General features: G+C 65.6%; 43 protein-coding genes (2 of these 43 cut by a window edge). 11 read left to right on the top strand and 32 right to left on the bottom strand.

Annotated elements, in window-relative coordinates; all coding sequences use genetic code 11:
- Together AC51GR_RS03715 and AC51GR_RS03710 are read right to left on the bottom strand one after the other, a co-directional pair.
- A protein-coding gene (locus AC51GR_RS03715) for a non-ribosomal peptide synthase/polyketide synthase (protein ID WP_496323276.1) crosses the window boundary here: on the bottom strand, positions 1–7362 show its beginning. Its footprint begins 19059 nt before the window's first position; the window shows 7362 of its 26421 coding nt (coding positions 1–7362); it begins with the start codon at positions 7360–7362; the stop codon falls past the left edge of the window.
- Positions 7363–7366: 4 nt separating this feature from the next.
- Complete coding sequence (locus AC51GR_RS03710) at positions 7367–16903, bottom strand: amino acid adenylation domain-containing protein (protein WP_496323275.1); 9537 nt, start codon at positions 16901–16903, stop codon at positions 7367–7369.
- 998 nt (positions 16904–17901) lie between these two features.
- Between AC51GR_RS03710 and AC51GR_RS03705 the strand changes: the two genes are divergently transcribed.
- The 3 genes from AC51GR_RS03705 to AC51GR_RS03695 are packed head-to-tail and all read left to right on the top strand — an operon-like array spanning position 17902 to position 21061.
- Positions 17902–19116: an ATP-binding cassette domain-containing protein gene (locus tag AC51GR_RS03705; RefSeq protein WP_496323274.1), complete on the top strand. Its 1215-nt coding sequence runs from the start codon at positions 17902–17904 to the stop codon at positions 19114–19116.
- Positions 19113–19922, top strand: a complete 810-nt coding sequence (locus AC51GR_RS03700; RefSeq protein WP_496323273.1) for an ABC transporter permease — start codon at positions 19113–19115, stop codon at positions 19920–19922. The genes AC51GR_RS03705 and AC51GR_RS03700 overlap by 4 nt, the downstream gene beginning before the upstream one ends.
- Complete coding sequence (locus AC51GR_RS03695; protein ID WP_496323272.1) at positions 19919–21061, top strand: ABC transporter permease; 1143 nt, start codon at positions 19919–19921, stop codon at positions 21059–21061. The genes AC51GR_RS03700 and AC51GR_RS03695 overlap by 4 nt, the downstream gene beginning before the upstream one ends.
- A 3-nt stretch (positions 21062–21064) precedes the next feature.
- On the opposite strand, the gene AC51GR_RS03690 is transcribed toward AC51GR_RS03695, so the two are convergent.
- From AC51GR_RS03690 to mftE, 4 genes are read right to left on the bottom strand one after another with little or no spacing between them, the layout of a single operon-like run.
- A complete protein-coding gene (locus AC51GR_RS03690; RefSeq protein WP_496323271.1) occupies positions 21065–21490 on the bottom strand; it encodes a PPOX class F420-dependent oxidoreductase in 426 nt (141 codons plus the stop codon).
- A gap of 44 nt (positions 21491–21534) precedes the next feature.
- Entirely contained in the window at positions 21535–22845 is a 1311-nt protein-coding gene (gene mftG, locus AC51GR_RS03685) for a mycofactocin system GMC family oxidoreductase MftG (protein WP_496323270.1), read from the bottom strand.
- Between the two features lie 26 nt (positions 22846–22871).
- Positions 22872–24359 (bottom strand): mycofactocin biosynthesis glycosyltransferase MftF, encoded by a 1488-nt coding sequence (gene mftF, locus AC51GR_RS03680; protein WP_496323269.1) that lies wholly within the window; start codon positions 24357–24359, stop codon positions 22872–22874.
- Positions 24356–25087, bottom strand: coding sequence for a mycofactocin biosynthesis peptidyl-dipeptidase MftE (mftE, locus tag AC51GR_RS03675; RefSeq protein WP_496323268.1), 732 nt, complete (start codon positions 25085–25087; stop codon positions 24356–24358). The genes mftF and mftE overlap by 4 nt, the downstream gene beginning before the upstream one ends.
- A gap of 153 nt (positions 25088–25240) precedes the next feature.
- Between mftE and AC51GR_RS03670 the strand changes: the two genes are divergently transcribed.
- On the top strand, positions 25241–26332 hold the full coding sequence (locus AC51GR_RS03670; protein WP_496323267.1) for a CaiB/BaiF CoA transferase family protein: 1092 nt from the start codon (positions 25241–25243) through the stop codon (positions 26330–26332).
- Between the two features lie 121 nt (positions 26333–26453).
- Here AC51GR_RS03670 and AC51GR_RS03665 read toward each other — a convergent pair whose 3' ends face one another.
- The 5 genes from AC51GR_RS03665 to mftA all read right to left on the bottom strand — a co-directional run bounded on the left by AC51GR_RS03665 (position 26454) and on the right by mftA (position 30454).
- Positions 26454–27257: a mycofactocin-coupled SDR family oxidoreductase gene (locus AC51GR_RS03665; RefSeq protein ID WP_496323266.1), complete on the bottom strand. Its 804-nt coding sequence runs from the start codon at positions 27255–27257 to the stop codon at positions 26454–26456.
- A gap of 130 nt (positions 27258–27387) precedes the next feature.
- Complete coding sequence (gene mftD / locus AC51GR_RS03660; protein ID WP_496323265.1) at positions 27388–28575, bottom strand: pre-mycofactocin synthase MftD; 1188 nt, start codon at positions 28573–28575, stop codon at positions 27388–27390.
- A 46-nt stretch (positions 28576–28621) separates the two neighbouring features.
- Positions 28622–29884 (bottom strand): mycofactocin radical SAM maturase, encoded by a 1263-nt coding sequence (mftC, locus tag AC51GR_RS03655; RefSeq protein ID WP_496323264.1) that lies wholly within the window; start codon positions 29882–29884, stop codon positions 28622–28624.
- A 95-nt stretch (positions 29885–29979) separates the two neighbouring features.
- On the bottom strand, positions 29980–30291 hold the full coding sequence (mftB, locus tag AC51GR_RS03650) for a mycofactocin biosynthesis chaperone MftB (RefSeq protein WP_496323263.1): 312 nt from the start codon (positions 30289–30291) through the stop codon (positions 29980–29982).
- A 49-nt stretch (positions 30292–30340) separates the two neighbouring features.
- Positions 30341–30454 carry a mycofactocin precursor MftA gene (gene mftA / locus AC51GR_RS03645; protein ID WP_496323262.1) on the bottom strand — a complete coding sequence of 38 codons (114 nt, stop codon included), beginning with the start codon at positions 30452–30454 and terminating at the stop codon, positions 30341–30343.
- Positions 30455–30844: 390 nt separating this feature from the next.
- Between mftA and AC51GR_RS03640 the strand changes: the two genes are divergently transcribed.
- From AC51GR_RS03640 to AC51GR_RS03630, 3 genes are all read left to right on the top strand, one after another.
- On the top strand, positions 30845–31753 hold the full coding sequence (locus AC51GR_RS03640; protein ID WP_496323261.1) for an alpha/beta fold hydrolase: 909 nt from the start codon (positions 30845–30847) through the stop codon (positions 31751–31753).
- A 79-nt stretch (positions 31754–31832) separates the two neighbouring features.
- Positions 31833–32450: a mycofactocin system transcriptional regulator MftR gene (mftR, locus tag AC51GR_RS03635; protein WP_496323260.1), complete on the top strand. Its 618-nt coding sequence runs from the start codon at positions 31833–31835 to the stop codon at positions 32448–32450.
- Between the two features lie 39 nt (positions 32451–32489).
- Positions 32490–33539, top strand: coding sequence for a 2Fe-2S iron-sulfur cluster-binding protein (locus AC51GR_RS03630; RefSeq protein ID WP_496323259.1), 1050 nt, complete (start codon positions 32490–32492; stop codon positions 33537–33539).
- Positions 33540–33548: 9 nt separating this feature from the next.
- On the opposite strand, the gene AC51GR_RS03625 is transcribed toward AC51GR_RS03630, so the two are convergent.
- From AC51GR_RS03625 to AC51GR_RS03600, 6 genes are read right to left on the bottom strand one after another with little or no spacing between them, the layout of a single operon-like run.
- On the bottom strand, positions 33549–34244 hold the full coding sequence (locus AC51GR_RS03625) for a DNA alkylation repair protein (protein WP_496323351.1): 696 nt from the start codon (positions 34242–34244) through the stop codon (positions 33549–33551).
- Positions 34245–34291: 47 nt separating this feature from the next.
- Positions 34292–35497 (bottom strand): NAD(P)/FAD-dependent oxidoreductase, encoded by a 1206-nt coding sequence (locus AC51GR_RS03620; RefSeq protein ID WP_496323258.1) that lies wholly within the window; start codon positions 35495–35497, stop codon positions 34292–34294.
- Positions 35498–35538: 41 nt separating this feature from the next.
- Positions 35539–36048 (bottom strand): hypothetical protein, encoded by a 510-nt coding sequence (locus AC51GR_RS03615; protein ID WP_496323257.1) that lies wholly within the window; start codon positions 36046–36048, stop codon positions 35539–35541.
- Between the two features lie 8 nt (positions 36049–36056).
- Positions 36057–36671 carry an Rv1363c family protein gene (locus tag AC51GR_RS03610; RefSeq protein WP_496323256.1) on the bottom strand — a complete coding sequence of 205 codons (615 nt, stop codon included), beginning with the start codon at positions 36669–36671 and terminating at the stop codon, positions 36057–36059.
- Positions 36668–37138, bottom strand: coding sequence for a hypothetical protein (locus tag AC51GR_RS03605; RefSeq protein ID WP_496323255.1), 471 nt, complete (start codon positions 37136–37138; stop codon positions 36668–36670). Before AC51GR_RS03605 ends, AC51GR_RS03610 begins: the two co-directional genes overlap by 4 nt.
- Positions 37135–37767: an Rv1363c family protein gene (locus AC51GR_RS03600; RefSeq protein WP_496323254.1), complete on the bottom strand. Its 633-nt coding sequence runs from the start codon at positions 37765–37767 to the stop codon at positions 37135–37137. Before AC51GR_RS03600 ends, AC51GR_RS03605 begins: the two co-directional genes overlap by 4 nt.
- Before the next feature lie 89 nt (positions 37768–37856).
- Between AC51GR_RS03600 and AC51GR_RS03595 the strand changes: the two genes are divergently transcribed.
- Together AC51GR_RS03595 and AC51GR_RS03590 are read left to right on the top strand one after the other, a co-directional pair.
- Positions 37857–38729 carry a universal stress protein gene (locus AC51GR_RS03595; protein WP_496323253.1) on the top strand — a complete coding sequence of 291 codons (873 nt, stop codon included), beginning with the start codon at positions 37857–37859 and terminating at the stop codon, positions 38727–38729.
- A gap of 15 nt (positions 38730–38744) precedes the next feature.
- The gene (locus AC51GR_RS03590) at positions 38745–40253 is read left to right on the top strand and encodes an amino acid permease (protein ID WP_496323350.1); all 1509 of its coding nucleotides are present in this window, start codon (positions 38745–38747) and stop codon (positions 40251–40253) included.
- On the opposite strand, the gene AC51GR_RS03585 is transcribed toward AC51GR_RS03590, so the two are convergent.
- From AC51GR_RS03585 to AC51GR_RS03560, 6 genes are all read right to left on the bottom strand, one after another.
- A complete protein-coding gene (locus AC51GR_RS03585; RefSeq protein WP_496323252.1) occupies positions 40158–41849 on the bottom strand; it encodes an AMP-binding protein in 1692 nt (563 codons plus the stop codon). The genes AC51GR_RS03590 and AC51GR_RS03585 overlap by 96 nt on opposite strands.
- Before the next feature lie 8 nt (positions 41850–41857).
- A complete protein-coding gene (locus tag AC51GR_RS03580) occupies positions 41858–42484 on the bottom strand; it encodes a TetR/AcrR family transcriptional regulator (RefSeq protein WP_496323251.1) in 627 nt (208 codons plus the stop codon).
- A complete protein-coding gene (locus AC51GR_RS03575; RefSeq protein ID WP_496323250.1) occupies positions 42484–43821 on the bottom strand; it encodes a cytochrome P450 in 1338 nt (445 codons plus the stop codon). Before AC51GR_RS03575 ends, AC51GR_RS03580 begins: the two co-directional genes overlap by 1 nt.
- 81 nt (positions 43822–43902) lie before the next feature.
- Positions 43903–44859 carry an o-succinylbenzoate synthase gene (locus AC51GR_RS03570; RefSeq protein ID WP_496323249.1) on the bottom strand — a complete coding sequence of 319 codons (957 nt, stop codon included), beginning with the start codon at positions 44857–44859 and terminating at the stop codon, positions 43903–43905.
- 7 nt (positions 44860–44866) lie between these two features.
- Positions 44867–45493, bottom strand: coding sequence for a TetR/AcrR family transcriptional regulator (locus AC51GR_RS03565; protein WP_496323248.1), 627 nt, complete (start codon positions 45491–45493; stop codon positions 44867–44869).
- A complete protein-coding gene (locus AC51GR_RS03560) occupies positions 45490–47325 on the bottom strand; it encodes an N-acyl-D-amino-acid deacylase family protein (RefSeq protein WP_496323247.1) in 1836 nt (611 codons plus the stop codon). Before AC51GR_RS03560 ends, AC51GR_RS03565 begins: the two co-directional genes overlap by 4 nt.
- 127 nt (positions 47326–47452) lie before the next feature.
- Between AC51GR_RS03560 and AC51GR_RS03555 the strand changes: the two genes are divergently transcribed.
- On the top strand, positions 47453–47833 hold the full coding sequence (locus tag AC51GR_RS03555; protein WP_496323246.1) for a helix-turn-helix domain-containing protein: 381 nt from the start codon (positions 47453–47455) through the stop codon (positions 47831–47833).
- Positions 47834–47941: 108 nt separating this feature from the next.
- Here AC51GR_RS03555 and AC51GR_RS03550 read toward each other — a convergent pair whose 3' ends face one another.
- From AC51GR_RS03550 to AC51GR_RS03510, 9 genes are all read right to left on the bottom strand, one after another.
- Complete coding sequence (locus AC51GR_RS03550) at positions 47942–49228, bottom strand: HNH endonuclease signature motif containing protein (protein ID WP_496323245.1); 1287 nt, start codon at positions 49226–49228, stop codon at positions 47942–47944.
- 157 nt (positions 49229–49385) lie between these two features.
- The gene (locus tag AC51GR_RS03545; protein WP_496323244.1) at positions 49386–49964 is read right to left on the bottom strand and encodes a ClpP family protease; all 579 of its coding nucleotides are present in this window, start codon (positions 49962–49964) and stop codon (positions 49386–49388) included.
- A complete protein-coding gene (locus AC51GR_RS03540; RefSeq protein WP_496323243.1) occupies positions 49961–50578 on the bottom strand; it encodes a ClpP family protease in 618 nt (205 codons plus the stop codon). The genes AC51GR_RS03545 and AC51GR_RS03540 overlap by 4 nt, the downstream gene beginning before the upstream one ends.
- Positions 50579–50738: 160 nt before the next feature.
- Positions 50739–52076: a cytochrome P450 gene (locus AC51GR_RS03535; RefSeq protein WP_496323242.1), complete on the bottom strand. Its 1338-nt coding sequence runs from the start codon at positions 52074–52076 to the stop codon at positions 50739–50741.
- A 160-nt stretch (positions 52077–52236) separates the two neighbouring features.
- Positions 52237–53427, bottom strand: coding sequence for an elongation factor Tu (tuf, locus tag AC51GR_RS03530; RefSeq protein ID WP_496323241.1), 1191 nt, complete (start codon positions 53425–53427; stop codon positions 52237–52239).
- Positions 53428–53583: 156 nt separating this feature from the next.
- Positions 53584–55689: an elongation factor G gene (gene fusA, locus AC51GR_RS03525; protein ID WP_496323240.1), complete on the bottom strand. Its 2106-nt coding sequence runs from the start codon at positions 55687–55689 to the stop codon at positions 53584–53586.
- A 47-nt stretch (positions 55690–55736) separates the two neighbouring features.
- Positions 55737–56207 (bottom strand): 30S ribosomal protein S7, encoded by a 471-nt coding sequence (gene rpsG, locus AC51GR_RS03520; RefSeq protein WP_020109663.1) that lies wholly within the window; start codon positions 56205–56207, stop codon positions 55737–55739.
- Positions 56207–56581 carry a 30S ribosomal protein S12 gene (rpsL, locus tag AC51GR_RS03515; protein ID WP_023956148.1) on the bottom strand — a complete coding sequence of 125 codons (375 nt, stop codon included), beginning with the start codon at positions 56579–56581 and terminating at the stop codon, positions 56207–56209. The genes rpsG and rpsL overlap by 1 nt, the downstream gene beginning before the upstream one ends.
- 320 nt (positions 56582–56901) lie before the next feature.
- Positions 56902–57063 (bottom strand): hypothetical protein, encoded by a 162-nt coding sequence (locus tag AC51GR_RS03510; RefSeq protein WP_496323239.1) that lies wholly within the window; start codon positions 57061–57063, stop codon positions 56902–56904.
- 64 nt (positions 57064–57127) lie between these two features.
- Between AC51GR_RS03510 and AC51GR_RS03505 the strand changes: the two genes are divergently transcribed.
- A protein-coding gene (locus tag AC51GR_RS03505; RefSeq protein WP_496323238.1) for an MFS transporter crosses the window boundary here: on the top strand, positions 57128–57671 show its 5' portion. Its footprint extends 1064 nt past the window's final position; only the first 544 of its 1608 coding nucleotides appear in the window; its start codon is at positions 57128–57130; the stop codon falls past the right edge of the window.

The following is a 57671-nucleotide window of genomic DNA, read 5'->3' as shown; positions in this document are numbered from 1 at the left end:
GAGGCTGTACGGGCGCGTGGCAGGCAGCGACGATCGGTCGGCATCGGTGGCGTAGAGCACCATCAGCTCGCGCAGTACGAGTGGCGTGGACCAACCATCGAGTATCGCGTGGTGATTGGTGATCACCACGTCCCAGCGATCCGGTGCCAATGCCAACGCGGCGATCCTGATCAGTGGACCCGCGGACATGTCGAAACCGGTGGCCCGGTCGGCAGCCAGGATCCGGTCGCGTTCGGCCACCCTGGCGGATTCGCCGATCGTCGACAGGTCATGCACCGTGACACCGACATTCAGGCCGGTACGCACCAGCGCCACCGCACCGAGGTCCTCGTCGACGACAAAGGTGGACCGCATGCTCTCGTGCCGGTCCAGCAGGGCGTTCGCGGCCCGGCCGAGCCGTTCGACATCGAGTCGCCCGTCGAGACCGAGCACGAACTGCGCGACGTACACGTCGACCACCGCAGCCGATTCGCGGGCCATCAACGCATGGAACAGCATCCCGTGCTGTAGCGGCGAGAGCGGCCACACGTCGGCGATGCCGGGGTGGGCTTTTTCCAGTGAGTCCAGTTGCCCCTGGGTGGCGCTCACGAGGGGCAGATCGGAGGGGGTCAGCCCGCCCGCATCGGGCTGCGCGGCGTGGTGGGCGATGGCTGCGACCGCGGTCGTCCAGTGCTCGGCCAGCGCGACGATCTCGGATTCGGCGAACAGATTGCCGGCGTAGGTGAACGTTGTCGACAGCGTTCCACCGCCGACCACCGAGACGTTCACATCGATCGCAGCACCGAGTCCCATGTCGGGATCTGTTGCACCGCCGAGGTTCTGACCTTCGGTCACCGGAACCCAGCCGTGCCGGGTCATGTCGTCGGTGACCTCTTGTCCACCGAGCCGGCCCAGATAGTTGAAGCTGACCTGCGGAATGGAGGCGGCGGCGAGAACCGGAGCGGTGCGGGCATTCAGATACCGCAGGAGGCCGTATCCGACCCCGTTGTCGGGGACCGCTCGCAGCGTCTCCTTGACCGCCTTGATCAGCCCTCCGGCGGAGCGTCCGCCGGCCAGCGCGTCGTCGACATCGACATCTCCGATGCCCAGACGGACCGGATACACCGTGGTGAACCAGCCGACGGTCCTCGACAGGTCGGCGCCCGGGGCGACACTCTCTTCGCGACCGTGGCCCTCGAGGGTCAGCCCGAGCGGGGACCGCGCGTCGGGGACACCACGGTCACGACGCCAGGCGGTGATCGCCAGCACGAGCGCGGCCAGCAGCCCATCCTGGACACCGGCCCCGTAGGCCCGGGGAACCGCGGTGGTCAACACCTCGGCCACCTCGGCCGGCAGGGTGACCGATTGCTTCCGAGCGGTCCGCATGGTATCGGCTCTCGAATCGAGAGCCCTTGCGCCCAGGGGGGATTCGTCGAGATCTGACACCGACTGCCAGTACGGCAGTTCACCGGTGCGTACGGGATCGCTCGCCTGCGCGGCCAACGCATGGGACCACCGGCGCATCGACGTCACCTCTGTGCCGAGGCCCAGGGTCACGTCGGCGGTCAGTTCGGCCCAGGCACCGGCCAGCGCGGGAACGATGATCCGCCAGGAGATCCCGTCGACGGCGAGGTGGTGCAGCACGAGCAGCAACCGGCCGTTTCCGTCGACACCCGTGGCGGGTCGGAACCACACGAACCTGGCCATCACGCCGGCGGCGGGATCGAGTCGATCCGCGGCGTCGTCGAGGGCGGCGCGGGCAAGTGCGGCGAATCCTTCGGTCGACGGCAGCGCATCGGTGCCGAACTCCATCGTCGTGATGGACCGTTCCACGTCGATTCCGCCGACCGGATCGACCACCAGCCCCGGAGCGGACCCGTCCGCGGTGTCGAGATGCGCTCGGAGCACGTCATGGCTGTCGAGGATCCGGCCGAGTACGGCAACGAGCGTGGGCTGATCGATACCCGGCGGCAAGGTGAGCATCACCGCCTGCGAGAAGCGATCGCCCATCCCACGTTCGAGCGCCCAGTGCATGACCGGGGTCAGCGGCATCTCGCCGACCCCACCTCCGTCGAGTTCTTCGAGCACCGGCGTCATGTCGGCGGACTGCAGGACCGCCACCTCGGCCAGCCCGGCAACCGTCTTGCGCTCGAACACATCTCGCGCGGTGATCTGGACACCGGCATCCTTGGCCCGGGACACGAGTTGGATGGACACGATGCTGTCACCACCGAGCGCGAAGAAGGAGTCGGTCACGCCGACCTGCGGTACCCCCAGCACCTCTGCGAACACACCGGCCAAGACCTCTTCGAGCACCGAGGACGGCGCCACATACGATGTGCTCGCGATGGCCGCGAAGTCGGGTTCCGGCAGGGCCGCCCGGTCGAGCTTGCCGTTCACCGTCATCGGTACCAAATCGAGCACCATGACAACGGACGGGACCATGTACTCGGGCAGGGACTCGGCGGCATGCCGCAGCAGCTCGTCGGTGTCGACGGTGAAGCCTTCGACCGGAACGACCGTGGACACCAGGACCGTCGCGCCCGTCGGCCCGGCGCGCCCCTGCGTCACCGCGAAATCAATGGTCTTGTAACTCTGCAGAACTGCGTCGATCTCACCGAGTTCGATCCGGAACCCGCGTACCTTCACCTGGAAGTCACTGCGGCCCAGATACTCCAGGTTCGCGTCCCCGGCCGGATCACTCATCCACCGCACGACGTCACCGGTCCGGTACATCCGGGTCCCGGCATCGCCGAACGGGTTCGCCACGAACCGGTCGCTGGTCAACCCCGCCCGGCAATGGTATCCACGGGCCATCTGCAGTCCGCCGATGTACAGCTCACCGCTGACCCCGACCGGTACCGGACGTAGGCTCCGGTCGAGGACCATCGCCGAGACGCCGCGGATCGGGCCACCGATGGTCATGGCGCCATCGGGCTGCAATGGCCGCGACATGGTCACCATGATGATGGTCTCGGTCGGGCCGTAGCCGTTGTGGAAGTGCCGGCCCGGCGCCCAATCCCTCATCAGACTCTCGGGTACGGCCTCGCCGCCGACCACCAGCTCCCGAAGTGAGTCGGCGTCGCCGGCGTTGACGGTGGCCAGCGCCGCCGGCGTGATGAACGCGTGGGTCACCGAGGCCGCGGTGATCACCCGGGACAACTCGTCGCCGCCGTACACCCCTGGCGGCACGATCACCAGTGCGGCCCCGGCCGACACGGCGAGCAGCAATTCGAGCATCGATGCGTCGAAGCTCGGCGACGAGAGATGCAGGACGCGGGCCTGCGAGGTCACCGAGTATCGCTCTCGCAGTTCCGTGGCGAAGTTCGCCATGGCCCGGTGGGTCACCACCACGCCCTTGGGCACCCCGGTCGAGCCCGAGGTGTAGATCATGTACGCGGCATTCTCGATGTGCTGCGGCGACAGTCGAACCGGGACCTCGCCCCCGGATGCAGCGGCCTCGTCCAGCACCTGCCGGGTCTGCGGGTCGTCCAGAACCACCCACCGCACCGAATCCGGTAATTGCGGACGATGCTCAGAGAGCGTGATGCCGATCGCCGCACCGGAATCGGTGATCATGTGATCGATGCGGTCCCGCGGGTAGGCCGGATCCACCGGCACAAACGCGGCCCCCGACCTGACCACCGCCCACAGGCCGACCTGCTCGTCGAATGATCTCGGAAGAGCCAGTGGGACAAACTGATCGGCCCGGGCGCCTTCGGAGATCAGGATCTGCGCCAGCGCATTCGATCGTCGGTCGAGTTCCCGGTAGCTGTGGACGTCATCGCCCCAGATCACCGCGGCGGCGTTCTCATCGACGCTCGCCGCCGAGTCGAGCAACTCACCGAGCGTGACCGGCGCTTCCGGGGCCGAACCCACGACCGGGCACAGGTCGGCGATCTCGGAATCGGAGAGCACACCGATGCGTCCGACGATGATGTCCGGCTGCGCCACCGCCTGTTTCAGTATCCGGATGAAGCGCTCGGCAAGATCCTCGATCGACGCCTGGTCGAAGAGGTCCGTGGCGTAGACGAACATCCCCGCCAGGCCGCCGGCAGTTGTCGGGTTCAGCGCCAGCTGCAGATCGAACTTGGCAAACGTGACACCGCTGTCGTACTCGGCGATCGACAGATCCGGCGCATCCAGGACCGGGGGTTCGTTGTTCTGCAGGGCCAGCGTGACGCCGAAGATCGGGGTGTGTGCGGTGGTGCGCTCTGGCGCAAGCACTTCCACCAACCGCTCGAACGGCACATCCGCATGGGCCAGGGCTCCGAGGTCGGAGTCGGCGGTGGCCCGCAACAGTTCGGCGAAGGTGGCCCCCGGTTTGATCTCGGTACGCAGCGCGAGGGTGTTGACGAACATGCCGACGAGCCCGTCCAGTTCGCGTTCTCCACGGCCTTCGATCGGTGTCCCGATGACGATGTCGTCCATTCCGGACAGCACCGAGAGCGTCAGCGCGAACGCCGCGTGGAGCACACTGAACTCCGTGGTGCCGCGCTCGGACGCCACTGCGGCGATCTGCTGGTGCAGGGCACCGTCGATGGTGAACTCGGTACGACCGCCGAGCATCGAGGGGCGGTCGGGCCGCGGCCGATCGGTCGGAAGCTCGAGGACCGCCGGGATGTCCGCCAGGGCATCGGTCCAGTAGGAGATCTGCCGCGAGACCAGCGACTCCGGATCCGACTCGGATCCGAGCAGTTCATGCTGCCAGAGAGCGTAATCGGCGTATTGCACGGGCATCGGCTGCCAGGTGGGCCCCTCACCGCTCGACAATCCCAGGTACGCGGCGACCAGATCCCGCGCCAGCGGCGACAGGGATGCGCCGTCGGCGGCGATGTGGTGCAGCACCAGCACCAGCACATGCGAGGTCGGGCCGAGCCGGAAGATTGCCGGGCGGACCGGGACCTCGACGGTCATGTCGAAACCCCGTGATGCCAAGGCCGCCAGCCGGTTCCGCAGATCGTCCTCGTCCTCGACGTCGATCGGGTCGAGCGCGAGATCGACCTGGGCCGGGTGCAGGATCTGCTGCCACGGTCCGCCCTCCCCCGAGGGGAAGACGGTGCGCAACGCTTCATGACGTTCGATGACTCCCCGGACCGCACGCGCGATCAGGTCGAGGTCGATCGAACCGGTCAATCTGACGGCCAACGGCAGATTGTATGCGGGCGAGGACGTGTCGAACTGGTTGATGAACCACATCCGGGACTGGGCCAGCGACAACGGCGGGTGCTCCGGACGGGCCCGGGGTCCCAGCCGCGGACGGTCTGCCGTGCCGGCGGCCGATTCGGCTCCGGCGGCGAAGCCCGCCACCGTCGGGGTCCGGAACAATTCGGCGAGACCGATGTCCGCGTCGAGCATGGAATTGACCCGCGCCACGACGCGCGTCGCCGACAGCGAGTTACCACCGACGTCGAAGAAGGAGTCGTCCGCGCCCACCCTCTCGGCGCCCAGCACTTCCGCGAAGACGGCGGCCACCACCTTCTCCGTCGATGTGCCCGGCTCCCGGTACGGGGTGGCCGATCTGGCTGCGTGCGGGCGGGGCAATGCCTTTCGGTCGAGCTTCCCGTGCGAGGTCAGCGGCAACTCGTCGAGCGCAATGATCGTGGCCGGGATCATGTAGTCCGGCAGGAACTCTGCGAGCTGCCTGCGCACCGGGTCGTCGTCCTCGACATCGGTGGTCGGCCGGACGGCGTAGCCGATCAGGCGCTCGAACCCCGAGTCGTCCGAGTCGACCACGACCACGGTTCTGGCCGCCCCGGTCACCCGGGCGAGCACCGTCTCGACCTCACCGAGTTCGATCCGGAACCCACGCAACTTCACCTGGAAGTCGGTGCGTCCCAGGTACTCCAGATCACCGTTCGGCCGGCGCCGGGCCTCGTCGCCGGTCCGGTACATCACCGCGCCCGCCGGACCCGCCGGGTCGGCCACATAGCGCGCGGCGGTCAGGTCCGGGCGATTGACGTAGCCTCGCGTGATCTGCGGGCCGGCGAGATATATCTCGCCCGGGATGCCCGGCGGGACCTCTCTCAACCGCCGGTCGAGGAGGTACGCACGCAGACCCTGGTACGGGGTGCCGATGGCGACCACCGACAGCGACAGGTCGTCGTCGCCGCTCGGATGCCGCGTACCCGAGACGGTGAACTCGGTGGGCCCGTATTCGTTGCTCACCGCGGCATTCAGTTTGGCGCGAATCTGTCCGAGGAGTTGCGACGTCAGTTGTTCTCCGCCGCTGAGGATCTCGCGGAGCGATTGCCCCTCCCCCGGTTGCAGCGCGTCGACGAAGACCGCCAGCATGGACGGCACGAAGTGCATCACCGTCACGCCGTGATGATCGACCGCGGTGGCGAGATATCGCGGGTCCCGCTGCCCGTCGGCGGCGGCGATGGCCAGACGTGCTCCGCTGACGAGCGGCCACCACAGCTCGCGCACCGCGGCATCGAACGTCACCGGGGTCTTCTGCAACATGCAGTCGGCCGGGCCGACCCGGTAGACCTGCTGCCGCCGCGCCAGGAACTCACCCACCGAGCGGTGCGAGGCCACAACACCTTTGGGGCGTCCGGTCGACCCGGAGGTGAAGATGATGTACGCCGGGTTGTCCGCACGGAGCGGAGCGCGACGCTCCGCGTCCGTGATCGGGCCGTCGCCCTGGGCAGACAGATCCAGCAGATCCGGATCCACCACAGGCGTTCCGGCCGGAACCGTCAGGCCGTCCGCGCCGCGCGTGAGTACGCAGAGCGGTTGCACCGAGGAGATGATCTCGGCGATCCGCGCCGGCGGATGATCCGGGTCGACCGGCACATAGGCGCCGCCCGCCTTCACGATCGCGTAGATGGCCACCATCATGTCCGGCGAGCGTCGGACACCCATCACCACCCGAACCTCGGGGCCGACGCCGATGCCGATCAGATGGCGGGCCAGACGGTTGACCCGCCGGTCGAACTCGGCATAGGTCCAGGTCGTGTCGTCACCGATGAGTGCGACCGCCTCCGGTGTCGCCGCCACCTGCCGTTCGAACAGGTCTGCCAGCGTCGCGGTGGTCGTCGCGGCGGACTCCGCCTCGGCCACTGCCAGGACCTGCCCCACGGCCCTCGCCAGGGCACCGTCCGCGGCGGCAATCGTCGGGGACAAGCCCGAGATGACCACGGACAGCACTTCGTTCGGGCCCATCCCCCGATCTGCCAGCGGTGCGGCCAGCAGACCCAGGCGCGCCTCGAGGTCTACCCAGGGGACCCCGGCCCCTTCGTGTTCGAATGCAACGGCACCGGGATCACGCGCTGCGAGTCGACTGATCGCATCGAGCAACTGCGCGAACGGCAATGTGTCCTCCTGGGGAACGTGATGATTGTGGTCTCGGGTGCGCGTTGTCCTGTTCTGAACCGCCATCGCCTCAGGCGATCCGCAGGGGTTTCGATGACAGCCTCGCCACCGTCTGCGCTGCTGAGGCAGCGTCCGCGACGAGGGTGTCCACGACCTCCTCCAGGTTGGGTCCGCTACCGGGCAGGAGCAGATCCGGCGCCAATCCGGACAACGCCGTCATCACCACCGCATCGATGCCGATCCCGCTGGGGGCCAGTGATTCCTGCAGGACCGAGAGCCGGTCGTGCAGATCCCGGAAGGTCACCTCGGTGGACCCGGAGCGCAGTGCCGGCCGGTCGGGATCCTCACCGGCGACCAGTGCCACCATCCCCGGCAGGTCGGCCACGGTCGTCGGTTCGACCAGCGAATCCCGCAGGTTCGGGGGCTGCGCCGCGACGGACCAGATGTCGATGTCACCGACCACCGCGCGGGGATCTGTCGCGACGGCGTCGAGGATCCGGAGCAACTGGTCGGCGAATCGGACGACGGTGCCGTGATCGAACAGGTCCGTGGCGTACAGGAATGACGCGTTGAGCGGGCCGACCACGCTGCCGTCCTCGCGATTGTCGGCGAACGTCAGTTTCAGGTCCATCTTCGCCGGCACCACGCCCCAGTCGTACTCACCGACGGTCAGACCGGGCAGCAACAGCCCTGACACCGCCGGGGTCTCCATCGCGAGCATCACCTGGGTAAGCGGCGAAAAGGCCTCACTACGAGTGGGTTTCACCTGATCGACCACTGAATCGAACGGCACGTCGGCATGGGCATATGCCTCGAGATCCGTCTTCTGGACCCCGTGCAGCAGATCGATGAACTCCGCACCGGGATCGACGCCGACCCGCAGCACCACCGTGTTGACGAACATCCCGATGAGGTGGTCGAGGGCCTGTTCACCCCGGCCCGCGACCGGGGTTGCGATGGCGATGTCCTCGCGTCCGCTCAACCGCGACAGCAGAGCGGAGAACGCCGCGTGCATGATCATGAACAGCGTGGCCCCGTGGCCGGCCGCGATGTGGTTGAGCCGAAAGACCAATTGCTCATCGATCTCGAAGTCCACGCGGGCGCCGCGCATCGACTGGCGCGGCGGACGCGGACGGTCGGCAGGCAGTTCCAGGAGTTCGGGCATGTCATGCAGGGTCTGCTCCCAGAACGAGCGTTGCCGCCCGGCGACCGTGGCCGGGTTGTCGGCGTCGCCGAGCAGATCCCGCTTCCACAACGTGTAATCAGCGTACTGCACCTCGAGTGGTTGCCAGGCCGGCGCCTCGCCGCGCGACCGGGCGACGTAGGCAACCATGAGGTCTCGGGCCAGCGGCCCCATCGACTCACCGTCGGCACTGATGTGATGCGCCACCACGGCCAGCACGTGGTGATCCTCGGCCAACTGCAGCAGGCGCATCCGCAGTGGGGGTGCTGCGGTCACATCGAAGCCGCGGGCCGCGAAGTCGGTCAGCTCACTGTCGAGATCCTCGTCGCCGATCGCGATCGGATCCAGCGAGATGTCGACTGCCGACGGCGCCAACACGATCTGTCCCGGGACACCGTCGCGCTCCGGGTAGTGGGTGCGCAACGTTTCATGCCTGGCGATCACATCGCGCGCCGCGAGTTCCAGCGCCTCGACATCGAGATGTCCCTGCATGCGCAGCGCTCCGGCGATGTTGTATGCCGGCGAGCTCGGGTCGAGACGGTTGATGACCCAGATCCGTTGTTGTGCAAGGGAGAGCGGCAGGAAGTCGGGACGCGGCAGCGCGGTGAGTTCCGGGTGGGAACCGGCCCGCGGTGCCGCCGCGACGCGGGCGGCGAGCGCGGCCGGTGACGGTGCTTCGAAGAGGTCGCGGACACCGAGCCGGCGCCCGGTGGCGGCGGTGAGGCGGGCCACCGCGCGCGTCGCCGAGAGGGAATCACCACCGAGACGGAAGAACGACTCCACAGCGGACACCCGCTCGATCGAGAGGACATCGGCGAACACCTGGGCGATCGCGATCTCGTCCGCGGTGGTCGGTGCGACATAGATCGCCTCGGTGGGATCACCGAACTCCGGGTCGGGCAACGCGCCGCGATCGACCTTGCCGTTCACCGTCAGCGGGACCGCCTCGAGCACCATGATGCTCGCGGGCACCATGTGGGACGGGAGTCGTTGTGCGACATAGGTGGTCAGTTCACCGGTGGTCACCAAGGCTCCCGGGACCAGGACGATGTACGAGACCAGGACCGTGCTCCCCGATGGCCCCTGGCGCCCGACCGTCGTCACGAACTCGACCGATTCGTGGGCTGCCAGCGCGACGTCGATCTCACCGAGTTCGATGCGGAATCCACGTACCTTGACCTGATGATCGCTACGTCCGACGTATTCGATCTCCAGTCGCGGCGCCACTCCGGCCGCCGCCCGGTCAACCCAGCGCACCACGTCTCCGGTGCGGTACATCCGGCCGCCGGGATTGTTGGGATCGGCGACGAACCGCCCCGCGGTCAGACCGGGCTTGCCGTGATATCCGCGCGCCACACCCGCTCCGGACACATACAATTCGCCTTCGGCGCCCACCGGCACCGGTCGCAACCAGCTGTCGAGGACCATCTCGGTGACGCCGACGATCGGACCGCCGACGGTCACCGGCGAATCATCGGCCGACAGAACCTCGCTGACGTTGGTGGCCACCGTCGCCTCGGTCGGGCCGTAGGCGTTGAACATCGCCCGCCCCACGCCCCATCGGGCCACCAGATCGGCCCCGCACGCATCTCCGCCGACGATCACGGTACCGAGCGCAGGCAGACCTTCGGGGTCCACCGTCGCCAGCGCGGCCGGTGTGACGAACGCGTGGGTGATCTCCTCGCCGGCCAACAGGTGATGCAATTCCTCACCGCCGTAGACGTTCTGGTCCGCGATCACCATCGTCGACGATGCCGCGGTCGCGAGGAACAGTTCCAGAATCGAGGCGTCGAAGCTCGGCGACGAGAAGTGCAGGGTCCGTGACCGCGCGGTCAACCGATAGCGCGTCCGCTGGTCTTCGACGAAGTTCGTCAACCCGGCATGGGTGACCACGACGCCCTTCGGCACGCCGGTCGAACCCGAGGTGTAGATCATGTAGGCCGCCTGCTGCGGTGACACCGCACCGGTGAGGGGCCCGGACCCGGAGGTACGGGCGCTCGCGCACCGCTCGCGCAGCGCGGGGCGGTCGAGTTCGAGCCACCTGAGGTCTTGCGGGAGTCTGGTGACGTGTTCGGAGGTGGTCAACCCGATGGTCGCGCCGGAGTCGGTGATCATGTGCGCCACCCGGTCGGCCGGATACCCGGGGTCGACGGGCACGAATGCGGCGCCGGCCCTGGCAACCGCCCACTGGGCGATCTGCGATTCGACCGATCGCCCGAGGGCGACGGCCACGAAGTCGTCGGGTCCGACTCCTTCGCTGCGCAGGACCCGGGCCAGCGAACCGGAGAGCTGGTCGAGTTCCCGATAGCTCACGATCCGGTCGGCGGCGACCAGGGCGACCGCGTCCGGAGCATCCCGTGCGGCCGTGTGGAGCAGGTCGGGCAGGGTCTTGACCGCGGCGGCGGCGGGGCCACGCACCGGCATCAGGAGTTGTTGCTCCGCTTCGCCGACCACCGGCAGTTTCGCGAGTGGGCGCTGGTGGTCTTCGGTGAAACCCTTCATCACCGAGAGCAACTGGTCGGCACAGTCCGCGACGGAGGCAGCATCGAGGGCGGACGGCAGATATTTGAAGTTGATCTCGAACCGGTCGCCGGGTAGGCCGACCACGGCGAGCGGATAGTGCGAACCGTCACGTACGCCCACACCTGCCAGCCGCATGCCCGCGATGTCGGTGTCCTCGGACAACCCCTGCTTGTCGATCGGGTACGACTCCAGCACCAGCAGCGAATCGAACAGGTTTCCGCCGCCGGCGGCCGACATGATCTCGTTGAGCGCCAGGTGCTGGTGGTCCATCATCGCGGCCTGTTCACGCTGCAGGCGGATCAGGAGGTCGGCGACGGACTCCCCGGGATCGAGCCGGACCCGGACGGGCAGGGTGTTGATGAACAGCCCGACCATCGTGTCGACACCGCTCAGTTCCGCGGGCCTGCCGGAGACAGTCGACCCGAAGACCACATCGCGGCGGCCGCTCTTGCGCGCCAACACCATTGCCCAGGCCGCTTGCAGAACCGTGTTGAGGGTGACGTCGAGCGTCCGCGCCATCGAACGTAGCGCCTCATCGAGTTCCGGGGTCAATGTCCGGGTCATGTCGACCGGCACATCGGAACCGTCCGGGGTGAAGCGCTCGACGAGCATCGTCGGTTCGGAACCCTGCAGTACCTGCGTCCATCGACGCGTGGCCTCTTCTTTGTCACGGGTCTGCAACCAGCCGAGGAAGTCTCCGTAGGAGCGGACCCGGGGCAGCGCACCCGCCGAACCCATCGCATACATCGTCAGCAGGTCGCGGATCAGCAGCGGCGTCGACCAGCCGTCTGCGACCACGTGATGGTTGGTGATCGCCAGCACCCAGTGGGCCTCGTCTTGCCGGATCAGATGCATCCGCGTCAGCGGGGCAGACGCCAGATCGAACCTCTCGGCGCGTTCGGCGTCGAGCAGTCCGTCACGTGCCGCGGCCCGATCGGTGGCCACGAGGTCACCCAGATCGGTGAACTGCCACGGCAATTCGGCATCGCGACGGACCACCTGGATGACGTCGCCGGTACCGACGTCCTGGGTGATCGCCGCCCGCAGCACATCGTGTCGCGCCACCAGGCCGGCGCCGGCGGCCCGCATCCGATCGGGATCGACGTTGCCCTCGAGTTCGAGCACGATCTGCGCGGTGTACATGTCGCCGCCGTCCGCCAACAGGGAATGGAAGAACATCCCCTGCTGCAGTGGCGAGAGCGGCCAGACGTCGGTCAGTCCCGGATAGCGGTCCTCCAGAGCACCGATCTGACGTTGGTCCACCTCGACCAGTGGCAGATCGGACGGGGTGAGCCCACCGCTTCCGGTCTCACCGGCATGCTGCGACAGGGCAGCCATCGCCTCGACCCACAGAGCGCCGAGCTCAAGGGCGTCTTCTTCCGACAGGATTCCGGTGGCGTACGAGAGCGAGGCCACCAGCCGGGCGGCCGATCCATCGCCCTCGACGCCCGCGTTGATCTCCAGCGGAGCCGTCAACGGCGCGTCGGGATCCACCGTCGCCATGAACCCACAGGTTCCGATCGTCTCCTCCGGCATCCAGGCCCCGGCACCGGCGTCCGCTGCGGTGCCGCCGACCGCGCGGCGACCGAGATAGTTGAAGATCAGGTGCGGGTCGGTGCCGCCCGACAACTGTTGGGCCCCTTCGGTATCGAGATAGCGCAAGATGCCGTAACCAACGCCGCCGTCGGGAATCTCGAGTAGTTGTTCCTTCACTGCCTTGATCGCACGAGCAGCATCAGGACCGCCGCGCAGCGCATCGGCGAGGTCGGTGCCGGGGGGTAGGGTCAGCTGAACCGGGAACAGGCTGGTGAACCAGCCGACCGTACGTGAGAGATCGGCACCGGCGACGATGTCGTCGTCACGCCCGTGGCCCTCGAGCGCCACCAGCACCGACTCCGAGTCGTCGCCGCGCAACTGCCGCCAGCGGCTGACTGCGAGCAGCAACGCCGCCAGCAATCCGTCGTTGACGCCGCCCCGGAACGCAGCCGGCAGGCGGGTGAGCATTGCACCGGTCACGTCCGCAGGAACGGTCACCTGGACTGTCGCCGTCGTCGCGGCCTTGTCGACATCGGGGTTCAGCGGCCGCGATCCCAGCGGCGTCTGCGGCGATCGAACGGTTCGCAGCCACAGCGGCATCTCGTCCCGGCGGCTTCCCGCCGATGCGATCTCCGCGGTCGCGTGCGACCACCTGCGCAGCGATGTCCCCACCGGCTCCAGCGAAATGGGCAGGCCCGCAGCATGTTGCGACCAGGCGATCGCCAGGTCGGGTAGCAGCACCCGCCACGAAACGCCATCGATCACCAGGTGATGCGCGACGAGGAGCAGCAGCCCCCCGGTGCCATCGGGTTCGGGCAGATGTACGGCCTGGAACATCACTCCGCGACCGGGATCGAGCCGTTTCGCGGCCAGTTCGAGTTCGGCGGCGATCAGGACGTCGGTCGTGGTGTGGTGATCGTCGACGGCGCAGAGGACACCGCGTGCGTCGACGGCACCTCGCTCGCGCACGTGCAGTCGCCGTTGACCATCGACCTCGATCAGTCGTGAACGAAGTGCATCGTGATGATCGATGATCGCCTGCAACGCCGGTTCGAGGCTTTCGGTGTGCAGTCCGTCGGGCAATCTGATCGCGGTCGCCTGTGACAGCCGCGTCCAGTGCTGCTGCTCGATCATCCAGTGCCCGATCGGGAGCAATGGCAAGTCGCCTTCGCCGCCGCCGGGGAGTTCTTCGAGCACCTCGACCACATAGTCTGTCGCTGCTCGCTGGGTGATCAGATCTGCCAGTCCGGCAACGGTTTTGCAGTCGAAGACGTCGCGGGTGGTGATGGCGATCCCGGCCTCCCGCGCCTGCGAGACCAGCTGGATCGACATGATGCTGTCACCGCCGAGGACGAAGAAACTGTCGGCCGTGCTGACCCGCGCCAACCCGAGAACATTACCGAAGACGCCCGCGATGGTCTCTTCGAGCTGTGTCGACGGGGCGACGAATGTGGTCGACCGGACACCGAAGTCGGGCTCCGGCAGGGCCTTTCGATCGACCTTCCCGTTACCGCTGAGCGGCATCACGTCGAGCACCACGACCGTCGCCGGAACCATGTAACCGGGCAGGGTCTGCGACAGGTATTCGATCACCGCCCAACGATCGGGTTCGGCGCCCTCGGTTGCCACCACATAACCGATCAATCGGGTGCTCGGGCCACTCGTGTCGACGGTGACCACCGCCTGCGCGACATCCTGGTGGGCCAGCAATGCGGCCTCGATGTCACCCAGCTCGATGCGCAGACCACGGATCTTGACCTGGTGGTCGGCACGACCGAGGTACCGCAACTCACCGTGGCGATCCCAGCTGACCACATCGCCCGTGCGATACATGCGCTCACCGGATCCGTAGGGGCTGGCCACGAAACCCGCTGCCGTCGCCCCGAATCGGTTCGCGTATCCCCGACCGACACCGACGCCGGCCAGGTAGAGCTCACCGGCCACCCCCGGCGGTACCGGGCGCAGTCGTGAATCGAGCACGTAGAGCGAGATGTTGTCGATCGGACCGCCGATCGGCACCGCGCCGGCGGCATAGGCCTCGGGCGCGGAGTCCAGACGGTGGAACGAGGCGACGTCCGAGAACTCCGTCGGACCGTAGCTGTTGTAGATCGCCGTGCCCGCTGCCAGATGCTCACGCAACTGGTCCGGACGGACCGGCTCGCCACCGAGAACCAGCGATCGCACGGAGGTGGTGACCTTCGTCCGATCATGTTCGGAGAGAACGGCGAACGCGCTCGGCGCCATGTTCAGCACGTCGTCGGCGCCGGCGGCGATGCGCGCGCAGATGTCGTCCGGGTCGAATCCATCGTTCGCCAGGTTGATCGTCGCGCCGTCTGCCAGGGCGGCCCAGATGTTCTTCTGGGTGAGGTCGAAGCTCGGCGACGACGCGACCAGTACACCGTCTCCGGCACCGAGCGCCATCGTCCGCCGGTACCAGGTGAGGGTATTGGCCACGCCGGCCATCGGCACCAGAACCGGCTTGGGCCGACCGGTGGAGCCCGACGTCGAGATGACGTAGGCCAGGCACGCTCCGGCACCGGCTTGCGACCAGCGATCAGGTGGGGTGGTGGGGGCACGGCGGGCGATGGTGGCCGCGGATTCCGGCTCGTCGAGAACGATGATCTGGCGGCTCGTGGCAGAGGGCGCGCCCGCACCCACCCACGACCCGGTGGTGATGACCACCGCGCTGTCGCAGTCGTCGAGGATCGCCGATACCCGGTTGAGCGGGGCGTCCGGATCGATGGGTGCGTAGGCGGCACCGGCCTTCCACGCGGCCAGCATCGCCACGACCCACTCGGGACTTCGCGGCAGGACCAGCCCGACGACATCGTCGGGTCCGACACCACGCGAGATCAGTTCGTGCGCAAGCCTGTTCGACCGCTGATCGAGCTCGGCGCGCGTCACGCCGGCGCCGGCGCCGATCACGGCGATCCGGTCCGGTCCGGCCACGACCTGCCGATCCCATGACCTCAGCGGACTCGGATCCACCACACCGGCCGAGCCTGCGCCGGACTCCAGGATCGAGGCGGTCTCCACCTCGTCGAGCAGCTCGAGGTCGCTGACCGCGACGTCGTCGCCCGCTTTCAGATACCGGTGCAGGAAAGCCAGGAATCGGCGGTGGTGATCGGACAGTTCGTCGGCCTCGTAGAGATTCGGATTCGCCTCGAAGTCGATTCGCAGATTGTCCGATTCGCCCGAGTAGATGTTCAGTGACAGGTCCAGCACCGGACCGGTACTGAGTACGTGGGTGGTGCCGATCGCCGTTCCCAGCTCCACTGTCGGCGAGAACATCATGATGTTGACCGCCGGGCCGAACCGTCCGTGTTCACCGGCGATACCGATGTCCCGGCGCATGTCCTCGTGCCGATACAGCTGATGGCGCAGGGCACCGGTCAGCTCGGTCTGTGCCGCCTTCCGCAGATCGCCGACCGAACGGTCGACGGCCACACCGAGGCGAAGCGGGACGATGTTGGACACCATCCCGCCGCAACGCCGGAGTGCGGCGGTGTGGCGGGCGGAGACGGGAAGACTCAGGACGACGTCGTCCGAATCGCACATCCGGGACAGGTATCCGGCGAATGCCGCGACGACCACGGGGGCCGCGCCACCCACAGACTCGGCCGAACGGGAGAGCAGCTGGGCCGTCTCGGTGTCCAATTCGGTTGACGCCACCAGCGAATAGGCACCCGGACCGGCGGCCTTCGGACTCAGCGACAACGCCGCCGGGAGGCCGGCCGTGCGTTCCGACCAGTAGTCGCGATCCATCGCGAACCGGGTCGATTCCCGGTACCGCTGCTCGTTGGCGACGATCTGAGGGAGATCGGGAGCCTTGCCCGACGACGGGCTCCGGCCCTGGGCCATGGCGCTGTACACCTCGGCGACCTGGCGCAAACCGGTCATAGCGGAGAATCCATCGGCAGCGATGTGGTGGCTCCGCAGGTACCAGAAGAACCGGTCGGTACCGATCTTCAACAGTGCGGAGACCGCGAGGCGGTCGGTGAACAAGGCGACGGGCCGGGCGTAGTCGGCCCGCATCCACTCCATGGCCGCCGCGTGGGGATCGGCTCGGGCGGAGAAGTCCAAGAACTCGATCGTGTCGTCGAAGCGGCGGTCGACCACCTGCATCGGGAGGCCATCGGTCTCGATGAGTTTGAGATACCCCGAAGCGGTCTCGTGGGCCACGGCCCTGGTCGCGTCCGTCAACAGTGCCAAATCCACCGGCCCCGACAAGTCCACAAAAGTCGCGATGTTGATCGGGGTGTCGCCCAGAGCCTGCTGGGCGAACCATATTCCGCGTTGCGCTGCAGAAATCGGAAACGCACTGTCGCGAAGATCGGGCTGTGAAGCCGTAACCGCGTCGCTCACGCCCACTGTTGCTCCGATCCCGGATCGGATGTCCATGACGTCATTGCAGAACACTCCCCCGATCTTTTCCGACAAAATTCACGAGAATGAAATCGTATCCAAATCGACTGGCATATCCGGTCGGTTGCAGCCGCGTTAGCTTGAAGGGACGACAATTCATTCTGCGGACCCACCAAAGAATGTCTCTAGCAATATCTCCCCGACTCCCCCATGCGTTACACGCCGACTGACCGACGTCGATCGAACAATCCGATCAATGCCCTTATCGAACGGGGCAACGAAATGGTTACCGCGGCGCCTCGATCTCATCGCCGGCCTCCGATCTCTGCGTGCCACGGTCAGTCAATCGACTGATTTGTCCGTCGTTCAGTGGATATTCCGGCCGCTCCGGGATCTGCGCTCGTCCTCGTATCGTTTCATTCGGCAACGGATTGTGATCACCGTATCGCCGCAGCTCGACGGCAACACGAGTAGCCGACTACCCGAATACCCAGATCTTCGAAAACCCGATGCGAGTAGGACGTTCAGGCAGAGGAACGTCAAAGCGCCACTGTTTCTTCCGGATCGAATCCCGCTGTCTCCCACACCGATACGGACATTCCGGACGTATGCCCCGAATCGGACGCCGGACGTCGGGTCGGTCCTCTAAACTTGCCGAACACAGACGGACATGGAGATTCATCCACGCCCAGCGCATCGGTCTGCAATCTTCCGATACGCTCAGGTCTCGATCCGATCCTCGAACACGGGGGTGATATGACGGGGCCGATCAGAGGTCGAAACCAACTTTGAGCAATATTGATCAGAATCCGCTTTTGAACCGGTTCGAACACGCTATTTCTTGCGTGCCAGATGCATTGGTCATCGAATAGAAGTTACCTAAAACAAATAAAAGCTCTGCTAATAAGTAGGGGTAACCGACCAGGCATCCGGCGCGATGAATAGAACGGCCGACCGGCATGGTATTTGTGGAATCGAAAGAGGGCAGGCCGCGAATAATGGCAGAACCGAACCCGACGATGGCCGTCGGCGGCGGCGAGGAAAAGGACCAGACAGCTCGCGAGACGCGAACCAGAACGGACTGGACAATGCCGGTACAGGCACAACCCGATACGGCCGACTCGGACGTCGAGCCGCATGCCGATGGGGCCGCAGCGCGCCATCGGGCACCAGAATCGCACCCGGGTCACACCGCCGACGCAACGCCTGCCCGAGCAGATACAGCGGCGAGTACACCCGCATCGACCGACGCCGACGACGCGGTCGTGGTGGACGGACTGGTCAAACGGTTCGGCGACTTCACCGCAGTCGACGGCATCAGCTTTCGGGTTGCCCGCGGCCAGGTCCTCGGACTCCTCGGTCCCAACGGCGCGGGCAAGACCACCACCGTCAACATGTTGTGCACGCTGCTGCGCCCGGATGGCGGCCAAGCGTTTGTGGCCGGCCACGACGTCGCCAAAAACCGTGCCGCCGTGCGCAAATCGATCATGCTGACCGGACAGTTCGCGGCTTTGGACGAATCCTTGTCCGGCCGTGAGAATCTCGTCCTGTTCGGCCGGCTGATGGGCCTGTCCAAAAAGGCGGCGACCCGCCGGGCCGACGAGTTGCTGGCGGCGTTCGATCTGGAGGTCGCCGGTTCGCGGCGGGTGGGCAAGTTCTCCGGCGGTATGCGCCGCCGGATCGACATCGCCTGCGGCCTGGTGGTTCGTCCCGAGGTGGTGTTCCTCGACGAGCCGACCACCGGACTCGACCCACGGAGCCGCCAGGAGGTCTGGAAGATCGTCAGCGCCCTGCGCGATCAGGGCATCACCACTGTGCTGACCACCCAGTATCTCGAGGAAGCAGATCTGCTGAGCGACAACATCATCGTCATCGACAAGGGCAAGGTGATCGCCGAGGGGACCTCGGCCGAACTGAAGGAACAGGTCGCCGGCACATTCTGTGAGATCCTTCCGAGCCTGCCCACCGACCTGCCGCGTATCCGCGAGCTGCTCACCGGCCTCGTTGACCGGGATGCGATCCGCTCCGACCCGGCCGGGAGCTCGCTCATCGTTCCCGCACCGCAGGGGGCCGCAACGCTCGTCGAGATCGTCCGTCTCACCGACGAGGCAGACATCGCGCTGACCGACATCGGTCTACGCCGGCCCTCGCTCGATGACGTGTTCCTGACGCTGACCGAACACTCGTATGTCAAGCCGGACGGCGACTCGTGAGCACCGTCATCAACCCCGGGGCCCTCGATTCGGCGCGTCCGCGGATACAACCTGTTCGGCAATGGCTGGCGCTGAATCGGCGATTCCTGACCACGATGTGGCGCCATGGTGAGTTCGCACTGTGCGTCCTGGCCCCGGTCCTCCTGACGCTCTGCTTCTTCGTGCCCCTGAACAAGGTCATGGGCCTGTACGCCGGCGTCGACTACGCCCAGTTCCTCATGCCCATCATCTGCCTGCAGTCGACGAGCTTTGTGGCAACCTCTGCGGCGATGCGTTCGGCCAACGACCTCACGATCGGCGTGACCACCCGCCTGCGGACGGTGCCGATCAACCCGATGGTCTCGCCGCTCTCACGACTCGGCGCAAACACTGTTCTGCTCGCCGTCTCCCTGACGTCGGCGATGATCTCGGGGCTGGTCATCGGGTGGCGAGCACATCATGGGCCGTGGTATCTGCTCGGATTCCTGTCGGTGGCCTTCGTGGTCGGTGTGGTCTTCGCCTTCGGGGCCGACGTGATCGGAACGCTGGCGGGCAACCCGGAATCGACGAGCCAGGCGATGACGTTGCCCACGCTCATCCTGGGCATGTTGTCGACCGGGTTTGTTCCCGAGTCCCAGTTCCCGGAATGGATCCAACCCTTCGCCCGTAACCAACCGGTCTCCCAATTCGCCGCTCTGATGCGGCAATTCGATGAGGGTGCGGTGACAACCGGTCAGGTGATCCCGGCGGTGTGCTGGGCCGCCGGGCTCGTCGCACTCGCTGTCACCGGCATCGTCGTGGCCGCCTTCCGGACCTCACGCGCATGACAACCACCGACAACTCGACGTCCGAGTCCACGACACCGCGGCACCGCGCCTCCGGTACGGGCCCTGAGAATCATTGGTGGCGGGCCCATCTGGACCCGGCTCGCTCGCGGACCAGGCGCGCCGCCGACAGCGAACAGGACGAGACGATCAGCTTTCCCGGGACCGGGACGCTGCGCACCACGGTCGGCCCCTGGGTGAGCGAACGCCCGGACCACACCGACGGCTCCGATGGCGTGGCATCGGATTGCCTCGACGACGGCGACCGTCCCCAGGATTCGCCGACGGGGCCGGTCGGTGATCGGACCGACGACCGGTCGGTGGCACTGGCCACCACGTTCCCGCCCGACACCCATGCGCAAGAGACCGGTCTGCGGGCCTATCTCCTGCACACCGCGATCCTCTCGGGCCGGCAACTGACGGTGTGGACCCGTGACAAGAAGGTCCTCATCCAGAGCATCGTCTTCCCCGCCCTGAGCATGATCATGTTCAAAGTCGTACTGGGCGATGCGATCACCGCTGCCACCGGTATCAACAGCGCCTACGGCACCGTGCCCCTGGTGGTCCTTGTCGGTGCGATGTTCGGGTCCCTCATCGCCGGTATCAGGCTTCGGCGCGAACAACGTACCGGACTGCTGACCCGCCTGTACGTGCTGCCGGTTCACAAGGGAGCCGACCTGAGTGCGCGTCTCATCTCGGAACTGTCCCGAATTCTCGTCGCCACCATCGCGCTGACCACATTCGGCATGCTGATCGGCTGGCGATTCGACCAGGGACTGCTACCGGCCTTGGGAATCTTCCTCGTACCGCTGCTCTTCGGTGCCGCATTCTCGACGGTCATGCTGACGGTCGCGATGTCGTCGACGAATCTCCCACTCGTACAACTCATGTCACTGCTGTCGAGCCTGCTGATGTTCTTCAATTCCGGTTTCGCGCCGGTATACGCCTACCCGCAGTGGATACAGCCGGTCGTGCGCGAGCAACCGATGACGTGTGCGATCGACAGTATGCGGGCCCTGGCACTGGGCGGACCGGTGGCCGAGAGTTTGACCAAGACCATCCTGTGGGCAGTTGTCGTGATCGCGATCTTCTTCTATCCGGCGGTCCGTGGATTCCGCAGGGCGGCAGCCACCCGCACCTGACCGCTAAGCCGTCATATCGAGCGCGGCAATGACTTTGGTCGGCTCGATCCAGATCACCAACTCACCGGGAACGCCGTTGCGGTCACCGAACTCCGGCCCGCGGTCGGCGCCCATATAGCGCGTCCCGCAGGCGGTTGCGATCCGGCGAACCTCGGGCAGATCGTCACCGAGGTGGGCGATGCCCTGCACCTGGACGAAGGCATAGGGCGGTTCCGGTAGGTCGACACACATCACCACCCGATTGTCGCGGGCCAGCGCCCTGCCCTTTGCCGTCCGGGCACCGGTGTTGAACGCCAGCCGGTCGCCGTCGACGACGAACCAGACCGGAGCGACCAGCGGCCTGCCGTCGGATGCGGTGTAACCGAGGTGGCCGGTCTTCGTCCCGGATTGCAGGAACGTCCGCACCGCGGGATCAGAAAGCGTGGTCATTGTTTCACGGTACCCATGATCATCTGTTTGATCTCGAATACTGTTCAGGCAATCTGATCCGCGATGTGCGAGGCCACCATCATCACTGTCGCGTGGGGGCCGCTCGACCCCGCGGTCGGCAGGATCGATGCATCGAGAACCCGCAATCCGGGCACCGAGACCAGAGCGCCGAGCCAATCGGTGTCGACACCCATCGGGAGTGTGCCCCACGCATGCTGGGAGGTGCGGATCACCGGGTCGACGACCGCGCCACGTGGGCCCCGATCGACGAGCCCGACGAAGCGAGGGCCGTCGAGCATCTCCCGGACCCGTTCCCCCCAGGCCGCGAGCTTCTCGGTGTCGGACCGACCGACCTCGCCGAGATCGACAACCAGCCCCCTGGTGAGGTCCCAGTCGATCGAACCGGGATCCTCGGGATGCATCAGGGCAACACCGATCGCCGGACCCCCGGCCGGAACGCCGGCGATGAAGTCTGCGAAATCCCCGTTGTAGCAGCGCACTTCGATTCCGTCATCGGTGTGCAACACGGTTTGCAGCAACGCCTTTGCCGCCTGCGTCGGCGCATCTGCCGGGGCGAACCGGACGAGCATCTCGCGGTGCTCCCAGACCCGGACGCCGGATGCCTCGAGGATGCCGGCCCTGGCCAGGAGTTGCGCGGTGCCCAGGGTCCCGGCGCAGAGGATCACCTCGTCGGCGGCGATGACCTGCTCCCCGACCACCACCGCGGTGACCCGCTCGGACGTGCGCCGCAGTCCGGTCACCTCGGCGTCGGTGACCAACCGCAGATTGGACCGGCCCTCGATACCCGGCGTCACCGCCTCCGCGGCGGTCCACCGCCGGTCGCCATCCCGGTTCGACCGGACCCGGACGACACCCGTATCCGGCCAGGGTTCGGCGATGCCGTCGAAACCCTCGTCATGCCAATGGCTTTCGAATGCCCTCGCGTAGTCGTGCAGCTCGTCGTCGCCAAACGCCGACACGTGCATGGTGCCGCCTCCGGGACGTCCGCCGTCGAGCCGATCGTAGTCGGCGGCAATGGCTGCGCGTTCCCACGGCCAGGCGGCGAAATCGGATTCGTGCCAGCGCATGAAATAGCCGCCGTTGACCGCCGAGGAACCCCCCAGACCCCGCCCCCGCGGCAGATCGAAACCCTGCCGGCTGGGAAAGTGCACCGCCCGCCCCGAGCCGGACTCCACCGGCAGCCGGTCGAGCCTCAACATGGCCCGCTCCGGCATGCCGGCCCCGGCCTCGAGCCAGAGCACCTTGCGATCGGGATCGCGCGAAAGACGTTCGGCAACCACGCATCCGCTGCTGCCGGCACCGACGATGATCACGTCCGCACCACCGGTGGTCAACCGAGATCCCCCCGGCGTGAACGCACTCACCCGGCGGCGGGCGTGCTCGCCGAACGCGGTCTGCCGTTCACCGAATTGCCGATCTGAGGGTAGAGCGCATCCATACTGCGACCGGCCAACGCGCCCTGCCAGAGCCCGGTGCCGTAGGCGAGGTCGTCGAGACGTTTGAGGATCATGAACCGCCACCAGCCGACCCGGGCGCCGGGCTCGGGGTTGACCAGTTCGAGCCGCACCCACTCATACGCGGCCTCTCCCACCGCAACCGCGAGGAGCAGCGTCCGAAACCGCTTGGACACCAGGGCAAGCAGGAATGAGAGCGGCCAATAGTGTCGGCACATCGCCGACGCCGACTGCAACATCCCGAAGCCCACAGATTGGGCGGTCAGCTTGGCTGCCATTCGGGCCGCATCCGGCATCGAGGACACCCGGCGGTGCAGGCGTCCGCCCAACACACCGAACACGACCAATGCCACCAGCACACCCCAGCCGGTACCGGTCACCAATGCTGCCATCGCTGCCGCCATCGGGACGGTCAAGGCCAACGGTGCGGCCATGCCGGGGTGACGACCGGACAGCAGCGCCGCGCCGGTCCCGTAGTACCGTTTGCGATCCAGACTCTTCGACAGTCGCTGCCGATGGTCGTGCGCCACCGTGGCCACCGGATCGTATCGCAGGGACCAGCCGCTCTGATGTAGCCGCCAGCACAGGTCGACGTCCTCGGCCACCTCCATCGACTGGTCGAATCCGTCAAAGCAGCTGCGCCGCACGATCATCGCAGCGCTCGGAACATACGGGATCCGCGAGCGGGGTGCTATCTGCCCCTCTCTCCAGCCCATATCGAGTGACGAGCACAGCGCCTCGTACCGTGACATCGCGCCGCCACCGGGATCGAGGGCGACGATCCGCGGCGCCACCAGCGCCACCTTCGGGTCGGAGAAATGACCGAGCAGCTTGGTCAGCCAGTCGTGTTCTGGGACGACGTCGGAGTCGAGGAACGCCACCAGTTCGGTATCGGCTTGCGCGGCACCGCGATTGCGGGCAGCCGCCGGTCCCTGACTCGCCTCGTTGCGCAACAGGGTCGCGCCGGGTGCGGTGATCGGGACGCCGGAACCGTCGTCCACCACGACAACCTTGTGCCCGTCGAGTACCTTCAGCAGCCGGTCGATGCCGGATTGGTTGTCGCGCACCGGGATCACCACGGTGACAGCGGAGTCCGTGGGACCGAACATCGGTCGCGGATGCCCCACCCCGGCGTCGAGGAGTTTGCGGGCCAGGGCCGAGGTGAGCTGATCGCGCACCGTCAGCCGGCCATCAGGGTCGAGGAGGCCACCGGCGACCTCGGACAGGTTCAGCAATCGCAGCGGCGAGCCACCGACGATATGCCGACGATCCGACGTCACCGTGCAGTGGGAGTCGATCTGAACCTGGAAGCCCACCGGCGGTAACCGGCCCGCCGGATCAGCCGCAGCGGGAGCAACACGCTCCTCGGGGCGGTCGTCTTGCTCCGATATCACTGCAACATCCCGTTCGCGTCGACCTGCCACCGCTCGAGCGCGTCGGAGAGCTTCGCGGCCATCTCGTTCAACATTCGCCTTCCATCGGCCGCCGAGGCGGCCAGGGGATCCCCGAGTACTCCGTTGTCACTCACCGCCGCGACACCCCCCGTACGCATCGACGCCATCAGCTCCGAGACCGGGGCCACGTTGCCGCGGACCATCTCGTCGGACCGCACGATCAACGGTGAAATATGAAGCAGTAGCGATGTTTCGGTATGACCCGCGTGTGCATCGCCACCGGCCGTGGCGCAGGGAAACCAAGCGACGTCACGCCCTTCCGAACGTAGCTGCGTGACCGCGGACAGCAGGGTCCGACCGTTACCGCCGTGCCCGTTGACGAACAACAACCGTGAAGTCCAACGGCAGGCACTTCGACCGTACTCGACCAGCACCGAATGCAGAACCTCCTGACCGATCGAAATCGTGCCAGGAAACCCCTCGTGCTCACCGGCGGCCCCGTAGCTCAGGGGCGGGGCGAGCATGATGTCGGGAGCGGTGCTGTCCCCGGCGTTGACACCACCCGGGCGAACAGCCGCCTCTGCCACTGCCACCGCGATCCGGACGTCGGTGTCGAGGGGCAGGTGTGGTCCGTGTTGTTCGATGGATCCCAATGGGACGACAAGGGTTGTTGATCGCCCGTTCAGCTCGGTCCAGCTCTGAAGTCCGAGCTCGCCCGCCGGTGTCATTCGGACCATGTTAGACCGTATCGGGCGACGCCTGAAGGGTTTACCACCCGAGCAATCGCTCGGTACCTGGTTTACTGGGAATCCGACCGTAACCGGTTGCGAAACACCGCGCCCGCCAGACGCGGCGCAGACTTCAACGATGAGGGGCAGCGAATGACGAAGAACGGGCCGTTGAGCGGAACACGGGTGGTCGAGTTCGCGGGGATCGGGCCGGGCCCGCACGCGGCGATGATGCTCGGGGACCTGGGGGCCGATGTGGTGCGTGTCGAGCGGGCGGGCAAGTTGCCCGCGCCGGGCCAGGCCGCCGACCAACTGCTGCGCAACCGGACCGTCGTCGAGGCGAACCTCAAAGACCCCGCCGACAAAGAGGCCATCATGAACCTCATCGCGAAGGCCGATGTGGTGATCGAGGGTTTCCGCCCCGGCGTGACCGAACGCCTGGGGTTCGGGCCGGAAGACGTTGCGAAGGTCAATCCACGCATCGTCTACGGCCGCATGACCGGATGGGGCCAGGACGGTCCGCTGGCCAGCGTGGCCGGACACGACATCAACTACATCTCCCTGACCGGGATGCTGCACGCGGTCGGCCGTGCGGACGAGGTTCCCACACCCCCGCTGAACCTCTTCGGCGATTTCGGCGGTGGATCGATGTTCCTGGTGCAGGGCATCCTGGCCGCGCTGCTCGAACGTGAGAAGTCCGGGCTGGGTCAGACGATCGACGCGGCAATGGTCGACGGGGTCTCGGTACTCGGCCAGATGATGTGGGCGTTCCGCGGAACGGGCATGTGGGGCAACGACCGTGGCGCCAACCTGCTCGACACCGGAGCCCCGTTCTATGACGTCTACGAGACCTCCGACGGCAAGTACTTCGCCGTCGGCGCCATCGAGCCCCAGTTCTACGCCCTGCTCCTCGAAGGCATGGGCCTGGCGAACGATGACACCCTGCCGCACCAGCTCGACATGCCGCAGTGGCCGGCGATGAAGGTCCGGTTCGCCGAGGTCTTCAAGTCCAAGACCCGCGACGAGTGGACGTCGATCTTCGAGGGCACCGACGCCTGCGCATCCCCGGTGCTCGATTGGGAAGAAGCTCCCCAGAACAAGCATCTCGCCGCCCGGGGCAGCCTCATCGAACTCGACGGTGTCACCCAAGCCTCTGTGGCGCCGCGCTTTTCGCGCACGGTTCCCGATGTCCCGGCTCCGCCGGCCCGCACCGCGACCGACCCGGCCACCCTCTGGCTCGACTGACACCACCCGGCCGACCCAACTGCAGACGAGCCGGTAATACGAAGACGAGCCACAAATTTGTGGCTCGTCTTCGTATTACCGGCTCGTTTGCTGCATCACCGGCTCGGCCTCGTTTGTCGGTCTAGACCTTGGTGGCACCCATGTCGACCTCGATCGAGGACGCGGTGATGAACTTGGCCTTCGGCGAGCACAGGAACATCACCGAGTCGGTGATGTCCACCGACTTGGCCATCCCGGTCAGGATCGGCTCGAAATGCGCCTTGTACTGCGGCATCTCGAAGACGGCCAGCGCGTCGGTGTCCTCGAGGCACATCGGGGTGTCGACGCCGTAGGGGTGGACCGTGTTGACCCGAATCCGATGCTCTCCCAGCTCTTTTGCCGTCGTGTGCGCCAACCCCACCAGCGCGTGCTTGGACGCCGAATAGGAGGCCTGCATCGGCATCGACTTGATCCCGGCGACCGAGGAGATGATCACGATCGAACCACCGTTGCCGGCCTCGATCATGGCGGGGATGGTTGCCTTGAGCGTTTTCCAGGTGCCGTTGACGTTGATGTCGATGACGTCGGTGAACTGACTCTCGCGCAGTTCGGTGACGCCACCCCAGGTCAGGACGCCGGCATTGGCGATCACGTAATCGAGGCGGCCGAACTGCGCCACCCCGTCGGCCACGAGCTGTTGCTGGGCAACGAGATCACGGGTGTCGGCCTGCCGGGCCAGGATGTTGCCGCCGGCCGCTTTCACCAGGCGAACCGTCTCCTCGAGATCCTCCGCGGTGGCCGGCGGGTAGCCGGTGGCGGTGACCGCCTGGCAGACGTCGAGTCCGATGACCGCGGCGCCTTCCTCGGCGAACCGGATCGCATGGCTGCGACCCTGTCCACGGGCGATACCAGTGATGTAGACGACCTTGCCGTCGAAGTCTCCCATAGACGAACTGTAACGTGTTCTAGTCTGGTTGCCCAGTAGATCCTCGACAGCGGAAACCACCCGCTGCGGTCAGACCCGGCTGCGGTGACTGCCGGGTGTGACCACAACGGGTGGCCCTGTTGACCGAAGCCTATGCGGTGGTCTCGCCGAACCGCTTCTCGAAGCCCTCCGGGATGATGATGTCGTCGCGGGTCAGATCGTGGATGCTCTTGCGGCCCAGCCCCATCAGCGCCGAATCGATACCGCCGCGCAGGATGTCGAGGACGTTCTCGACACCGGTCTGTCCGTTCGCCGCCAGGCCCCACAGGTAGGCGCGACCGATCATGACCGCGTCGGCACCGAGAGCCAGCGCCTTGACGACGTCGCTGCCGCGCCGGATGCCACCGTCGAGCAGCACCTGGATGTCGCCACCGACGGCGTCCGCGATCGGTCCGAGCATCCGGATGGTGGCCGGGGTGCCGTCGAGGTTGTTGCCGCCGTGATTGGAGACCGAGATCGCGGTGGCACCGATGTCCACCGCACGCTTCGCGTCATCGAGACGGGTGATGCCCTTGACCATGAACGGGCCGTCCCACTCCTTGCGGAGCCATTCCAGGTCCTCCCAGGACGGGGGTGCGGTCTGCATCCACTGTCCGTACGCACCGAAGAACGTCGGTCCCTGCTCGCCCTTGTCGACCACGTTGGGGGCGGTCAGGTCCGGGATGTTGATCTTGCCCTTGTTGAACCAGTCCAGCGCGTATCGCGGGCGCATCGCGATCTCCGGCGCGAGCTTGAGCAGCGCCTTGAGGTCGACCTTCTCGGGGATCTCCGGGCTGCCCCAGTCGCGACCCATCGAGAACGACCAGTCGGTGGTCACGATCAGACCCTTGGCCCCGGCCGCTCGGGCCCGCTCGGCACGCTTGAGGATGTCCTCGCGGGAGTTGAGCCAGTAGGCCTGGAAGAAGATCTTGTCGTTGACCGCGGTGACCTCTTCGATGGGCTTGCTGGCGAAGCTCGACAGTCCCATCGCGGTGCCACGGGCCGCCGCGGCACGGGCGACCGCGACCTCACCCTCGGGGTCGACGGCCTGCACACCGGTGGGCGAGATGATGACGGGCAACGAAATGTCTTGCCCCATGATCGATGTCGACAACTCGCGCTGCGCCTGCGCGCCGACCACGTGCGGAGCGAATCCCAGTTCGGAGAACGCGTCGACGTTGTCGGCGAGCGTGATGCCCTTCTCACTACCCGCGATCAGCGAGGAGTACACGGACTTGGGGAGTCGCTTCTTCGCCCGACGCTGGGCTTCGAGCACCGTCTCGAACCAGGGGTTCGCCATTACTTCATCCTTTGCTCACCCGGCAGCTCTGCCGGGGGGTTCTTCGTTACTTGGCGGGGATCAGGCCGGCCGGCCGAAGACCGGCACCGCCTTCGGAATTGCCGGGCACGAACCCGGCGAGTGGGTTTTCGTCGCAGTCACGCGACGGCGGCCTGGTCATCAGCGTCAGCGGTACGCCGCGCGAATGGTCCTTGTTGGCCGAGGGCACCTTGCGGTCCTCGGCGAGCAGCGATTCACCGAAACCCTGTACACATTCGGGGTCGGGGCCGGCGAGCGGAAGTCCGGTGAAGAACTTCGCCGCCATGCAACCACCACGGCAGGCATCGAAGTGCTGGCACTTGGTGCAGGCTCCGGCGTTCTGCGGCTCACGCAGTTCGAGGAACAGATCCGACTCCTGCCAGATCGTCTTGAATCCGCCGTCCGACAGGATGTTTCCGGCGAGGAAGTTCTCGTGGATGGCAAACGGGCAGGCGTACACGTCACCGATCGGATCGATCAGGCAGACCACCCGACCGGCGCCACAGAGGTTGAGCCCCGGCAGTGCGCCCTGACCCGGTTCGGCGAAGGCCGACAGGTGGAAGAAGGAATCCCCCGTCAGAACCCGGTCGCCGTGTTCGACCAGCCAGTTGTAGAGGTCGCGTTGCTGTTCGGGCAACGGGTGCAGGTCATCCCACACGTCGGCGCCGCGGCCCGACGGACGTAGCCGGGTGATGCGCAACGTGGCACCGTACTTGTCGGCGAGCGCTTTGAACTCGTCGAGCTGCGTCGCGTTCTGGCGGGTGACGACCACGCTGATCTTGGCATCGGCGAAACCGGCCTCATGGAGGTTCTCGAGCGCTTTGATGGCCATCGCATACGAACCGGGACCACGTACCGCGTCGTTGACCTCGGCGGTGGCACCGTCGAGCGAGATCTGCACGTCGACGTAGTCACTGGCGGCCAGGCGCTGCGCCACGGCCTTGTCGATCCGCAGGCCGTTGGTCGAAAACTTCACGCCCACTTGGTGATCGGTGGCGTAGTCGACCAGTTCCCAGAAGTCTGGACGGACCGTCGGCTCACCGCCACCGATGTTGACGTAGAAGACCTGCATCCGCTGCAGTTCATCGATGATCGCCTTGCACTGCTCGGTGTCGAGTTCGCGCGGATCACGCTTGCCCGACGAGGACAGGCAGTGCACACACGACAGGTTGCAGGCGTAGGTCAACTCCCACGTCAGGCAGATCGGTGCGTCGAGGCCTTTTTCGAACTGATCAACCAGGCGGCCAACCGGCTGACGAGACGCCGCGGGGCGCTCCAAAATGGAAGTCATTGGGGTTCCTCACAAGTGACATGGGGCGGCGTGGGCTGACGCCTGGCGTGCTGCTCGGGGCCGAGGGCTGCGGCACCGAGCAGCACGGGAGAACTTCAGGTTCTGGGGACGATCATTCCCGAAGTCGCCAGCGCGGCAAGCGCATTGACGTACAACGAACGGTCGCTGTCGGCAATACCGGCAGCGGCTATGGCATCGGCGGCGTTGTCGTGGTCACCGAGCGACTGCACCACTTCGACCACTGTCAGGTTCTTCAGGAACGACAGTTTACGAGTGCCGAAGTGGTACAGCAGCGCGCCGAACGGTTCAGGCCGCAGGGCGACCGAAGAGTTCAGGACCCACGCCCGGTCGATGTCGAATGCGACCACGGGCGTCGTGGGCGCAGACGAAGGCGAAGCCGGAGTCATGGGCGCAGACGAAGGCGAAGCCGGAGCTCGACTCGTCGAGACGGACATGTCAGTAGACGCCGCACATGCCGTCGATGGACACCTCTTCGACCAACGACTCGGTCACGAGGTCGGTCTCGGTGCCGGCTGCATCGGCGGACACGGAAGGATTCTGGGCTGTCATCTGGCTTACCTCCTGGTAGTTGGTGTGAGCACCACCATAATGGCACTGAGTGCACAAAGGCCAGAGTTTCCGCGGAATCCAACTGTTAAATTCTTGAAAACCGCGAGACATGCAGGTCAGAGGCGCTGCACTTACACTCCGAGATCCCGCCCGATGGGATCTTCAGCACGCCCAGGACACCGCCGAGTTGAGCTTCACCGACGTGCGGAGATCAATGTCTTGGCGCCCATTGCGCTGCATGGGGTGCGATCTCATGCTCGATGAATTGCGTTGTGGTACCCCGTAATTGTTCGCGCTCTGCGTCGAAGACGAGTCTGCGCGACCCTGCCGACCGTTCGGCAGCGCGAGGTGACACAGTCGAGGTGGTTCCCCCGAAAAGGAGTTGCATCCGTGCCGACAACAACACCGCAGCCCAGGCAGGTCGAGTTCGCCGGGTCCGGCGGCATCCGCCTCGTCGCCGACCACTGGTCGCCGGCCGCTGCGGACCGGGCCGTAGACGGTGCGAGCGGCACGCCGTCACCACGGATCGTCCTCCTGATGCACGGTGGCGGCCAGACGAGGTTCTCCTGGAAGAACACCGGGGCATTGCTGGCCGCACACGGCCACGAGGTGATCTCCCTCGACGCCCGCGGGCATGGCGAGAGCGATTGGGCCCCCGACGGTGACTACAGTCCGGCCGTCCTGCAGGCCGATGGACTCCGCGTGCTCGAACAGCTTCCCACCGTGACCGGGCGGGCACTGCCGGTCACGATCGTCGGTGCCAGTCTCGGTGGGCTGACGGGCATCGGCGTGGCCGCGATGGCGCCGCCGAACACGGTCGACCGGCTCATCCTGGTCGACGTGGTGCCCAGGCCGGAAGAGCGTGGCACCACACGGATCCGGGATTTCATGGCTTCGGGCGGTGACGGTTTCGACGATCTCGAACAGGCGGCGGCCGCCGTCTCCGAATACCTGCCACACCGCCCGTCCACAAGAACGACCGACGGTCTCAAGCGCAACCTGCGTCGACGCGAGGACGGCCGGTGGTACTGGCACTGGGATCCGGCGTTCCTCGACATCACCGGTGGTCCGGCCGTGCTGCCCAGTGACATGTTCGAAGAACAGGCACTCGGATTGACGATCCCGATCCAGCTGATCCGCGGCCGGCTCTCCGACGTCGTGAGCCAGGAGTCCGTGGACGCCTTTCGGGCACTCATCCCGGATCTGGAGGTGACCGAACTGCACAGCGCCGGGCACACGGCGGCCGGTGACAGCAACGACGCGTTCACCGCTGCGGTGATCGACTTCATCGACCGCTGAGGATCTACCATGGATCTCCCACCCACGATGCTGGTCAGGCGAACGGAGATGATGAGTTGATCAACGCATCACGGTTGCCATGACCACACCCATCGGTCGCAGGCCGACCACCACCAAGTCGAAGATCACCGACGCGGCGATCGAGCTGTTCACCGAGGTCGGATTCGACGAGACCAGCGTCGACGACGTCGCCGCGGCCGCCGGCATCGCCCGACGCACACTGTTCCGCTACTACCCGTCGAAGAACGCCATCGCCTGGGGTGACTTCGACGAGCATCTGGACGACATGCGCCGTCTGCTGGCCGATGTCCCGGCCGACATGCCCGTCTCCGAAGCGCTGCGCAATGCCCTGCTCGACTTCAACGAGGTTCCGCCGAACCACCGCGATCACCACCGCAAACGGATGCGCCTACTCCTGGGTGTGCCTGCACTACAGGCGCATTCGATGCTGATGTACACCGGGTGGCGCGAGGTCGTCGCCGAGTTCGTGGCCGCCCGTACCGGCACCGAGCCGGGCGACCACCTACCGCAGACCGTCGCGTGGACGTTGCTGGGCACAGCCCTGGCCGCATACCAGCAGTGGCTCGACGACCCGGACGCCGACCTCGACGAACTGCTCACCCGCGGTGCCCGGGTGTTGAGCAACGGCCTCGACAGCGAGTTGGGGTCGACCGCGGCGGCTGGTAATCTAAACTAGAACGTGTTCTCATTTCGTGGCCCTTGAGGAGGTACGCCGGTGACCGTCACCCCACACAGCACGCGCAGTGTTGTGCTGACCGTGGCCGAGGTGATCGACGAGACGGGCGACGCGAAGTCGCTGGTCTTCGACATCCCGGATGATGCCGCCGACCGGTTCGACTACAAACCCGGCCAGTTCCTCACGCTCCGGATCCCCAGTGATCAAACCGGATCGGTGGCCCGCTGCTATTCCCTGGCCTCGTCCCCGTGGGGTGACGAGAAGCCGAAGGTCACCGTCAAACGCACCGCCGACGGGTACGGCTCGAACTGGATCTGCGAGCACGTCGGCGCCGGCGACCAGATCGAGGTGCTGCCGCCCTCAGGCGTTTTCACACCGACTGACCTCGACGCGCCGATCCTGTTGCTCGGTGCCGGCAGCGGCATCACCCCGGTGATGTCGATCCTCAAATCCGCACTGCTCAAGGGCAGCGGCCGCCTGGTCCTGTTCTACGCGAACCGCAGCGAGAGCGATGTGATCTTCGGCGACGAGCTCAAGGAGCTGCAGAACCGATACCCGCAGCGTCTCACCGTGATCCACTGGCTCGAATCGGTCCAGGGGCTCCCGTCGGCCGACAAGCTCGCGACGTTGCTCCGGCCGTTCAAGGCCTATCACGCCTACATGTGTGGCCCCGGCCCGTTCATGGACGCCGTACACAAGGCGCTTGCCGCCATCGAGATGTCGCACCATCAGGTGCACGCCGAGGTCTTCACGTCGTTGTCGGGAGACCCGTTCGAGGACACCGAACCCGTCGAGCTCACCGAGGAGCAACTGGCCGACGCCGCGTCGGTCGAGGTGGAACTCGATGGCGAGGTCCACCAGTTGTCGTGGCCCAAGAGCCGAACCCTGGTCGACATCATGCTCGGCGCGGGCCTCGACGTCCCCTACTCCTGCCGCGAAGGTGAATGCGGTTCGTGTGCCTGCACTCTCACCGAGGGAACCGTCGAGATGGAGCACATCGGCGCGCTCGACGAGGAGGACGTCGCCGACGGCTACATCCTCGGATGTCAGGCACGACCGACGTCACCGGTACTCAAAGTCGAGTTCTGAGCGTGGGTCTCACCTGAGCGCACGATAGTGGGCGCGCTGATCGGGGTCGAGGTGCTCGGTCGCGTAACTCAGTGCGGTACGGCCCATCTCGGCCGCGTGTTCATCGAGGAAGGCGAGCAGCAATCCCCGGTCGATGCGCTTGCCCATCTCTCGGAGCATCCAGCCGACCGCCTTCTGGATCAGGTCGCGGCGGTCCGGCAGGACGCGCGGCGCCACATCCAGGATGGGCACCGGGTCACCGCTCTTGGTGAATGCCGCGGTCGCGATGATCGCCACCCGGCGCACCCACAGGTCGTCATGGTCGGCGAGGTCGAGCAGTGGCCGGTGGTCCCCGCCGAGCAGGAAGGCCCCCAACACGTATTCGGCGGAACTGTCCACCAGATCCCAGTTGTCGACGCAGCCGTCGAACACCGCCTGTAGGTAGAGGTCGACCCAGGCCTGCCGTTCTTCCGCGCCGGCGGCTTTCTCGAACCCGTTGCGCAGCAGGAACAGTCCGGTCAGCCGGTGCTCGTGGACATCACTGTCGAGCAACGCCCGCACACCCACCCGGTCGAGGCCACGGAAATCCTTGGCGACCCCGCGCTGCTGCGGAACCGTCACCCCGATGAAATGATCACCTTCGCCGTACTCGCCGGGGCCGGACTTGAAAAACGACGCCGAACCCAGGGCGCGATCGGGGTCACCGAGCGCGTCGAGTGCTGCCATCACCGCCGCCGCGGTGGGCCGCGGGCCCGGAGCGGCGGCCCGCGCCATCAGCCCAACAGGTCCGAAATCGGGTTGGGGGCAAGGAGTTTGGCGCGCATCTTCATCACCGCAGCCGGCTTGCCGGCGCCGACCACCGCGGTGAAGATGCCGCTGCGGCTGTAATAGACCACGAACTTGCCGTCCTCTTCGAGGACCACGTGTACGTCGTCGAGGCCGGACGGATGGCCCAGCGCCTGGATCTTCACCTCGAACTGATCGCTCCAGAAATACGCGACGGCAGGCCGCGGGTTCTCCACCACGACACCGAGAATCGCATTGGCGACCTTGCTCGCCTGCTCGACCACGTTGTTCCAGTGCTCGACCCGCGACGGCACGCCGGCCGCGTCCTGCCAGTTCGCCACATCGCCCAGGGCGTACACGTCGGCCGCGCTGGTTCGGCCTTCGGCGTCACAGGCGATACCGCCGCCGACAGTACGGTCGGCGAGTTCGATACCGGAACCCTCGAGGTAGTCGACCACCGGTGTCGACCCGATGCCGACCACGACGATGTCGGCGGGCAGCACGGTCCCGTCCGTCAGTTCGACACCGGTCACCTTGCCGGCCTCGCCGACGATATCGGTGACGCCGACGCCGGTGCGGACCTCGACTCCCCGGTCGGTGAGGATGCGGCCGACCATGTTGCCGACCTTCTCGCCCAGTGCCACGGCCATCGGCGCGGGTGCCGGTTCGACCACGGTGACGTCCAGACCACGGGTCTTCAGACTCGCCGCGACCTCACAGCCGATGAACCCGGCGCCGACCACCACCGCGCGGGTGGCGCCGTCGATCTGCGAGCGCAAGGTGTGGGCGTCATCGACGGTTCGCAGCACGTGCACGCCGGACAGTCCGTCGGCGAACGGCAGGGTGCGGGGATCCAGGCCGGTCGCCAGGACCAATGAGCTGTAGACGATCGTCTCGGACTCGCCGCCACCGGTCGGCTGCACGGTGATCGTGTGGGAGGCCGGATCGATCGCGGTGACCTGCGTTCCGGTCCGCAGATCGATCTTGTTCTCGACGTAGAAGTCGTCGGGCTTGAGGTCGACCCGGTCCTGCTCCCCGACCAGAACGGCCTTGGACAGCGGCGGACGGTCGTACGGTGCGTAGTCCTCTTTGCCGATGAGGATGAGGTCACCCTCGTACCCCTCGCTGCGGAGGTCGTCGACCACTCGCGCACCGCCGAGTCCGGCTCCGACAATCACAATTGCGGCGCTCATCGCCACACCTCGCATCCCTACTCGGAGTTGAATCGCCCGCGCTAGCCCGGCCCAACAGGTTGCAGCCCGGCAAGGCGCCAATTGCCGTTGACCTTACGCATGTCCGCCCACCTTGTGACAGCCACCACCTGTTGCGGCGGCTGTGCTGTGGGTAACGAGATGTCCTGGTTCACGAACACCAGTACCCGGGCACTGTTGTCATCGATGTCCTCGACTCCCGTTGCCAGGACCTGGGCAGTCATCCGGGCTCCGGACTCGACCGCGGTCGGCAGGACCACGCCGGGACCCTGACTGCGGAACTCCAGCAGCAGACGACCGGTCAGACGTGCACCGACGCTCTCCTGTGCGGCGGTGAGCGTGTCCGGCCGAAACGTCATCAACGCGGTGACCGCGTCGGCGGTGGCCGACTGCACCTGCCGGCGCTCGTCCTCGTCGCCGTTCCCGGGTCGGCCGGGTCCGATGAACCCGACGATCGCGATCACCGACAACACCACCAGGGCAACTGCCAGGAGTCCCCCGACGATCCGGTGCCGGACAGACATCGTGCGCATGTCCTGATTCATTGGAGCTCTGTTCGGTCGATGGTCCAGTTGTCGCCCGAGTCCTTCATGGTCACCAGCAGCGCCACCCGATTCTGAGACGGATCGGCTCCCAGAACTGTCGGGTTGGTGCCCTCCGCGACGACCAGCACCTGAGCACCACCGCCGTCGACCTCGCCGACGATCCCGGCGGACAGGACCTGGCCGGTGCTGGGTACCCGAAGTCCGCGAATCACCTCGACCAACTGTTCCCGCGAGCCCTCCAACCGGTCGCGCTGTTCACCGGACGTGACCTCGATCGCTTGATCGACGAACTCCTCGGGCCGCACCGGGTCGATGGTGAGCAGGGTCGCCACCGCCGAGCGCGCGTCGTCGAGGATGGAGAGGTCACGCTCCCGGTCGGCCTCGGCGCCACGATGTGCGACGACGAGGACGATCGTGAGGGACAGCATGGCCACCGCCACCAGGACGCAACAGACAGTGACCAGCATCAGAAGTCCGCGCCGCCGTTCGTAGCGTGCCTGCAGTGCCGGCGCGGCCGCGGCCCGGGCCCGCTTGGCCGCCGCGTCGGCCGCGGCCACCCGTTCGCGCGCCTGCTCGACCCGGTGCGAGGTGGTGGTGGGTTGCTCGCTCACAGCACCTCGTCCGCTCGGGCGATCTTCCACTGTCCACCGGATCGTTCGAGCTCGACGTCGACCACCTTGGTGGCGGTGGTGGGCCCGGAACCCGGCACGGTTTCGGTGACGAGCGCGGAGACAACCACGTCAGCGTGGTTCTCCCGGACACCGGAGATGCCGGTATGGACCGGCTTCCACTCGATCGTGACGCCGGCGGGCGGTTCTGCGTCCAGGACCGCGGCGTACTGCTGTGCGAACCCGGGTGTCACCGCTGCCCTGGCCTGATCACGGCCGTCCGCGTCCGCGGCGTCGGAAGAAAAGAGTTGAGCCACCAGTGGGCCGGCTTGCCGGGCGACCTGCGCCCGGTTGCGGTCCAGTTGCTGATCATTCTCATACCGCTGCCACGCGAAACCGAGTCCCACCGCGCAGGCGACGGCCACCAGCGCGGCGATGACGGCAACGGCGATCGGTCTGCGCAGGCTCATCCGAAGAACTCCAGCGCCGAGACCTTCAGGGAACCGCCGTCCGGCACCATCTCGACCTGCACCCGGAACCGGCGCGGCGCAGGTTCGGCCGATGCGGCATCGGTGAGGTCGCTGCGCACGGTGATCGCGGCCGTCACGATCAGCGTCGCCCGGTCGCCCGACCTCGTCGACAGACCCACACCGTCGACGGTGCCGGACGCCTGGGCGCCGATCTGTGCGACGAACTGCGTGTACGCGTCGACCGATTGCGCGAACTCGTCCTCGAACTCACCGGTCGCCCCGGCCATGATCTGCGCAGATCGCCGTCCCTCGTCACCACCGTCGGGGGTGAGCAGAACCTGGACCCGAGCCGCCGCGGCACGCATGTAGTCGTCGTCGCTGTATCCCCGGTCGGCCTGCGCGTAGCGGACCCCGCCCACCACCGCTGCCACCGCCGCGACCACCACCAACGCGGCCAGGACCAACAGCCAGGTAGGGCGTGTCCCAGGTCGGCGATCGTCGCTTCCGGCCTCGAGTTCGGTGAGGGCGGTGCGGGCATCACGCAACTCGGCGCGCGCCGCGGCATCGGCCCTGACCAGGGCACGATCGGATGCGGGGGCAGCCTTGAGCAGCGTGCGGATGTCGAGCACCGGTTCATCGTAGTGTCGCAGCACACGTTCGCGGACAAACCGGGTCCTGCGCCTGCCGAACAACTCCGGTGCGGGATAGATTGCGTTGCATGAGCATCGTTGTCGGATACCAACCGGGCCGCGGCGGTGATGAGGCACTCGAGCTCGGCGCAAGTCTTGCCGACGCCCTGGCAACCACCGTGGTCCTGGTGACGGTCACCCCCAAGCCCTGGACGACTCCGTCGATGGCCCGGGTCGACGCCGAGTTCAGGGCGTACGCCCGGCGGTACGGTGACGACGCCGAATCCTCCGCTCGTGCCCACCTCGAGCAGCGCTTCCCACAGACGCCGGCGACATTCCTGCGGATGAGTGAGCGGTCGGTCCCCAAGTCGTTGCACAAGGTCCTCGCCGACCACGACGCGGACATCCTCGTACTGGGTACCAGTCGCAGTTCGGAGAGTGGCCGGATGTCCTTGGGCGCGACCACGAGCCGTCTCATGCACTCGAGTTCGATCCCGTTGGCCTTGGCCCCCAAGGGTTACAGCTGCTCGAAGATCACCGGTGTCACCTGCGCCTATTCGGGTGAGGAACACGGTGCCGAGGTGGTGGTGGCAGCCCGCGACCTGGCCGAACAGATGGCGGTTCCATTGCGGGTGGCCACCTTCGGCGTCAGGCCCCCCGACATGTTCCCGCCGGAGATCGGCCTGGAGGTCGAACGCACCGTGATGGACGCGTGGCGGGAACAGATCGCCGACGCGATGAATGCGCTGGTGACCCACAACATCATCGACCCGACAACCACGACCACGATCAGTACCGGCAACGATTGGGACTCCGCATTCGACGCGATCGAGTGGCGCAGCGGTGAGGTGCTGGCCATCGGCACCACTCCCCGCGATCCGATCAAGCGGGTGTTCCTGGGTTCACGGGCAGCCAGAATCGTTGCCTCCGCCACTGTTCCGGCAATCATTTTTCCAGGCTGAGGTGCACACATGGACATGAACAAGAAACCGGCGCAACAGCCCGGTGCACTGACCGCGGCAACACTGTTGCGCCGCAAACCGATTCCGAGAGGCGATGAGGCAGAGGCCGACACCGGTCTGCAGCGCACCATCAGCACCACCCAACTGGCCTGCTTCGGAATCGGTGCGACCATCGGCACCGGCATCTTCTTCGTGATGAGCGAAGCCGTACCGAAAGCCGGGCCGTCGGTGGTGGTTGCGTTCATCGTCGCCGGCATCGCCGCCGGCCTGGCCGCGATCTGTTACGCCGAGATGGCGTCGTCGGTGCCCGTCTCCGGATCCACGTATTCCTACGCCTACGCCACGCTCGGCGAACTCGTCGCGATGGCGGTGGCAGGCTGTCTGCTCCTGGAGTACGGGGTCTCGACGGCCGCGGTTGCGGTGGGCTGGAGTCAGTACCTCAACGAGTTACTCGACCATCTCCACATCCCGGCCATCCCGCAGGCCCTCTCGGCCGCGCCGTGGGATGACACGGCGGGCTGGGTCAATCTGCCCGCCGTCGTCCTCGTCGGTCTGTGTGCCCTGCTGCTGATCCGCGGCGCCAGTGAGTCGGCCAAGGCCAACGCCGTGATGGTTGCCATCAAACTCGCTGTGCTGACCATGTTCTGCGCGATCGCGTTCACCGCGTTCAGCAGCGACAACCTGACGCCCTTCTTCGCGGACGGAGCCAACGGCGTCACCGCCGCGGCGGGTGTCATCTTCTTCTCCTTCATCGGGCTCGACGCGGTCTCCACCGCCGGCGAAGAGGTCAAGGATCCACAACGCACGATGCCGCGGGCCTTGATGGCTGCACTCGTCACGGTCGTCCTGGTCTATGTACTGGTGGCGCTGGCAGCCGTCGGCGCTCAGCAGGCCTCGAAGTTCGAGGGTCAGGAAGCGGGTCTGGCCGTCATCCTGCAAGACGTCACCGGGCAGTCGTGGCCGGCGCTGGTGCTCTCACTCGGCGCGGTCATCTCGATCTTCTCCGTCACGCTGGTGACCCTCTACGGACAGACCCGCATCCTGTTCGCGATGGGTCGCGACGGCATGCTCCCGAAGTTCTTCACCAGGATCGACCCCCGAACGATGACACCGGTGAACAACACCGTCGTCGTGGCGATCATCGTTGCGTTGCTCGCCGGGTTCGTCCCGCTCCACTATCTGGTCGACATGGTCTCCATCGGTACGCTGACGGCCTTCACCGTGGTGAGCCTCGGTGTGATCATCCTGCGCCGTCGCGAACCCGATCTGCACCGGCCGTTCAAGGTGCCGTTCTACCCGGTCACACCCATCCTGGCCATCGCCGCATGTATCTACATCCTGTACGGATTGCACTGGTACACGTACATGTTCTTCCTGCTGTGGGTCGGCGTGGTGCTGACCTACTACCTCATCTACGGCCGCAAACACTCACTGCTCAACCTGACCACCGACCCGCTCGGGGGCTTCGGGAGTGCTTCGCGCGGGGACACCGGGAGTGCTTCGAGCGGCGACAAGCGCATCTAACGTCAACTTGGTGACCTTGCCCTGAGCACCACGGGGTAGCTCGGGCACCACGAAGACATCCCGCGGCACACGCGAGCGCGAGAGCTCCGTGCCGACGTACGTTTTCACGTCGGCCTCGGTGATGGTCGCTCCGTCGCGCGGAACCACAAAGGCACGCAGCCGCTGACCGAAGTCGGCGTCGGCAACCGCCACCACCGCGGCATCGACGATGTCCCGGTGGCGCCCCAGTGCGAGTTCGACCTCTTCGGGGAAGACGTTCTCGCCACCGGAGATGATCATCCCGTCGCTGCGTCCTTCGACGAACAGCCGGCCGGTGGCGTCGATCCGTCCGGTGTCGCCGGTGTTCAGCATCCCGTCGAGCGTTTCCTTGGACGCGCCGTTGGTGTACTCGCTGATCTGACTGCCCGAGCGGACATAGATCTGGCCCGACTGCCCCGTGGGCACCCGGACCCCACCCGAGATGATCGCAACCTCGACACCGAGAGGTGCCCGTCCGGCCGTGGTGGGCCGGACCGCAAGATCTTCCGGCGTCGCAATGGTGATGTAGGAGGCCTCCGTGGCGCCATAGAGGTTGTGCAACACATGCCCGAACTGCTTCTGCACCGAGAGTACGAGCGACTCATCGAGTTTCGCGCCGCCCGACGCGATCATCCGCAACGTGGAGCGATCGACGCGGGACAACTCGTCGGCGCCCTGATCCATCAACCGCCGCAGCATGGTCGGCACCATCATCGCCGCGGTACACCGATGCTCGATCAGCAACTCCAACGAGTTCGGCGCCGAAAAGCGCCGGTCCATGACCACCGTCGCACCGGTGAGCAGGCAGACCATCGTCGCCAGCAGGCCCCATCCGTGAAAGGCCGGCGCCGACATCAGCACCCGATCGCTGCCACGGATCGCGATCTTCGAAACGAATCCGGCCGGCAGCGACATCGCCGGCGCGCCGTCGCGGGGCGCACCTTTCGGCGCGCCGGTGCTACCGCTGGTCAGGATGACCAACGACGACGAGGATGACGGCGCCGGCGGCAACTCGGTGGACGAACGCGCCACGAGCTCATCGACGGTCTGCGCATCACTGGCCCCGACATCACCGGGTTCGTCGGCCCAGGCGACGTAGCGGCGCACACCGGTATCGATCAGTTCCAGGACCGGGGTGAACTCGGCGTCGTGAAGGATCACGTCCACCCGCTCGCGTTCGACAACCTCCGCCATCTGTTTGGCACCGAGGTCGGTGTTGAGCAACACCACCCGCGCACCGAGCCCGCCGGCCGAGAGCAGACCGATGACCGCATACCTGCTGTTACGGCACATCACCCCGACGGTTGGCTGCTTGCCGGCCGGCAACACCTCCCGCAGGCCGTTGATCAGGCCGTTGCAGGTGCGCGCGAGTTCGGCATACGTGAGCGATCCATCGGGGTCGACGATCGCCACCCGGTCGCCGTACATCGATCCGTAGATCGACGGGCCGGCGGCCTCACCACCGGCGAGACGCAGTTTGGCGATCTGCGGCAGCAGCTTCGGACTCGGCAGCGCACCGGCCCGCGACAGCTCCCGGAGGGCGAGCAACTCGGTCCGGACCTTCTGCAGTTTCGCCATCTACCGGTTCACCTGACCATGGGGGCGAGATAACGGCGCGCGAACTCGCGAACCGACTCCGGGGACTGCCGCCCTTCATCGAGCGGCGGTGTGTCGAGGAACGAAATCACCAGACGCACAAGGATCTCGGTCGCCGCGTGCAGATCCTCGTCCGACATCTTTGCCCCGGCGCCACGCAACGTCTGCATGATCCGGCCGGTGACGATCTCGATGAACAGACCGGTCACCGATTTGGTGATCCCCTGCAGCGCATCACGTTCATCGAACATCATCCGCCGGATCAGCGGGTCGTCGTTGACCATCTGCGCCCCGGCGACGAAAGCCTCGACCACCGCATCCTGAGCGCCGTGGCCGACGGTTGCGGCCTCGAGCATGCGCATGCCGTCGAGGTAGACACGCTCGGCCACACCCAGCAGAAGTGCTTCCTTGTTGGGGAAACGCCGGTACAGGGTGCTCCGGCTCACTCCGGCCCGCTTCGCGACGTCGTCGACCCCCGTCTTGCGGATCCCGTTCTCTTCGAACTCTTTTCGGGCCGCTGCCAGAATCGCATCCTCTTGCTCCTGGGGCGACTCGGTGTTGCGGACCTTACGGGTACCACCGGTCCGGTCCGCTGTGCCCGTCGTGCGCTGTGCCATCACACCCGCCGCATCGTGACGGGAAGTTTGTCTTTCGGGACGGGTAGCGCGCTGTAATCCATCGGCATCGTGTAATCATCCGGGACGGACCATTCGAAGCCACGCAGCAGGTGGTGCATGATCGTCTTGATCTCCAGCTGACCGAAGTACAACCCGATGCATTTGTGGACACCGCCCCCGAAGGGGTGCCATGCCATCCGATGCGACTTGTCCTCTGCCCTTTCGGGAGTGAACCGCTCGGGATCGAAGGTGTACGGGTCCTTCCAGTACTCGGGATCGTAGTGATTGGTCAGCCCGGGCACCGAGACCATCGCCCCCTTGGGGATGAAGTGCCCCATCACCTCGGTGTCCTTCACCGCGATCCGGGGCTGCCCCGGAACCGGGGCGCACATCCGCAGCGACTCCTTCATGATCAGATCGATGTCGGCCAGTTTGGACAGGTCGTCGTAGGCGAGGTCCGGTCCGAGTTCGAGCGACTGCGCGCGGGCCCGCCGCTGCCACTGGGGCGACTTGGCCATCCGGTAGGCCATCTGGGTCATCGTCATGGTCGAGGTGTCGTGGGCGGCCATCAGCACGAAGATCATGTGATTGACGACGTCCTCGTCGGTGAAACGATGTCCCTCTTCACTTTCGGCGTGGCACAGCACAGAGAACAGGTCCGGAGTCTCGGTCGCACGCTTGGCCGCGATATGGCTCATGAAGAACTCTTCGAGGATCTTGCGGGAGCGCAGACCCTTCCACCAGCGACCGCCCGGGACGGGCTTGCGCACGATCGCCACACCGGCTCGCACCGTCTCGATGAACGCCTTGTTGATCCGGTCGGCTTCATTCTGCGGGAGTTCGAGGCCCATGAACACCTCGAGTGCCACGTCGAGGGTCAGCGCCTTGAACTCACTGAACAGCTTCACCTCACCCACCGGGAACTGCTTGATGCGCTCGGCGATCATCGGCTGCATCGCCTGCATGTAGCCCTTGAGGACCGGCGGCGTGAAGGCCTGCTGCAAGATCAGCCGGTGGTGCCGGTGCTCTTCGAAGTCGAGCAGCATCACTCCGCGGTTGAAGAACGGGCCGATGAAGAAGCTCCACGCCGGGCCGTTGGCAAACGCCTTCTGCTTGTTCATCAGGATCTGATCGGCCGCCACCGGACCACGGCAGGTGACCATCTGCTGCCCGAAGGCGTTGATGAACGAGATGTTGCCGAACTCGGCCTGCTGCGCCCGGGCGAAGGCGAACGGATCGCGGCGCATCCGGAGAATTTGGATCACGCCGTTGGTGGTCGACCCATGGACTGGTCTGAGATCACTGTCGGGTGGCGCCGGTGCCAGGATGACCGCCATGGATTACAACCCTCCGCTGATGGAACGTTTTGAAGAAATTGTATCTTCAAAGTCCGCGGTGATCCATACCCCCGGCTGCGCTCAGCCCGCCGCCAGCACCGCATGACACCGGCGCAATCGGTCCAACCACCAGCGACGACGCTCCTCGGAGGCCAACGGGACAGACGCGATATCGACCTCGACCCGCCGGGGTGCCACCATCCCGCCGTCGGGCACAAACGGCTCGGCCACGTCGGTGACGAACAGCCCGCCGGTGCCCAGGCCGCAGGCCGGAGGTGCCACCGGCAAGGCTGCTGCCGCCGCAACCCCGGCGGACATACCCACCGCCGAGTCGAGTGCACTCGAGATCACCACCGGGATCGGGATCTGCGCGGCCAGGTCCAGGACCCGCCGCATCCCGCCCAGCGGCGCGACCTTCAGGATCGCCACGTCGGCAGCCTTGGCCTCGATCACCCGCAACGGATCCTCGGCTCGGCGGATGCTCTCATCGGCAGCGATCGGGGTGGTGACCGCCGCCCGCACCGCAGCGAGCTCTTCGAGTGTCGCGCAGGGCTGCTCGGCGTATTCGAGTTCCCCCAACGCCCGCAACGCCGTGATCGCCTGCGGAACGGTCCACTTCCCATTGGCATCGACCCGCACGGAGGCAATGTGCTCTCGCACCGCGGCCACCCTCGCGACGTCGTCGTCGAGGGTTTGCCCCTCTTGTGCCACCTTGACCTTGGCGGTGGTGGCCCCCGGGAACCGCGTCAGCAACGCCGCGACGTCTTCCGCCGGAATCGCCGGCACGGTGGCATTGACCGGAACGACGTCGCGGAGGAGTTCCGGCGGACCCAGGTACGCCGCCTCGATCCCCGCCGCCAGCCACGACGACGACTCGACATCGTCGTATTCCGGAAAGGGGCCGAACTCACCCCAGCCTGCCGGACCCCGCAGCAGCAACACCTCGCGGGTGGTGATGCCGCGGAACCGCACATTCATCGGCAGCGAGACGACAACGGCCTGCTCGGCCAACTCCGCATAGGACGGGTGTCCCGTCATCTGCGCGTCATTCCGACGTCCCGGACAACCACCGGAGAAGCAGTTCGAGCCGCGCGTCGTCGAGACCGGGCTGCGGGTTGACCGCTGCGCTGACGGATTCACCGTCGAACACATGGACCACCGTCAGAGCGATGAGCTCGACCTGCCCCTCGGGAAGGTACTGCACCGCAGGCAACGTCCGCGCAAACGCGGCGATCTGATTGTGATACTCAGAGGTCAAGGGAGCCAAGCGTTCCCGTAACGCGGCATCGGTGCGAGCCGCCACCAGCAACTCGTACCAGGCTCCGTTGATCGGGGACCGGCAGGCCGCACGCAGCAGCAGCAGACAGTCGGACAGCGTCCCGGTGTCGAGCAACGACAGTGACTGCGAGAATGCTTCGAACTGCTTCTGCCGCACGTCGTCCGCGGCCGCGATCACCAGATCGAGCCGAGTGGGGAAATGGCGGAACAAACCACCCTGCGAGACTCCGCTGCGCGCACAGATCTCACTGATGGTGCTGCGCTGATATCCGAGTTCGCACAGCGAATCCACGCAGGCCTGTACCAGCCGGGCCTTCGTGGCGTTTCGGCGTTGCTCCTGGGTACGCCGTGGTGGCGGGATGATCTCGTGCTCAGCGTCTGCGGCAGAACTCACGAAGCAACCTTGGCCACTGTCGGCCTCTTCTCGGCGGTGGCACCGGCCCGCAAGAACTGGCCACTGCGGGTGGTGGTACCGAACCCTGGCGCGAATTGTCCACGGCCATACAGGTATTCACCGGACACCACCACTGCGCTCACCGCCTCGTCATTTCTGTTGACCATCCGCTTGATCCCCCCGAACTCCGCCATCGCTTCTTCGGCATATTCTTTGGTCTCATCATTCAACCCGTGCGGATTGACGACCACAAGATCGGCACGATCACCCACCCGTAAGAATCCGGCATCGAGGTTGTAGAACTCGCCGAGTTCGCCGGTGAGCTTGTGGACGGCGGCCTCAACCGTGAGGAACGGGGTGCGGGCACCGCCCTGGGCTTCTTTCACCCTTTGCAGCAACCTGATCCCGTAGTTGTAGAACGCCATGTTGCGCAGATGCGCGCCGGCATCGGAGAAGCCGACGGTCACGCCGTTCTGGTTGATCAGCCAGTCCGCGATGTCCGGACGGTCGTTGGTGATCACCGTGCGCCACCGGAACGCTGTGCCGTGTTCGACGACCAGGTCGAGGAACAGGTCCGTGCTGTGGACACCCCGTTCGCGCGCCACCTGCTCCACGGTCTTACCGACCACCGAGCTGTCCGGGCATTCGGTGATCTCCGCGTCGTCGAAGTCCCGGTGCCAGATCCGCGAGCTGAACTTCTTCTCGAAGTCGGAGCGGAACCAACGCCGGTATTCGGGGTCCTTCAGGAGATCGTTGCGCCCCATCTCCTCCCGGAGGTGCAGAGCCGCCCGCCCCGAGGCGAACTCTTCGAACACCACCAGGTCGATACCGTCGCTGTACACCTGGAACGGGATCGGCAGATGTTGCCACCGCAACGCCCCGCGGCCCCAGGAATTGGCAACGGTGGCGATCGGTCCGAAGATGCGCCGCACCCAGCGGTCGGACTTCGCATCAGCGGCGGCCAGCACGGACGTCTTGAGCGGCTTGCGACCCAATCCGGTACTCGACGCCAGGAAAAAGAGGATGTCGTACTTGGTGTTGAGGTTCGGGATGGTCTGCAGTACCCGATCGCGCCGGCGCAGCACCTTGTTGATCTTGCGGCGCTCACTCCAGCGCGCGTAGACCGACGGCAGGGACCGCGACCGATAGCGGTCGCCGTCGAGCTTGTCCCAGGGGTTGGTCATCGCCGAAACCCCGAGAAAGCCCGCGTCCAGCGCATCTTCGACGGCGTCGAGCATCCGTGCCATCTCGCCCCGGCTCGGCCGGTGCGCACGGTCCGTGGATCGCCCCAGTCCCATGACGTCGGCGCGGATGTCGGAATGCCCGAGGAAGGCCGCAATGTTGGGGCCGAGCGGCAGTCGCTCGATCGCCTCGATGTACGACGCCGGATCGGTCCACGTCTTACCGCCTTCGAGCGCCGCGATGACGTGGTCCCGTGGGAGAGCCTCGACCCGGCTGAACAGATCGGCCGAATCCACCGGGCCGGCGTACACCGTCGACAGCGAGCAGTTGCCGATGAACGCGGTGGTGACGCCGTGGCGCACCGACTCCCCCAATCCCGGGGCAACGAGCACCTCGGCGTCATAGTGGGTGTGCACGTCGATAAATCCCGGCATCACCCACTGGCCGCCCGCCTCGATCACGCGCGTCCGCGGCCCGGCCGGCAGCGGCCGCGCCGATACCGCCACCACACGGCCATCGCGGATCCCCAGATGACGAACCAGGCCCGGCGCTCCTGTTCCGTCGAACCAGGTCCCACCGCGTACCACCATGTCGTACGACCTCTCGCCGCCGTCATCGACACCTCGGGTATCGTCCAGCTGAACACTCATCTGTGACCTCCATCACGGGCAGTGTGGCCAACCTAACATAGCGAGCAGTCGCTCGCTATGTTTTTTCGTTTCTGCTCACAGCAGATCCCGCCACCGCGGGGCGAGCGTGCCAACTATCGTCGAACCCATGGGCCCACATCTCACGCGCGTTGCCGACACCGAACCCGTGTCGATGGAACTGCTGTGGCGTGAGGCGCTCGGCGCGGTCCTGCGGCGAGCACGTACCGAACAGCAACGCATCCTCACCGACATCGCTGCCGAGGCAGGCGTCTCACCGCAGTACCTGTCCGAGATCGAGCGCGGCCGCAAAGAAGCGTCCTCCGAGATCTTGGCCGCCGTCAGCGGCGCCCTCGGACTCTCGCTCCTCCAGGTCACCCGCGGCGTCGCCGATGTGCTCGAAGGCCTCGCACGGCGACGGTCTGCCGTGACCGCCGTTGGTGGGATCCAGCGCAAGACGGCAACTACGCATGGGTCCGGCGGTCACGTGAGCCTCCGAATGGCCTCCTGACCACCATCCGAAGCGCCCACGCGACTGGGGCATTCACACTATGAAGTTCTCAAAGAGCTTGCAGTACACGGGTTCAGCCGTGTTGCGGAAGGCAAAACTGCGGGTTGATCAAGCTGCGGTGAGCTCGGTGGTCAGGGTGCGGCGGGCGTTGGATCTGATCGGGGTCCTGCTGGCATCGTCCGGGGCGATGAACCACGGATGACCATCGCGGTTGACGAACACCTCCCAGCCACGGTGATGGATGTAGCGGTGGTGTCGACGACACAGCAGGACCATGTTGATCATGCTGGTGCCACCGCCATGGCTCCAGAAGTCGATGTGATGGGCATCCGTCCGCCCGGGAGGGCAGTCACAACCAGGGAACGCGCAGCCCCGGTCGCGGGCGATCAACGCTTTGCGGATGGCCGGCGTCACGGTCCGTTGATCGCGGCCGACATCGAGGGGCACCGAATTGTTGTCGAGCAAGATCTTCGTGATCACCGAATCACAGGCCACCAGCTGCGCCGTTGATGCTGATGCGGGTCCGGTCCACTCGAAGGCCGGCGCCAACGCGGGAGCCTTGGCGCCCGGGATGCCGCGTAGTTGCAGCGCCTGCAGGTGTTCCGGGGTCACCGTGACCACCACACGCGGCTTGGCGCCGCCACGCGTCGGCCGATCCTCTTGATCGAGATACGAATCGAGAAGTCGCTCCAGAGCATCGGCACGGATCTGGGCATTCGATCGACGATCCGGGGACCCATCGGGTTCGGGTACCGGCGTCGACAACGGATCCAGGGCGACCCGCAGTTTTTCGCCCAGCAGGTTGTCCAGATCGAGCGTGCCGTGGCTGCGTCCGTCGTCACCGTTCCCGAGGGTGAACTCGTTGAGCTCGTGATTCTCGGCATCAGGGATCGGCTTGTCCGGCGGCGACAACACGATCGCCATGTGGCGTGCCCGCGCCGACACCGCCGCCGGACTCGCCATCAACGCCTCGGTCAGCAAACCTCGGACACAACCGTCTCGATCAGTATCGGGTAAGTCCGGATTCCGACGCTCAATGTGATTGAGGCCCTTGACGATCGAGTCCACATGCTCACCCGACAGCGCTCCGTCCACACCGTAGGCCGCCACTGATGGAATATCGCCGAGCACCTTGCCCACCCGCACATGTCGATGGGCCGCCACCGGCGCCATCCCCTCCTTTTGGAGCAGCCTGGCGGTGGACCGCTCACCCGACTTCTGCGCCAACCCACGCCGATCGACTTCACCGACCAGACGGAAAAGTATCTGTTCCACAACATGATTGAGTCGAATAACCGCCACCGTGCGAGCTGAAATCTCAGCATCGTCACCGGCGACCACAGCCGCATCCCCGGCCAGATCTGACAACCTGGCGAACATTCCCCCGAAGTCCATGACCCGAGACTACGCCCAGAAGGCCCATCGCACAACTGTTCGATAGAACTTATTTGTTGTGCCCCAATATGTTTCACGAGACATACAAGCGGGACCGCCTATCTTACAGCGCCGGTACGACAAGTCTCCGACCACGACATCGCAACCGCGTGCCCGATCACAGGATCTGGTCGGCCAGACCGTACGCAACAGCTTGGTCGGCGCGCAGGATGAGATCCCGGTCGGTGTCTCGCCGCAAGGTCTCGAGGTCTTTACCGGTATGCCGAGACAACAACTCCTCCAGTTCACCCCGCACGCGCAACACCTCATCGGCGTGAATGATCAAATCGGGAATCGATCCCTTCCCCTCGATGGCCGGCTGATGCAACACCACTCGTCCATGGCGCAGGATCCCCCGCTGTCCAGCTGTACCTCCGGCCAGCAGAACGGCCGCCGCACCGACTGCCTGACCGACGCACGTGGTCGCGACATCACAACTGATGAACCGCATGGTGTCGTAGACGGCGAGCATCGCCGACGGCGAGCCGCCCGGCGAGTTGATGTACAGGTTGATGGGTTGTCCCGCACTGTCTGACGCCAGGTGCAGCATCTGCGCGATCAGGACGTTGGCAACACCATCGTCGATCTCGGTTCCGAGGTAGACGATCCGTTCGGAGAGCAACCGGCTGTAGACGTCCAGTGAGCGTTCCCCACCTGCGGTCTTCTCGATCACATAGGGCACGGTATAGCTGCTCATCGCTTGCCACCCAACGCAACCGGCCGCGCGAATGCCGGATAGATGTCCTCTACCCCGTCCACCACCCGGTCGACGAAACCGTAGTCGACGGCCTGCGAGGCGGTGTACCACCGGTCGCGGAGAGAGTCGCTCACGATACGTTCGAGCGGCATTCCGGTGTTGGCGGAGATGATCGAAAGCACGGTATCGCGCGTATGTCGCAGGTCGTCGGCCTGCAACTCGACATCGACCGCCGTACCGCCGATACCCGACGATCCCTGATGCATCAGGATCCGCGAGTGGGTGAGCGCATATCTCTTGCCCGGCGTTCCGGCCGACAGCAGGAACTGGCCCGCGCTGGCGGCGATCCCGAGGGCCAGTGTGCTCACGTCATTCGGGATCGCCCGCATGACGTCCATGATCGCGAGCATCGCCGGCACCGAACCGCCCGGCGAATTGATCCAAAAACTGATGTCCTTGTGCGAGTCCTCGGCAGAGAGCAAGAGCAGCTGACTACAGAGCCGATTGCCCAGCGTCTGATCGAGTTGATCGCCGAGTACCACCACGCGTTGATGAAAGAGTCTGGTCACCAGATCGTCGTCGATGGTGCTGTTGCCGTTGTGGGTATTGTCCATGTCGCTCAGCGTGCCGAACCGCACCGGTCCGCGAAAGGCATTGCTGCCCTGAGCAGTTCTGCCGACGGCAGCGCCGGAACTTCGGCGCGCTCGACGGTCGGTTCGGCGCGCTCGACGGTCGGTTCGGCACGCTCGACGGTCGGTTCGGCACGCTCGACGGTCAGCGGCGGCGCAGGGTCACCGGCAGCCCGTCCTTCGGGATCGGCAGCGAGCTGTAGTCCATCGGGATCACGTAGTCGGCGGGCACCGACCATTCGAAGTCACGCAGCAGGTTATGCATGATTGTCTTGATCTCCATCTGGCCGAAGTACAGGCCGATGCACTTGTGTACGCCGCCGCCGAACGGGCTCCACGCCATCCGGTGCACCTTGTCCTCGGCTCGCTCCTTGGTGAACCGTTCCGGATCGAAGGTCCACGGATCCTTCCAGTACTCCGCGTCCACGTGGTTCGCCTGACTGGGCACCGCGACCATCGTGCCCTTCGGGACGAAGTAACCCTGAATCTCGGTGTCCATCACCGCCGTACGCGGGTGAGCAGGTACCGGCGGGCACAGTCGCAGCGATTCCTTCATCACGAGGTCGAGGTCGGTCAGCGCCGCGAGATCGTCGTACGACAAGTCCGGCGTCAGTTCGAGCGACTGCGAACGGGTCCTTTCCTGCCACTGCGGCGCCTTCGCCATCTGATAGCACATCTGGGTCATCGTGATGGTCGACGTGTCATGCGCCGCCATCAGGACGAAGATCATGTGGTTCACCACGTCGTCGTCGGTGAATCGGTGTCCCTCTTCGCTCTCGGCAAAGCACAGCTGGGAGAACAGGTCTGGTGTCTCGACGGCTCGCTTGGCGGGGATGTGCTGGTAGAAGAACTCTTCGAGAATCTTGCGGGATCGCACCCCACGCCACCACCGGGTTCCCGGGACCGGCTTACGGATCACGGCGGTGCCGGCCTGAACCGTTTCCAGAAATGCCTTGTTGATGCGATCGGCTTCGACCTTCGAGAGCTCCATGCCGAGGAACACCTCGAGAGCCACATCGAGAGTGAGCGCCTTGAACTCCTTGAACAGCAGCACATCTCCGGTCGGAAACTCTTCCATCCGCTGCCGGATCATCGGCTGCATGGCATCCATGTAGCCCTTGAGCACCTTTGTGTTGAACGCTTGCTGCAGGATCAGGCGATGATGGCGGTGCTCATCGAAATCGAGGAGCATCACCCCCCGGTTGAAGAACGGGCCGATCAGATACGACCACGCCGGCCCATTGGCGAAGGCCTTCTTCTTGTTCATCAGCAACTCGTCGGCGGCCGCCGGCCCCGAGGCCACGACGATCTTCTGGCCGAATGCGTTGATCCCGGACACCCTGCCGAACTTCGCATGTCGCTCGTCCGCGTGCTTGAAGGGGTCCCGCCGCATCGCGAGCACCTCGAGGGCCCCGTTGCGCTTCGAGAACGGGATCTCCGCGAGGCCGGAACCGACGGGTATCTCCGAGAACTTGGTGGGCATGGGCCGAGCACCTCCATTGAAACGGATTTTGATAATCGTATCTTTGGAAGAAGGTGCTTGTAAACCGCGTAAACAGACAGTTTCCCGCCCAGGACAAACAAAAGCGCCCGACCCCCGCGAGGGGATCGGGCGCTTTCGCGTTCTGGCTGGGTACTACTGCTTACTTGTTGATCTTGGTGACGCGACCGGCACCAACGGTGCGGCCACCTTCACGGATCGCGAAGCGCAGGCCCTCGTCCATGGCGACCGGCTGGATCAGCTTGACGGACATCTCGGTGTTGTCACCGGGCATGACCATCTCGGTGCCCTCGGGCAGGGTCACAACGCCCGTCACGTCAGTCGTACGGAAGTAGAACTGCGGACGGTAGTTGTTGAAGAACGGGGTGTGCCGTCCACCCTCGTCCTTCGACAGGATGTAGGCCTGGCCCTCGAACTCGGTGTGCGGGGTGGTGGTACCCGGCTTGATGATGACCTGGCCGCGCTCGACGTCCTCACGCTTGAGGCCACGCAGCAGCAGTCCGGCGTTGTCGCCGGCCTGTGCCGAGTCGAGCAGCTTGTGGAACATCTCGATACCGGTGACGGTGGTCTTGGTGGTCTTCTCGCGGATGCCGACGATGTCGACTTCCTCGTTCACCTTGACCTCGCCACGCTCCACGCGACCGGTGACAACGGTGCCACGACCGGTGATCGTGAACACGTCCTCCACAGGCATGAGGAACGGCTTCTCGGTTTCGCGAACCGGCTCCGGGATGCTCTCGTCGACAGCGTCCATGAGCTCTTCGACCGTCTTGACCCACTCGGGATCGCCCTCGAGCGCCTTGAGTGCCGAGACCTTGACGACAGGAGCATCCTCATCGAATTCCTGTGCAGCGAGGAGCTCACGCACCTCCATCTCGACCAGCTCGATGATCTCATCATCGTCAACCATGTCGGCCTTGTTCAGCGCGACGAGGATGTAAGGAACACCCACCTGACGGGCGAGCAGCACGTGCTCGCGAGTCTGCGGCATCGGGCCGTCAGTGGCGGCAACCACGAGGATTGCACCGTCCATCTGAGCAGCACCGGTGATCATGTTCTTGATGTAGTCAGCGTGACCAGGGGCATCAACGTGCGCGTAGTGGCGCTTCTCGGTCTGGTACTCCACATGCGAGATGTTGATCGTGATACCACGAGCCTTCTCTTCGGGAGCCTTGTCGATCTGATCGAACGCGAAGCTCTCGTTGAGGGTCGGGTACTTGTCGTGCAGCACCTTCGTGATGGCCGCCGTCAACGTGGTCTTACCGTGGTCGACGTGACCGATGGTGCCGATGTTCACGTGCGGCTTGGTCCGCTCGAACTTCGCCTTCGCCACTTGATTGTCCTCCTGGACTTCTCGAGCGACCGGGACAATCCCGGTCACTGTGTGTTTAGTTCTTGGTCGGGGAAGGGTTTTTCGAAACCCTTCCCCGCACAAGCGATCTCTTAATTTGTTGTGCGCCGGTGGCGCTATCGCCGAGGCGACGGGTGATTATTCGCCCGTTGCCTTGGCAATGATCTCCTTCGACACGTTCGCCGGAACTTCAGCGTACGAGTCGAACACCATGGAGTAGTTTGCCCGGCCCTGGGTCCGCGACCGGAGGTCGCCGATGTAGCCGAACATCTCCGACAGCGGAACCAGTGCCTTGACGACACGGGCGCCACTGCGCTCTTCCATGGCCTGGATTTGACCACGGCGTGAGTTGAGGTCGCCGATCACGTCGCCCATGTAATCCTCTGGCGTGGTGACCTCTACGGCCATCAACGGTTCCAGGATTACCGGGCCCGCCATCCGGGCTGCTTCTTTCATTGCAGCCGAACCGGCGATCTTGAACGCCATCTCCGACGAGTCGACGTCATGGTAGGCGCCGTCAAGCAGAGTGAACTTCAGGTTGACCAGCGGATAGCCGGCGAGCACGCCGTACTGCATCGCGTCCTGCGCACCGGCATCCACGGATGGGATGTACTCGCGAGGAACGCGACCACCGGTCACCGCATTGACGAACTCGTAGGTGGCGCCGTCTTCGGCGTCGACCAACGGCTCGAGCTTGACGATGACCTTGGCGAACTGGCCGCTACCACCCGTTTGCTTCTTGTGGGTGTAGTCGTGCTTCTCGACCGTCTTGCGAATGGTCTCGCGGTAGGCAACCTGCGGCTTGCCGACGTTGGCCTCGACCTTGAACTCACGCTTCATGCGATCGACAAGGATGTCGAGGTGGAGCTCGCCCATGCCGCCGATGACGGTCTGGCCGGTCTCCTCGTCGAGCTTGACCGAGAAGGTCGGATCCTCTTCGGCCAGTTTCTGGATGGCGACACCCAGTTTTTCCTGGTCCGACTTGGTCTTCGGCTCGATAGAGACGTTGATGACCGGATCCGGGAAGCTCATCGATTCCAGGACGATCGGTGCGCTCGGGTCACACAGGGTGTCACCGGTGGTGGTGTCCTTGAGGCCGATCATCGCGTAGATGTGGCCCGCCGTGGCATCCTCAACCGGCATTTCCTTGTTGGCGTGCATCTGGAACAGCTTGCCGATGCGCTCTTTTTTGCCCTTGGTGGCATTGAGCACGCCGGTGCCGGCCGTGATGTGGCCCGAGTAGACCCGTACGAACGTCAGCTTGCCGAAGAACGGGTGCGAAGCGATCTTGAACGCCAGCGCCGCGAACGGCTCTTCGGACGACGGCTTGCGCGAGAGGATCTCTTCTTCGTTTCCGAGCGCGTGACCCTCGACAGAGGGAACGTCGAGCGGGTTCGGCAGGTAGTCGATGACCGCGTCGAGCATGGGCTGAACGCCCTTGTTCTTGAACGCAGAGCCACACAGCACCGGGTAGAGAACCCGGTTGACGGTCAGCTTGCGAATCGCAGCCTTGATCTCCGGGATGGTGACCTCTTCGCCGCCGAAGTACTTCTCCAGAAGCACCTCGTCGGTTTCGACGATGGTCTCCATCATCTTCTCGCGGTATTCCTTCGCCTTCTCGACCAGATCCGCGGGGATCTCCTCGATGGTCGGCTCGGCACCGGTCGGGACGACGCCCCGCCAGGTGATGGCCTTCATCTCGATGAGGTCGACAACGCCGTCGAAGTCGTCTTCGGCGCCGATGGGCAGCTGGAGAACCAGCGGCTTGGCACCGAGACGCTCTTCGATGGTGCGAACCGTGAAGTAGAAGTCGGCGCCCAGCTTGTCCATCTTGTTGACAAAGCAGATACGCGGGACTTCGTACTTCTCGGCCTGCCGCCAGACCTGCTCGGACTGCGGCTCCACACCCTCTTTACCGTCGAAAACAGCAACCGCGCCATCGAGCACGCGCAGGCTTCGCTCCACCTCGACGGTGAAGTCGACGTGCCCGGGGGTGTCGATGATGTTGATCTGGTTCTTGTTCCAGAAACAGGTCACCGCAGCGGAGGTGATGGTGATACCCCGCTCCTTCTCCTGCTCCATCCAGTCGGTCGTCGAGGCGCCGTCGTGGGTCTCGCCGATCTTGTAGTTGACGCCGGTGTAGAAGAGGATTCGCTCGGTGGTTGTGGTCTTGCCGGCATCGATGTGAGCCATGATGCCGATGTTGCGAACCTTGGAGAGGTCGCTGAGCACTTCCTGTGCCACTTAATTCCTCACTCTGAATTGAAAGTTGTTGCAGCTGTTGCTGTGTGTCACCAGCGGTAGTGCGCGAACGCCCGGTTGGCCTCGGCCATCTTGTGGGTGTCCTCGCGACGCTTGACTGCAGCGCCCAGACCGTTGCTCGCGTCGAGCAGCTCGTTGGCGAGACGCTCGACCATGGTCTTCTCGCGACGCTGCCGGCTGAATGTGACCAACCAACGCAGGGCGAGGGTGTTCGCACGACCGGGCTTGACCTCGATGGGCACCTGGTAGGTGGCGCCACCGACGCGACGGCTCTTGACCTCGAGGGCGGGGCGGACGTTGTCCAGCGCACGCTTGAGGGTCACGACGGGATCGGTGCCGGTCTTCTCGCGAGCCTGCTCGAGAGCCTGGTACACGATGCGCTCGGCGGTCGACTTCTTGCCGTCCAGCAGGATCTTGTTGACCAGCTGGGTGACCAGCGGGCTGCCGTAGACGGGGTCATTGATGAGGGGGCGCTTGGGCGCGGGTCCTTTACGTGGCATCAGCCCTTCTCCTTCTTCGCGCCGTACTTGCTGCGGCCTTGCTTACGGGCCTTGACACCCTGGGTGTCGAGCGAGCCACGAATGACCTTGTAGCGCACACCCGGGAGGTCCTTCACACGACCACCGCGAACGAGCACCATCGAGTGCTCCTGCAGGTTGTGGCCTTCACCGGGGATGTATGCGGTCACCTCAACCGAACTGGTGAGGCGGACACGGGCGACCTTACGAAGCGCCGAGTTCGGCTTCTTCGGAGTCGTGGTGTAGACGCGAGTGCACACGCCGCGTCGCTGCGGGCTGCCCTTCAGCGCTGCCGTTTTCTGCTTGGCAGGCTTGTCGTGACGGCCCTTGCGGACCAGCTGGTTGATAGTTGGCACTGAGAGTTCTTCCTTTTGTCGGCGTTCTTCTAACATTTACTGCGGTTTCTGCTCCGGGCAAGCTTCCGATGAAACATCGGAACCTCCGCAGTACGCCCCACCAGGACCCAAAAGCCCTGGTCAGGTGAGCCCTCCCCTACCCCATAGTCGGGCGTGTCGAAATTGCCCGGCGTGATAGGTGAAGGCACGCAGATGAGACCCGGCCATTTGGATTAATGCGGAGGCCGAGCACCAGCGGTCAACTCTACCGACTTGGTTACCCCAGGTCAAAATCGTCCGCCACCTGCGCAGACCAGAGCAATTCTGCAGGTCGCCGCCGGTCAGGTGGCGACCTCGACGGCCGACCGCACAGCGCGGGGATCCAGCGTGGTCAACCACCCTTTGCGGCGATCTGTTCCGCCGCTTTCGGCGCGTTCTCGGCCGGCGAACACCCGAGCTGCCACATTTGCCCGACCGAGCCTGAACAAAGGGTTTACGGTCATCTTGGCAGGCGATGCCGCCGGCCGAGAATTGAACAACTGTCGGAACTCGGGTTGGGATGCGGAGATGACAGAGATACCCGGTTCCGACAGTTCCGGCCGTTCCGGCCAGGCGGCGGCGGGCGGCAAGCGGCTGCTACCTCTCCTGTTGTCCATGGCGATGTTCGTCCTGGTGGTCGACACCTCCCTGATGAACGTCTCCATCTCGTCGGTCGTCCGCGATCTGGACACGACGGTCAGCGGTGTCCAATCGGCGATCGCCCTCGAGGCACTCGTCTCGGCGGCCTTCATCCTGATCGGCAGCAAGGTCGGAGACCTCATCGGGCGCAAACGGGCCTACGTGCTCGGTTTGCTCGGATATGCGGTGGGAGCCGCGGCGATGGCGGTGGCCCAGAACCTGATGACCATCGTGATCTTCTGGGCGATCCTCGGTGGCATCGGCGCGTCGCTGCTCCTGCCCGCGATGCAGTCACTGATCCACGGCAACTTCGAAGGCGACGCACAGAAGAAGGTCTATGCCCTCGTCGGCGCGGCCGCTGCGATCGCCGCTGCGGTCGGTCCCCTCCTCGGTGGCTTCATCACGACCTACCTGTCCTGGCGTCTGGCGTTTG

The sequence above is a fragment of the Williamsia sp. z71 genome, assembly GCF_059553375.1.
The sequence above is the reverse complement of the archived record's forward strand: the minus strand, read 5'-3'. Positions and strand labels throughout refer to the sequence as shown.

Bases quoted from the DNA above. Each gene is read 5' to 3' on its own strand.
- AC51GR_RS03705 (WP_496323274.1), top strand. From the start codon at position 17,902: ATGGCAGAACCGAACCCGACGATGGCCGTCGGCGGCGGCGAGGAAAAG.
- AC51GR_RS03695 (WP_496323272.1), top strand. From the start codon at position 19,919: ATGACAACCACCGACAACTCGACGTCCGAGTCCACGACACCGCGGCAC.
- AC51GR_RS03690 (WP_496323271.1), bottom strand. From the start codon at position 21,490: ATGACCACGCTTTCTGATCCCGCGGTGCGGACGTTCCTGCAATCCGGG.
- mftE (WP_496323268.1), bottom strand. From the start codon at position 25,087: ATGACACCGGCGGGCGAGCTCGGACTTCAGAGCTGGACCGAGCTGAAC.
- AC51GR_RS03670 (WP_496323267.1), top strand. From the start codon at position 25,241: ATGACGAAGAACGGGCCGTTGAGCGGAACACGGGTGGTCGAGTTCGCG.
- AC51GR_RS03665 (WP_496323266.1), bottom strand. From the start codon at position 27,257: ATGGGAGACTTCGACGGCAAGGTCGTCTACATCACTGGTATCGCCCGT.
- mftD (WP_496323265.1), bottom strand. From the start codon at position 28,575: ATGGCGAACCCCTGGTTCGAGACGGTGCTCGAAGCCCAGCGTCGGGCG.
- mftC (WP_496323264.1), bottom strand. From the start codon at position 29,884: ATGACTTCCATTTTGGAGCGCCCCGCGGCGTCTCGTCAGCCGGTTGGC.
- mftB (WP_496323263.1), bottom strand. From the start codon at position 30,291: ATGACTCCGGCTTCGCCTTCGTCTGCGCCCACGACGCCCGTGGTCGCA.
- mftA (WP_496323262.1), bottom strand. From the start codon at position 30,454: ATGACAGCCCAGAATCCTTCCGTGTCCGCCGATGCAGCCGGCACCGAG.
- mftR (WP_496323260.1), top strand. From the start codon at position 31,833: ATGACCACACCCATCGGTCGCAGGCCGACCACCACCAAGTCGAAGATC.
- AC51GR_RS03625 (WP_496323351.1), bottom strand. From the start codon at position 34,244: ATGGCAGCACTCGACGCGCTCGGTGACCCCGATCGCGCCCTGGGTTCG.
- AC51GR_RS03620 (WP_496323258.1), bottom strand. From the start codon at position 35,497: ATGAGCGCCGCAATTGTGATTGTCGGAGCCGGACTCGGCGGTGCGCGA.
- AC51GR_RS03615 (WP_496323257.1), bottom strand. From the start codon at position 36,048: ATGCGCACGATGTCTGTCCGGCACCGGATCGTCGGGGGACTCCTGGCA.
- AC51GR_RS03605 (WP_496323255.1), bottom strand. From the start codon at position 37,138: ATGAGCCTGCGCAGACCGATCGCCGTTGCCGTCATCGCCGCGCTGGTG.
- AC51GR_RS03595 (WP_496323253.1), top strand. From the start codon at position 37,857: ATGAGCATCGTTGTCGGATACCAACCGGGCCGCGGCGGTGATGAGGCA.
- AC51GR_RS03590 (WP_496323350.1), top strand. From the start codon at position 38,745: ATGAACAAGAAACCGGCGCAACAGCCCGGTGCACTGACCGCGGCAACA.
- AC51GR_RS03585 (WP_496323252.1), bottom strand. From the start codon at position 41,849: ATGGCGAAACTGCAGAAGGTCCGGACCGAGTTGCTCGCCCTCCGGGAG.
- AC51GR_RS03580 (WP_496323251.1), bottom strand. From the start codon at position 42,484: ATGGCACAGCGCACGACGGGCACAGCGGACCGGACCGGTGGTACCCGT.
- AC51GR_RS03575 (WP_496323250.1), bottom strand. From the start codon at position 43,821: ATGGCGGTCATCCTGGCACCGGCGCCACCCGACAGTGATCTCAGACCA.
- AC51GR_RS03570 (WP_496323249.1), bottom strand. From the start codon at position 44,859: ATGACGGGACACCCGTCCTATGCGGAGTTGGCCGAGCAGGCCGTTGTC.
- AC51GR_RS03560 (WP_496323247.1), bottom strand. From the start codon at position 47,325: ATGAGTGTTCAGCTGGACGATACCCGAGGTGTCGATGACGGCGGCGAG.
- AC51GR_RS03555 (WP_496323246.1), top strand. From the start codon at position 47,453: ATGGGCCCACATCTCACGCGCGTTGCCGACACCGAACCCGTGTCGATG.
- AC51GR_RS03550 (WP_496323245.1), bottom strand. From the start codon at position 49,228: ATGGACTTCGGGGGAATGTTCGCCAGGTTGTCAGATCTGGCCGGGGAT.
- AC51GR_RS03545 (WP_496323244.1), bottom strand. From the start codon at position 49,964: ATGAGCAGCTATACCGTGCCCTATGTGATCGAGAAGACCGCAGGTGGG.
- AC51GR_RS03540 (WP_496323243.1), bottom strand. From the start codon at position 50,578: ATGGACAATACCCACAACGGCAACAGCACCATCGACGACGATCTGGTG.
- AC51GR_RS03535 (WP_496323242.1), bottom strand. From the start codon at position 52,076: ATGCCCACCAAGTTCTCGGAGATACCCGTCGGTTCCGGCCTCGCGGAG.
- rpsG (WP_020109663.1), bottom strand. From the start codon at position 56,207: ATGCCACGTAAAGGACCCGCGCCCAAGCGCCCCCTCATCAATGACCCC.
- AC51GR_RS03510 (WP_496323239.1), bottom strand. From the start codon at position 57,063: ATGACCGTAAACCCTTTGTTCAGGCTCGGTCGGGCAAATGTGGCAGCT.